Origin of the sequence: Gordonia sputi NBRC 100414 (assembly GCF_000248055.1) — a bacterium.
Lineage (GTDB): Bacteria > Actinomycetota > Actinomycetes > Mycobacteriales > Mycobacteriaceae > Gordonia > Gordonia sputi.
This window is the reverse complement of record NZ_BAFC01000093.1, coordinates 1-57,671: the sequence shown is the minus strand read 5'-3', so window position 1 is coordinate 57,671 and position 57,671 is coordinate 1. Positions and strand designations below refer to the sequence as shown.

The following is a 57,671-nucleotide window of genomic DNA, read 5'->3' as shown; positions in this document are numbered from 1 at the left end:
CTCGGGAACCTGCCGGAACGGCTTCTCAGCGGGCCGTAGGTCGATCTCGCCGCTGTGGGTGAGGTCGAGGTCGGCGTCGGCGGGGAACGAATCGAGCTGCGCGCCCTCGCTCTCGAAGGGATCGTCGGCGTACGCCTCGAATCCGCCCTCGGGAATGAGGATGTCCTGCGTCAGTTCGGAGCGGGTGGGCCGGTAGTAGGGGTCCCACGTGGACGGCGACCATGTTGTCTGGTCGTAACCGTCGGCGTACTCGCGCTCGGCGGAATCGGCGGCCCAGGGATCGTACGAGTCGAGGTCGTCGATCGGGATGATCGCGGTCATCTCCTCGGCCGGGATGTCGTCGTAGGTATTTCCGCGTCGTGATGCCACGGTGCCCACCGTCGACGTCGACCTGCTCGGAGCTCCGCGTTCCGCCAAGTCGCCCACCTCAATTCCTGTTGCTTCGTTCCCGATATCGGTCTTGTTACTGTTCGTGACCGATTCGTGATCCGTTCTGCTCGACTGACGGTAACGAAACGATTGCGGCAAGTCCAACGATCGACGGTAAGAACCCGCTCAAATGTGAGCTGAGTCACCAATACCGGCTGTGCGTACACCCATCGTGAAGGCGGTGTTCTAGATGTCGAATCTCACCCAAAACCGTTGCGCTGCGCCCTTCTTCCCGACTTCGTGCCCGCGTACGGCGGACCGAGGGCAGACTCTATACGAGGAGCGTGGCGCGCTGATCGATGGCCGGTGTCCTGCGATGGGGACCGCCGACCGAACGAGTGATCTGTCGCACAAGCCACGGAGGCCCCCATCAGGGCTGTGTCCGGCAGGTTTAGAGTCCGATATGGCCCGTGTTACACCCAACATCAGCGGGCACAACGACGAAATGGTGAGCTGAATGGATCTCTTCGAATACCAGGCGAAGGAACTGTTCGCCAAGCATGGGGTTCCCACCACACCCGGTCGGGTCACCGACTCCGCCACCGATGCACGAGCGATCGCCGAGGAAATCGGCAAGCCCGTGATGATCAAGGCGCAGGTCAAGACCGGCGGACGTGGCAAGGCAGGCGGCGTGAAGTACGCCGCGACCCCTGACGACGCGCAGACCAACGCAGAAAACATCCTGGGCCTCGACATCAAGGGGCACATCGTCAAGAAACTCCTCGTCGCGGAAGCCAGCGACATCGCCGAGGAGTACTACATCTCCTTCCTTCTCGATCGCGCCAACCGCACTTACCTGGCGATGTGCTCGGTCGAGGGCGGCATGGAGATCGAAGAAGTCGCAGCGACCAAGCCGGAGCGGCTGGCCAAGGTGCCCGTCGACGCCGTCAAGGGTGTCGACATCGCCACCGCGCGATCGATTGCCGAGCAGGGCCACCTGCCCGCCGAGGTGCTCGACGCCGCTGCCGTGACCATCGCCAAGCTGTGGGAGGTCTTCGTCGCAGAAGACGCCACGCTGGTCGAGGTCAATCCGCTGGTCCGCACCCCCGACGATCAGATCCTCGCCCTCGACGGCAAGGTGACACTCGACGAGAACGCCGACTTCCGTCACCCCGACCACGCCGAGTTCGAGGACAAGGACGCCACCGATCCTCTCGAGCAGAAGGCCAAGGAGAACGACCTCAACTACGTCAAGCTCGACGGCCAGGTCGGAATCATCGGCAACGGCGCGGGACTCGTGATGAGCACGCTCGACGTCGTCGCCTACGCGGGTGAGAACCACAACGGCGTCAAGCCTGCCAACTTCCTCGACATCGGCGGCGGCGCGTCGGCCGAGGTCATGGCTGCCGGTCTCGACGTCATCCTCGGAGACGAGCAGGTCAAGAGCGTGTTCGTGAACGTCTTCGGCGGCATCACCGCGTGCGACGCGGTGGCCAACGGCATCGTGGGAGCGCTCAACAAGCTCGGCGACGAGGCCGACAAGCCTCTGGTGGTCCGCCTCGACGGCAACAAGGTCGAAGAAGGCCGCAAGATCCTGGCCGATGCGAATCACCCCCTGGTGACGCTCGCCGAAACGATGGACGCAGGCGCCGACAAGGCTGCCGAACTGGCGAGCAAGTAAGGGGCGACGAATCAATGTCGATCTTTCTGAACAAAGACAACAAGGTCATCGTCCAGGGCATCACCGGCGGTGAGGGCACCAAGCACACCGCGCTGATGCTCAAGGCGGGCACCAACGTCGTCGGCGGTGTCAACGCGCGCAAGGCCGGCACCACCGTCACCCACAAGGACAAGGACGGCAACGACATCGAGTTGCCGGTCTTCGGATCTGTCGCCGAGGCGATCGAGAAGACCGGAGCCGACACGTCGATCGCGTTCGTGCCGCCGAAGTTCTCCAAGGACGCCATCATCGAGGCGATCGACGCGGAGATCCCGCTGCTCGTCGTCATCACCGAGGGCGTTCCCGTGCAGGACACCGCGTACGCGTGGGCCTACAACGTCGACAAGGGCGCCAAGACCCGCATCATCGGACCGAACTGTCCGGGCATCATCACGCCGGAGGAGTCGTTGGTCGGCATCACGCCTGCCAACATCACCGGCAAGGGTCCGATCGGCCTCGTCTCGAAGTCGGGAACCCTGACCTACCAGATGATGTATGAGCTGCGTGACCTCGGCTTCTCGACCGCCATCGGCATCGGCGGCGACCCGGTCATCGGCACGACGCACATCGACGCCATCGAGGCCTTCGAGAAGGACCCCGACACCAAGGTCATCGTGATGATCGGCGAGATCGGCGGCGACGCCGAGGAGCGCGCAGCCGACTACATCAAGGCCAACGTCTCCAAGCCGGTCGTCGGCTACGTCGCGGGCTTCACCGCCCCCGAGGGCAAGACGATGGGTCACGCGGGCGCGATCGTGTCGGGCAGCTCCGGCACCGCTCAGGCGAAGAAGGAAGCCCTCGAGGCGGCAGGCGTGAAGGTCGGCAAGACGCCGAGCGAGACCGCCAAGCTGGCCCGCGAGCTCTACGAGAATCTGTGACCGCGTAGTTCGCGATTATTCACACCCCCGGTGACGCCCTCCGCGTCACCGGGGGTTTCTTGTTGGTGCGGGTTTCGTGTTTCGGAGGAGTCCTTGTTGTCAGGGTGCTCCGGTCGCCCGGGTGGGATAATGCTCGGGTGACCAACGATGCCACGGCGGCTGGCGGGGACCGGACTCCTGTCCTGGGCGTGCTGAAGCTCCCGTTCCGCGCCGCGTCGGCGATGTTCGACGTCGCCGAGCATGTCCCCGTGGCAGGTTCGGTCGTTCGTGATGTACGACGGTCCGCGCACAACGTCGTCGACTCTGCGGGTGTGTTGGCAACGGCCGGTGTGCAGTCGGGCATGGGTGCGCTGATCCGCGAGATCGTCGACGTGTTCACGTCCGAGATCGACCTCACCGCGCTGGTGCTCGACAACGTCGACCTCGACAAGATCATCGCGTCGGTCGACATGAACGCGATCGTCGACCTTCTTGACCTCGACGCCATTGTCGCGCGTGTCGATCTCGACGCCGCCGTCGCGCGAGTGGATCTCGACGCCGCGGTCGCGCGGGTCGATCTTGACGCTGCGGTCGCTCGGGTGGACCTCGACGCTGCAATCGCGCGCGTCGACATCGAGGCGGTGATCGCGACCGTCGACCTGGACGCGATCATCGACACCGTCGACCTCGACCGTGCCGTCTCGCATGTGGACGTCGACGCCGTGATCAACCGCGTCGACCTCATCGGACTCGCCGACGTCATCATCGACGGCGTCGACCTTCCCGGGATCATCCGCGAGGCGAGCACGTCGGTCACCGCCGACGTGATGACCGACGTACGCAGCACCAGCGAACGCGCCGACGACGCCGTCGCCGTCATGGTCGGCCGGCTGCTGCGCCGACGCGTGGCCGCGGAGGTGGAATCCGGTGAGCGTGACTGAGCCCCAACGGGATTCGTCCGAATCCGATTCGCACCATGAGCCCGACGGCGGCGATCCCTCTGACACTGCCGCCGACGAGCACGCCGCTCGCTCAGAGGCCAGAAAGACCAAGGCCCACGCGGTGCACGACACCTCGAAGTCGGCGGGCATCGTGAGTCGCGGAGTGGGTGCGGTGCTCGACCTGATCGTCGTGCTGGTCATCATGAGTGCCATCTACCTGGGCGTCGTGATGGCCCGACTGCTCTACAACGTCCACGACTTTTCGATGCCGAGCACCAACGGGTTCTTCACGGTCGGTGCATTCGTCGTCGTGTCGATCATTTACCTCGCGACGTGTTGGGCGGTGTCCGGGCGCACGCTGGGGAGCGTCGTGATGGGCATCCGGGTGGTGAATCGCAAGGGAGGCCGTGTGCGGCCATCGGTGGCTGTGATTCGGGCCGCGATCTGCGTGTTCTTCGCCATCGGACTGCTGTGGGCCGGCGTCGACACCAAGCGACGCTCGGTTGCCGACCTGATCCTGCGGACGCGAGTCGTGTACTCGCGCTGAGGTTCTTCACCCGCTGAGGTTCTTCACCCGCCGAGGTTCTTCACCCGCTGAGGCCTGGTCGAAGACTAGCGTTGGTGAGGTGGCTGAGTCGGTGGGAGTGACGGTAGTAGAACTGGTGACTTCACTCGTCGACGACGGCACCTGGCAGTCCTGGGACGAAGCGCCCAGCTACGTTGCGCTCGACCGGGACTACGCCGCGGCGTTGGGGCGTGCACGCAAGCGAACCGGTACCGACGAGTCGGTGATCACCGGTGTCGGAGTGATCTCCGGCGCTCCGATTGTGTTGGTTGTCAGCGAATTCGGGTTCCTGGGGGGATCGATCGGGCGCGCCGCCGGTGAGCGTGTGGTCAACGCTGTTCGACGCGCGACACGTGAGCGACTTCCGGTGCTGGCACTGCCCGCTTCCGGTGGCACTCGAATGCAGGAGGGCACGGCCGCTTTCCTGCAGATGGCGTCGATCGCCGAGGTGGTCGGCAGTCACCGACGAGCGGGGTTGCCGTACCTCGTGTATCTGCGCAACCCGACCACCGGCGGGGTGTTCGCCTCGTGGGGTTCTCTGGGGCACATCACCTGGGCCGAACCCGGTGCGCTGATCGGGTTCCTGGGACCACGAGTCTACGAAGGCCTGCACCACAAGCCCTTTCCCGACGGCGTGCAGGTGTCGGAGAACCTGGCCGCCCACGGCATCATCGACGCCATCGTGCCGCTGGGCGAACTCCCCGGCCGCGTAGCCGAGGTCGTCGCATTGCTCGGTGAGCCTGCTGATCTGCCGGTCGAGGCCTCATCTCCGCTGGTCGACGCCCCATCCCTGCCGGTCGACGCCTCATCTTCGTCGGTCGAGCTTGTCGAGACCTCATCCCCGCCGGTCGAGACCTCATCCCCGCCAGTCGAGACCTCATCCCCGCCGGTCGACGCCTCATCCCCGCCGGTCGACGATCCATCCCCGCCGGTCGACGATCCATCCCCGCCGGTCGACGCCCCATCTCCGCTGGTCGAGCTTGTCGAGACCTGGCCCAGCGTGCTGGCGACGCGCGCCGCAGGTCGTCGCGGGCTGCGCGCGCTGCTGCTCGATTCCGGCACCGCCGTGATCCACGACACCGGTCCAATTGTGCTGGCGCTGAGTCGATTCGGGCAAACGACGGCCGTGGTGATCGGGCAGGACAGGGCAGTGCAGGCCGACGGTCGGCTGATCGGCCCCGCTGACCTGCGGGTCGCCCGGCGAGGTCTGGCGTTGGCGACCGAACTGCGCCTGCCCGTCGTCACGGTGATCGACACACCCGGCGCCGACCTGTCCGTCGACGCCGAAGAGGGTGGTCTCGCGCGTGAGATCGCGCTCTGTCTGGCAGATCTCATCGCTGTGCCACGGCCAACGGTGTCGGTGCTGCTCGGGGAGGGGGCGGGTGGTGCGGCGCTCGCGTTGTTCCCGACAGATCGTCGACTCGCCGCGCACGACGCGTGGCTGTCGCCTCTGCCGCCGGAGGGCGCGAGTGTCATCGTGCATCGTGACACGGAGCACGCACCAGAACTCGCTGCGGCACAGGGTATTGCGGCCACCGACCTCGCCGCACACGGTGAGATCGACGAGATCGTGCGCTGGGGAGCCGACGCAGCTGGCGACCTCCGCGCGAGTATCGGCCGGGTGTTGGCGGGGCTCATGCCCGATCATCAACGGCGCGTGCGTCATTCGGCAGACAAGCGCGGGCGTCGGATACTCGCCGTCGGTGCGATCATTCGCGACGACGACGGACGATTTCTTCTCGTGCAGCGACTTCGCGACCCTCAAGCCGGCCGGTGGACGGTGCCCGGCGGCAAGGTCGATCCGGTCGACGCCGTCGGTCCCTACGGACCCCGTGACGACGCGGACACGCTCGTCGCGGCGGTGATCCGCGAGATCGCGGAGGAGACCGGACTCGACGTCGAGGTCGGTGCCAAGGCATGGGTGGTCGACATCCCCGACGGCAGGGGAGGGGTCTTCGAAATCCACGATTACGTCGCGGTCGCGGTCGGTGGCACGGTGCGGGCCGCCGACGATGCGGCTGACGCCGGATGGTTCACGGTCGACGAGATGCGCGCGCTGCCACTCACCGAGGGCCTGCTCGAGCATCTGACAGCGGGCGGGTTCGTCGAGTGAGCCAATTCGGTTCATCGTGAACACAATTCGACGACGCGTCGAATCCGCAGGTCCGCACGGTGGGTGATGATCGTGACATCGGCGTGTGGTCGGAAGCCTGGTGTGCGGGCATTAGCGTTTTGCAGAGTCAGATCAGTGTCGATTGTGATTCGCGGAGGTCGTCGTGCGGTCGAAAGTTCTCGCCGTCTTGTTGTTGCTCGTGTTCGGTGGGGCGGTGCTGACGGCCTGTGGTGGCGACGACGACTCGTCGAAGGTCAAGATCGGTGTCGCCGACGCGTCCGAGGAATACTGGAATGTGTTCAAGCAGAAGGCTTCTGCGCAGGGCATCGATGTCGAGCTGGTGAACTTCACCGACTACAACCAGCCCAATCCTGCTCTCGCAGAGGGTGAACTCAACCTCAACGAGTTCCAGCACCTGCTCTACCTCGCCACGTACAACGCGAAGAACAAGCAGAACCTGGTGCCGATCGGCGCGACGGCCGTCTACCCGTTGCCGCTGTACTCGACCAAGCACAAGTCGGTGTCGGAGATCCCCCAGGGTGGGCAGGTCGCGATCCCCAATGACCCGACCAACCAGGCGCGCGGACTACTGGTTCTCGAGCAGGCGGGCTTGATCACGCTCACCAAGCCGGGCAATGCGTTCTCGACCCTCGCCGACATCGACCAGGGCAAGTCGAAGGTGAAGGTCATCGCCGTCGACGCCGGTCAGACAGCGGCAAATCTGGATTCGGTCGACGCCGCGATCGTCAACAACAACTACGCGACGTCGGCGAAGCTGACCAAGGACCAGATCATCGCGTCCGACGATCCAAACTCGGCCGGGGCCAAGCCGTACATCAACGCGTTCGTCGCCCGCAACGACGACAAGGACAACCCCACCTACGCGAAGCTGGTGAAGATCTACCACGACCCCGAGGTGATCGCCGCCGTCAAGCGTTCACTCGGCGATAGCGGTGTGATCAAGGACAATTCGGCTTCCGATCTCCAACAGACGACGAAGGACCTGCAAGCGTCCGTCAACACCAATGGTTCCTGACGTCGACGCGGCGTCGGACCTCGGTTCACCTGCGGGGTCCGACACCGCGATCGACTTCGTCGGCGTTTCAAAGCGTTTCGACAAGTCGGGGCCGAAAGTCCTCGACGGGATCGATCTGAGTGTCCGCTCGGGGGAGATCGTCGGGATCATCGGTCCGTCCGGTGCGGGAAAGTCGACGCTCGCCAGGCTCATCAACGGTCTCGAACGACCAACCGGCGGGCAGGTATTCGTGCACGGTGCAGAACACAGCCGGGCGTCGGAGCGGGAGCTCAACCGGCTGCGTACCGATATCGGCATGATCTTCCAGCAGTTCAATCTGTTCAACTCGCGGACCGTGGCGGGCAACGTCGACTTCGCTTTGAAGGTCGCTCACTTTCAGAAGGACAAGCGGCGCAGTCGAATCGAGGAGCTACTCGACTTCGTTGGCATTGCCGACAAGGCCGATCAATGGCCCGCAGCGCTCTCGGGCGGACAGAAGCAGCGCGTCGGAATCGCGCGAGCACTCGCCACCTCGCCGTCGATTCTCATCGCCGACGAGGCGACGAGCGCGCTCGATCCGCAGACGACGTCGGACACCCTGAAGTTGTTGCGGCGCATCAACTCCGATCTCGGTACGACGATCGTCGTGATCACCCACGAGATGGATGTCGTGCGTGACGTGTGCGAGTCGGTCGCGGTCCTCGATCGGGGTCGGCTCGTCGACAACGGAGATGTGTACTCCGTCTTCGAGCATCCCACGTCGGACGTCACACGAGGACTGTTGCGACACGCCGTCGCGGGAGTCCCGGACGCCGATGCGTTGGCGACGCTGCGCGCCCGGCACCCCGGACTGCTCGCAACCGTGTCGGTGCGCGACGACGCTGCCGCTAGCGGTCATCAGGACGCCACATTCGACCTACCCGCGGCCGTCGCGGAACACGGCGCTCGGTCGACGGTGATCGCGGGCGGCATCAGCGACATCGCGGGCCGACCGTTCGGAGCATTGACCTACGAGATCACCGGCGACGCAACGTCGGTCGACGCCGCGCGTGCGCAACTGGTGCGCATCGACGGCGTCGTCGTACACGAGGGGACACAGCAGTGACCGCCGCCTAGACGTTCGTGCTCGCCGACGGTGAGAGCTTCACGCGGGTCTTCGGGCCGGAGCTGCGGCCGTTGTTGATCCAATCCATCTGGGAGACATTCGAACTCGTCGGCGTGACGCTGCTGATCGGAGGTCTGCTCGGGCTGGTCATCGGAGTGATCCTGTACGCGACGAGCCCCGGAAATCTCTGGTCCAACGCGTGGATCTTCAACGGGTTCAACGTCGTTGTGAATATCGTCCGTCCGATCCCGTTCATCATTTTCATCACCGCGATCGCCCCACTCACCAAAGCTGTGATGGGCACGCGCATCGGTACCGAGGCGGCGATCTTCCCGATGACGCTGATGGCGATGGTGGTCATCGGGCGCGTCGTCGAACAGAGTCTTGTGTCTGTTGATCCGGGCGTGGTCGAAGCGGCGCGAGCGTCTGGTGCCAGTCGGTTGCGTACGTTGCTGACCGTCGTGGTTCCCGAAGGGTTTGCGCCGCTGGTTCTCGGCTACACCTTCATCTTTGTCGCCATCGTCGACATGTCGGCAATGGCCGGGTACGTCGGCGGTGGGGGTCTTGGCGACTTCGCATTCCAGTACGGCTATCAGCAGTTCGACTGGAAACTGACCGTCGTGGTGATCGCCCTCCTGGTGATCCTGGTGCAAGTGGGCCAGTACTTTGGGAACTGGCTGGCACGCCGCGCACGGCACAGATGACCCGAGGAGCACGATGACCGACCTTCTGCCGCTGAACCCCGATGAGCTGCTGACGACTACCCGTTCGGTTCGCAAGCGCCTCGACCTGGAGCGACCTGTTCCGATCGAGGTCGTCCGTGAAGCACTCGAGGTCGCGATTCAGGCCCCGACGGGGTCGAACGCGCAGGGGTGGCATTGGATCGTCATCACCGACGCCGACCTCAAGCGCCAGGTCGCCGACTATTACGCCCGCTCGTTCGCCGACTACTCGGCACAGCGCACAGTGTCGACCGACACCGCCCGCCGTGTCGCCGCCAGCGCCCAGTACCTCGCCGACGTGATGGGCGAGGTGCCGGTGTTGATAGTGGGAGCGATCAAGACGGGCGCTGACCTGCCGACAGGCAACCAGGCAGGGGTGTGGGGATCGTTGCTTCCGGGGGCCTGGAACCTCATGCTCGCACTGCGTGCACGCGGATTGGGTTCTGCGTGGACCACCCTGCACCTCGTGTACGAACAAGAAGTGGCCGACCTGCTCGGCATTCCCGACGGCGTGCACCAGGGCGTGCTGCTACCGGTCGCCTACACGCAGGGCACCGACTTCGCGCCGGCACAACGCAAGCCGCTCGACGATGTACTGCACATCAACGGTTGGTGAATTAGCGTCGCCGGTATCGCCGTACCGGCGGTAGATTCGATGACACCATGACGCCAGCAGACCCCGTTGAGACCGCGACGCTCGCCGCGTCTGTCACGCCGCCGCTCACCAAGCGTGGCGAGGCGAAAGCCGCTCGGCGTCGAGAAATGCTCGACGCCGCTGCCCGACAAATGGCCGCACGGGGATTCGCCGGAGTACGTCTCGAGGACATCGGCGGCGCCGTCGGCGTGAGTGGTCCCGCGATGTATCGGCACTTCGCGTCGAAGACCGACCTGCTCGATCAGATGCTGCTCGACATCAGCCGCCGACTCCGCGACGGCGGGGCAGAGGTCGTCGACCGCGGCCTCCCACCTGCCGAGACCCTCGAGGCGTTGATCCACTTCCACATCGATGTGCTGGTCACCAAGCCGGACCTGATCGTCGTGCAGGATCGCGACCTGCACAACCTGACACCGGAGGCCAACCACGAGGTTCGCTCGCTGCAGCGCCGCTACGTCGAGCAGTGGGTTGACGTGCTGCTGGCGCTGATGACCGAACGCGGCGCGACACTCGCGCGGCCGGAAGCCCGCGTCCGGGTGCACGCGATGTTCGGCCTGCTCAACTCCTCGCCGCGACTGCCCGCACTCGACAGCGCCCGCCTCCGCACCGTCCTGACCGCCATGGCCACCGCCGCGCTGGAGTGCGCGGCTGGGTGAGCGGGGGCGCGCGGCGTCGGCGGGGAGCAGCTCTCGGGCAGCCGGGCCGTCGGGCCGTGCAGAAAGTAGGGGAAGGGTTCTTTCCGCGGGGTTTGGGCGTTTCCGTTGGTTGTTTCGCGGGGAAAGGTCAGGACTGCGGGGAAGGGTGTGGGGGTGGTCTGTTCGGCGGTTGTCGGGCGGTGCAGAAAGTAGGGGAAGGGTTCTTTCCGCGGGGTTTCGGCGTTTCCGCGGGTTGCTTCGCGGGGAACGGTCAGACCCACGGGGAAGAGTTCGGCCAGCCTGCTGCGGGACGGCCCGAGCGCCACGCAGAAAGTGGGGGAAGAACCCTTCCCCCACTTCCCGCGCACTCAGTCGGGGACAGCCGTCAGATCCCGAGCTCGGCCCGGCGGCGTGCGACCTCGGCGCGATACCGCGCGACGTTGTCCATCTTGATCTGCTCGTAGCCGCGGACCATGTCGGGCAGCGCCGCCAACTCGGCCAGCGCCGACAGCCGACGCGGATCAGGAGTGCCAGGATCGACAGACCCCGAGCCGACGGCGCCGAGGATCGCGTCGACGAGTTCCCGATATTCGACGATGAGCTCGCGCTCGGTGCGTCGAATCTCGGTGTAGCCGAACGGATCGAGGCGCGTACCGCGCAACTTCTTCATCTTCGCGAGACCGGCGAGCATCGGGGCCGTCCGCGCACCGAACGACATCTTCTCCTTGCGGCCAAGTGCCCGCAGCAGCGGGGGATGCAGTCGCACAGCGACTTTCGCGTCGTCGCCGTAATCGCCGCTGATTTGGGCGGCGAAGGTCGGATCGGCGGTGAGGCGCGCCACCTCGTACTCGTCCTTGTACGCCATCAGTTTGTACAGGTTCCGTGCCACCGCGTCGACGAGTTCGGGGCTGTCCGACTCGCGCGACACGCGGTCGACGACGCCGAGATACTCAGCGGCATAACGCTCGTCGGCGTAAGCGACCAATTCGTCGACGCGAATGCCGACGCTGTGGGCGAGGTCGTCGTCGAGGTGTAGTCGCGCAACCTGCTCGCGCGCATACGAACTCGGCTCGACTGCAGTTGATTCGACGCCGGTGACCTCTCGCGACACGGCATCCGGATCCGCGATCACCTGACGACCACGCCGGAACGCCTGCAGGTTTGCCGACACTGCAACGCCGTTGAGTTCGACGGCGCGCTCGATCGACTCGGCCGAGATCGGTAGTGCCCCGGTCTGATACGCCGCGCCGACCATCAGCATGTTGGCGAACTGCTCGTCATCGAACAACTCCGTCGCGAGCGCGCCCGCGTCGAGGTATGCGGCTCGTGCGACACGGGCGTCGATCGAGTCATGGACAGCGGTGTCGGCGGGGAAGCCGACCGAGGTGTCGATGACCATGGCGCCGGTGGGAATTCGGGTCGTCGACACCACCGCGACGGTCCGATCCGGCGCGGTGACCTTGAGGTTCACCGGGTCGGTGCCGACGAGGGAGTCGCACGCGAGGTACAGATCGCACGTGTCGGCCGCGGCCTTGGCTGCCTGCTCGACGGGGCTGGGGAGGTGGTCTCGACAAGCTCGACCAGCGGTGGAAGCTCGACCAGCGGGATCGGCTTGACCCGCGGTGGAATCAGCTCGACCAGCGGTGGGATCGGCTTGACCAGCGGAAGACGACGCTTCACCAGCGGGGTCGGCTTGACCAGCGGCATCAGCGGAATCGGTGTCGACGGAGTGCAGCGCCGAGACCTTGATGTCGCTGACGACGGCGCCGCCCTTTTGGGCGAGGCCGGTCATGTCGACCGTGCGGGCTGCGTGGCCGTCGAGAAATGCTGCGGTGGCGAGGATCTGGGAGACGGTGACGACGCCGGTCCCGCCGATGCCCGTGATGCGCATCGTGAAGTCGGTGTCGGACGTGACGGGTCGGGCAATACGGGGAGTGGGGACGGCAGCGGCGTCGATCTCGGTCGCACGCCGCGATGCCGGGGTGTGGCCGGGTGTGACGGTGACGAACGACGGGCAATCGCCCTTCAGGCACGAGAAGTCGAGGTTGCATGAGCTCTGGTCGATGCGGGTCTTGCGTCCGAACTCGGTCTGTACCGGATGCACCGAGAGGCAATTCGACTTCTCACCGCAGTCGCCGCATCCCTCGCAGATACGCTCGTTGATGACGACCCGCTGCGTCGGGGTGGACATGGTGCCGCGCTTGCGTTTCCGACGTTTCTCCGCCGCGCAGTGCTGATCGTGGATCAACACCGTGACCCCGGGGACCGCCGCCAGTTCGGTCTGCACGTCGGCGAGGTCGCCGCGATCACGCACCACGACGCCGTCGGCGAGGTCGGCAGACCGTGTGCGCGACGGGTCGTCGGAGGTGACGACGATGCGCGACACCCCTTCTGCGGCAAGCAGTCGCGTCAACTGGGCGAGGCTGAACTCGCCGACGGGGTCCTGTCCGCCGGTCATCGCGACGGTGCCGTTGTAGAGCAGCTTGTAGGTGATGTTCTCACCCGAGGCGACAGCAGCGCGCAGGGCGAGTGATCCCGAATGCGTGAACGTGCCGTCGCCGATGTTCTGCACGAAATGGTCGGCGGGTACGAACGGTGCCATGCCGAGCCACTGGGCGCCCTCGCCGCCCATCTGGGTGACGCCGGCGATATCGCCGACCTGTTCCGGATCCATCAGCAACACCATTGCGTGACAGCCGATTCCGCCGCCGACGAGCGTGCCGGGACTGACCTTGGTCGAGCTGTTGTGCGGACATCCCGAACAGAAATACGGCGTGCGGACAGCGAGCGGAAGGTCGATCCGGGTACTCGACCGACGCGCGTTGTGCTCGTCGAGCCACGCCTGCGCGGCGTCGACGTGATGGTGTCTTGCCAGGCGTGTCGCGAGGCCGAGAGTGACTGCGTCGACGTCGAGTTCGCCGAAACGCGAGAACAACGTCGAACCGTCCTCATGAACCTTTCCGACGATGCGCGGGGCCCGCGGATGGCGATACAGCATGTCGCGCATCATGGTTTCGATGAAGTCGCGCTTCTCCTCGACGACGATCACCTCGTCGAGTCGACCGGCGGCGGTATCGGTGATGAAGCGCTCGAGGATCTCGCGGTCGAGCGGGTAGACCATGCCGAGTTTGAGGATGCGGATACCGGCCCGTTGTAGATCGGCGTCGTCGAGTCCCATGAGTCGCAACGCATTCCGAAGATCGAGGTACGTCTTTCCCGCGGCGACCAGTCCGATCCTGTCGTCACCACTGCGTACCGCGATGCGGTTGATGCCGTTGTGTCGTGCATATGCCAGCGCGCGCGGGATGCGCGTCGTCAACTGATTCTGTTCGAGCTCCATGAGATTGGCGCCGAGCAGCTTGCAGCTGGGTACGTGCGGGCTGCGCCCCAGATCGCCGTAGACGGGAACCACTCGATCGGGATGCACCACCGCGGTCGACGACCCATCCGCCACGTGTGCAGAGATCTTGAGCGAGGTCCACAGACCGCTGACCCGGCTCATGACCGCGGCGTGTACGCCGAGGTCGAGGATGTCTTGAGAATCGGCCGGGTAGAGCGTCGGGATGTAGAGGTCGGCGAGCGCCATCTCCGATGTGCACGGGACCGTCGAGCTCTTGGCGGCTGGATCGTCGCCGACGAGAGCGACGGCACCGCCGTCGGGATGCGTACCGATGAGGTTGGCGTGGCGTATGGCGTCTGACGCGCGGTCGAGGCCGGGTGCCTTGCCGTACCAGTAGCCGACGACGCCGTTGCGCTGCTGGCCGTCGTCGTCGGCCGCGAGCGGGCCGAGTGTCGGGGCGAGTTGCGATCCCATCACCGACGTCGCGGCGAGTTCTTCGTTGAGACCCGGGCGGTGCGCCACGTCGAAGGGTGCAAGGAGCGACTGGCGGCGCATGAGTTCGAGGTCGAAGCCCGCGAGCGGCGAGCCTTCGTAGCCGGAGATGAACGACGCCGTGCGCAGATTCTGTCTCCGGTCGACGCGGGCGCGGTCGGCGATCATCCGGACGAGCGCCGTGATCCCGCCGAGGAAGATCGGACCTTCTTCGCGGGTGTAGCGGTCGTCGAGTGTGAAATCGGTGGGGCGTGTCGTCGCACGCACTCCTGCCTGCGTCGATGCTGAATTCTTCGCGGTTGCGTCGCGCCGGAATCGGTCGGCTCGATCATCTGCGAGGGTCACGGGTTCACCTGGCCTTCGTGGTGTGTCGGCGTCGGCGCGGGTGTGGCCGACGACGTGTGGGCTGGGTCCGGGGGTGGTGGACCTCATCACCCACAGTACGAAATTGCGTGATGCCCGTCACGTCTGGGACGACAATGACAAGTAGATGACAGCCGCGCCGCGATCCGCTAGAGTCGCTTTCAGTTAATTGCAGCTAACTGAAAGCGGATGGCTGCACGCATCCCTGCGAAGCGAAAGGTCTGCCTGTGACGAGGGTGGTCTCGACAAGCTCGACCAGCGGTGAGGGCTCGGCCAGCGGTAGCGGCTCGGGCAGCGTGGTCTCGACAAGCTCGACCAGCGAGAAGGGCTCGGCCAGCGTGGTCTCGACAAGCTCGACCAGCGAGAAGGGCTCGACCAGCGGTGAGGGCTCGGGCGGCGGCAATGGCTCGGCCAGCGGTCGGGCGGTGCACGAGGCCAACGTCGCGACGCTGCGCGAGCGTCTTGCGCGCGTCGCGGTCGGCGGCGGCGAGCGCGCCCGTGAGCGGCACATCTCCCGCGGCAAACTGCTCCCGCGCGATCGCGTCGACGGCCTGCTCGACGTCGGGTCGCCGTTCCTCGAGGTCGGGCCGCTCGCGGCGTTCGGCATGTACGACGACAAGGCGCCGTCGGCCGGTGTGATCGCCGGTGTCGGGCGTGTCGCCGGGCGTGAGTGCATGATCGTCGCCAACGACGCCACGGTGTCGGGCGGCACCTACTACCCGATGACGGTCAAGAAGCACCTGCGTGCGCAGGAGATCGCCGCCGCCAACCGGCTGCCCTGCATCTACCTCGTCGATTCCGGTGGCGCGATGCTCCTGGCGCAGGACGAGGTGTTTCCCGACCGGGAACACTTCGGACGGATCTTCTACAACCAGGCGACGATGAGTGCGGCGGGCATCCCGCAGATCGCGGCGGTGCTGGGATCATCGACGGCAGGCGGCGCCTACGTGCCCGCGATGAGCGACGAGACCGTCATCGTCCGCAATCAGGGCACCATCTTTCTCGCGGGACCCCCGTTGGTGAAGGCCGCGACCGGCGAGGACGTCAGCGCGGAGGACCTCGGCGGCGGTGCCATGCACTCGTCGGTCTCCGGGGTCACCGACCACCTCGTCGACAACGACCAGCAGGCGCTGGCCAAGGTCCGCGAGATCATCGCGACCCTCGGGCCGCGCGAGCAACCGCAGTGGGACACGATCGCCCCGCGTGAACCCGCGCGCAGCCAGACCGACATCTACGACGTCGTGCCCACCGACGCGCGTACCCCGTACGACGTTCGACAGGTCATCGAGATCATCAGCGATGCAGGCGAATTCACCGAGTTCAAGGCGAACTACGGCACGACGCTGGTCACGGCGTTCGCGCACGTGCACGGTCATCCCGTCGGCTTCGTCGCCAACAATGGTGTGCTGTTCAGCGAATCGGCGCTCAAGGGAGCGCACTTCATCGAACTGTGCGACCAGCGTCGAATTCCGTTGGTGTTCCTACAGAACATCACCGGATTCATGGTCGGGCGTGCCTATGAGGAAGGCGGTATCGCCAAAAACGGCGCCAAGATGGTCAATGCCGTTGCGTGCGCACGCGTTCCGAAGTTCACCGTGATGATCGGTGGCTCGTTCGGGGCGGGCAACTACTCGATGTGTGGCCGCGCCTACTCGCCGCGGTTCCTGTGGTCGTGGCCCAACGCGCGCATCTCCGTGATGGGCGGACCACAGGCCGCTGACACCCTTGCGACGGTGCGCCGCAACCAGATCGAACGATCCGGGAAGGAGTGGTCGGCCGACGACGAGGAGGCGTTCAAGACGCCGATCCGCGAGCAGTTCGACGAACAGTCCGACGCGTACTACTCGACGGCGCGCCTGTGGGACGACGGCATCGTCGATCCGGCACACACCCGCACGTTGCTCGGGCTCGCGCTCGAAACCGCCCGTTACGCACCGCTGGCCGATCAGCGCTACGGCGTCTTCCGGATGTGACCGACCGATGCGACACGAGATGGATGAGAACGTCATGACGACACCGACAGCCCGCCCGATCCGCAGCGTGCTCGTGGCCAACCGAGGCGAGATCGCGTGCCGCGTCATCGAGACATTGCGCCGCATGGGGATTCGGAGCATCGCCGTCTACTCCGACGCCGATGCCGACGCTCTGCATGTGCGGATGGCCGACGTGGCAGTACGACTCGGGCCTGCGTCCGCCGCACGCAGCTACCTCGACATCGACGCGGTGGTGCGCGCGGCGCAGCAGACCGGCGCCGATGCGGTGCACCCCGGATACGGATTCCTTTCGGAGAACCAGAAGTTCGCGGCAGCGCTCGACGCCGCGGGGATTGCGTTCATCGGGCCCCCGGCGGATGCGATCGCGACGATGGGCGACAAGATCACCGCGCGCGCCGCCGTCGTCGAACGCGACGTTCCGGTGGTGCCCGGTCTGTCACGGCCGGGGCTGACCGACGAGGATCTGATCGCCGCAGCCCCCGAGATCGGATTCCCGGTCCTGATCAAGCCCAGCGCCGGCGGCGGTGGCAAGGGCATGCACCGCGTCGAGAACGCCGACGAACTCCCGGCGGCGCTGCAACGTGCACGACGAGAGGCCGGATCGGCGTTCGGCGACGACTCGTTGTTCCTCGAGCACTTCGTCGACACCCCACGCCACATCGAGGTGCAGGTCCTTGCCGACCAGTACGGCAACGTGATTCATCTCGGCGAGCGCGAGTGCTCGCTGCAGCGTCGACACCAGAAGGTCATCGAGGAGGCACCCTCGGCGCTTCTCGACGAAGCGACGCGCGCACGTATCGGCGAGGCCGCCTGCGACGCGGCGCGCAGTGTCGGCTACACCGGAGCGGGCACCGTCGAATTCATCGTCTCCGCCAAGCGACCCGACCAGTTCTTCTTCATGGAGATGAACACACGGCTGCAGGTCGAGCATCCTGTCACCGAGCTCGTCACCGGAGTCGACCTCGTCGAGCAGCAGATCCGGGTTGCGCGCGGTGAGAAGCTCGCGCTCACCCAGTCCGACATCGTCTTGTCGGGGCACGCGATCGAGGCGCGGGTGTATGCCGAAGATCCGGCGCGGGGATTCCTGCCGACCGGCGGCACGATCGTGGCGCTCGAAGAGCCGGCCGTGCCGGGTGAGACGTCCGAATACAGCGGCATCCGTGTCGATTCCGCGATGTTCGAGGGCATGGTAGTCGGGAGCGATTACGACCCTATGCTGGCCAAGGTCATCGCATACGGCAGCGACCGCGACGAGGCGATCGAGCGTCTCGACCAGGCTCTCGCGCACACCAGAGTGCTCGGTGTGGTCACCAACATCGACTTCTGCCGCTTCGTGTTGGCGCAGGACCGCGTCCGCGACGCCGAGCTCGACACCGAACTGCTCGACAGGCTCGTCGTCGACTACGCTGCGCCGCAACCGGTTCCGGAAGCGCTGGTGCTCCTGGGTGCTGCCCGCACCGGGTTTCGGCAACCCGGCGACGTCTGGAATACCGAAGTCGGCTGGCGCATCGGTGCACCTGCACCGGTGGTGACCCGCATCGTCGACGGCGACAACAAGCACTGGACGGTCTCGTTCCGTGTCGACGCCGCCACCGACGACACTCTGCGCGGACGCGCGTCGGTCTCCGGCGACGACGTCGACTCCTGGGAAGCCGACGTCGAATACCGTCGAATCGACCAGGGCGGCAACGGTGATCACGTCGACCGCTTGATCGTCGACGGTGTCAGTCAGTCGTGGTCGCACGCGGAGATCGACGGCTCGTGGTGGGTGTCGGGACCAACGGGGTCGTGGACTCTCGAACTCGCCCGACCGATTCTCGACGAGGCCGCAGATGAGAAGGCCGGAGAGATCACCTCGCCCATGCCGGGGACCATCGTTGCCGTGTCGGTCGTCGACGGTGACGATGTCGAGGCAGGGGTACCCGTGCTCGTCGTCGAGGCGATGAAGATGGAGCACACGCTGACAGCCCCGATCACGGGCGTGGTCGCGCTCGCGGCGAAGGTCGGCGACAAGGTCGCGGCGGGCCAAACACTTGCACACGTAACGGATGAGAACTCGATGGAGCAGGCCAACTGATGGAACTGACACAGGACTACACCGACCTGATCGACACCGTGCGCGACTTCGCGCAGTCGGTGGTTGCGCCGGTCGCGGCGAAACACGATGCGGAACACAGCTTTCCGTACGAGGTCGTCTCGCAGATGGGGAAGATGGGACTCTTCGGACTCCCGTTCTCCGAAGAGTACGGCGGCATGGGTGGCGACTACTTCGCGCTGTCGCTCGCGCTCGAGGAACTCGGCAAGGTCGACCAGTCGGTGGCGATCACGCTCGAGGCCGGTGTGTCGCTCGGGGCGATGCCGATCTACAAGTTCGGTACCGAGGAGCAGAAGCAGCGCTACCTGCCCGACCTGACTTCCGGTGTCGCGCTGGCCGGATTCGGGCTCACCGAGCCGGGAGCCGGCTCGGATGCAGGAGCCACCGCCACAACGGCGCGCGACGACGGCGACACGTGGATCATCAACGGCGCCAAGCAGTTCATCACCAACTCCGGTACCGACATCACGTCGCTGGTGACGGTGACCGCGGTGACCGGCGTCAAAGACAATGGGCGCAAGGAGATCTCGACCATCATCGTGCCGTCGGACACGGTCGGGTTCACCGCTGAACCCGCGTACAACAAGGTCGGCTGGAACGCGTCGGACACCCACCCGCTGACCTTCACCGACGCGCGGGTACCGACCGAGAATCTCCTGGGCGAGCGTGGCCGCGGATACGCCAACTTCCTGTCCATCCTCGACGAGGGGCGCATCGCCATCGCGGCACTCGCGACGGGTGTGGCGCAGGGATGTGTTGACGAGAGCGTGAAGTACGCCAAGGAGCGGCAGTCCTTCGGGCAGCCGATCGGCAACTACCAATCGGTCTCGTTCGCCATCGCCCGAATGGAGGCGCGAGCACACGTAGCCCGCACTGCGTACTACGACGCCGCAGCGAAGATGTTGGCGGGCAAGCCGTTCAAGAAGGAAGCGTCGATCGCCAAGATGATCGCCAGTGAAGCCGCGATGGACAACGCGCGGATGGCGACACAGATCCACGGCGGTTACGGGTTCATGAATGAGTATCCCGTGGCCCGCCATTACCGGGACTCGAAGATCCTCGAGATCGGGGAGGGCACCACCGAGGTGCAACTCATGCTGATCGCACGCGAACTGGGGTTCTCATGAGTGATGGCACGCAATCGCCCACATCGACGGCTCGCAGGGTGATACAACGCGGGTTGTGGTTCGAGGAGTTCGACGAGGGCACGGTGTACGAGCATCGGCCGGGTCGGACCGTGACCGAGGCCGACAACGTGCTGTTCACCACGTTGACCATGAACACGCAGGCACTGCATCTCGACGCCGCGTGGTCGGCTCAGCAGCCCGGCTTCGGCGGTCAGCGACTCATCAATTCAATGTTCACGCTGTCGACGATCGTCGGATTGTCGGTGTCGCAACTGACACAGGGGACGCTCGTCGCGAACCTCGGTTTCAGCGAGGTCTCCTTTCCCGCACCGTTGTTCGCGGGCGACACGCTGTACGCGGAGACGGAGTGCACTGGCATCCGCGAGTCCCGGTCGCGTCCCGGCGAAGGGGTGGTCAACCTGCTTCACGTCGGTCGCAATCAGGACGGGGTGGTTGTCGCCCGAGCCGCGAGGGCCACACTGGTACGGAAGCGACCCGACGACTGACGCCGCCGGAGACAACTCCGCCGACGTCTGAACGAACAGGAGTGAGAATCGTGACCACCGGCCCGATCGTGCCGCCCAATCAGTTCGGTATTTCCAGCCAGATCGGCAGTGAACCACAGATGTTGGTCAACGCCTGGCTGCCCTCGGGTCCGGCGATGCTGTTCTGTCCGGCCGACCGTCCCGACCGCTACCAGAAGGCACTCGAGCGAGCCGACGTCGTCATCCTCGACCTCGAGGACGCGGTCGCACCGGAGAATCGCGTGGCAGCACGGGAAGCGTTGGTCGCCAACCCGATCGACCCGGACCGAACCGTCGTGCGTATCAACCCGGCGGGTACCGGTGACTATCGGCGCGACCTCGCGGCATTGAGCGACACCAACTATCGGGTGGTCATGCAGGCGAAGGCCGAGACCGCAGCGTCGGTCATCGAGACGGCGTTCCAGACCATCGCACTCATCGAGACACCGCTCGGCGTGGTGAACGTCAACGAGATAGCTCAGGCCGTCAACTGCATCGGATTGATGTGGGGTGCAGAGGATCTCGTGGCCGGTCTGGGCGGCAAGTCGAGCAGATTCGGTCAGGCTGAGCCGGGGGCGGGCACCTATCGCGACGTTGCCCGCTACGCACGTGCGATGGTGCGGATCTCCTCGGCGGCCGCGGGGATCTTCGCCGTCGACTCGGTACACATCGACATCCCCGACACCGACGGCCTCGCAGCAGAGGTCCGCGACGCCGTCGCACTCGGGTATGCCGCGACAGCATGCATTCACCCCTCACAGGTGGAGATCATCCGTGCCGGATACAGCCCGGATGCCGACGAGATCGATTGGGCCAAGCAGGTTCTCGAAAAGTCGGAGGAGTATCACGGTGGCGTCTTCAGCCTCGACGGGCAGATGATCGACGGCCCCGTGCTTCGTCAGGCCGAGGCTGTGCTGGCGCGTGCCGCCGCAGCCGAAAACCTCGACACGTAAATGACCGCATGATCAGGATATGAGTCCACGAGAAGAGAGTGATCCGAATGGCCGAGCAGAAGGTCGAATTGGCCTATGCCCGTGGTGAAGACAACCCGCCGCTGCTGACGGAGACGATCGGGCAGACGCTCGCGCGCACCACCGAGGCGTACGGGGAGAACCTCGCCCTCGTCGACGCTCCCAGCGGACGAACCTGGACGTATCGAGAGTTCCGTGCCGAGGTACTCGCGCTCGCCGCGGGACTGCTCCGGCACGGCGTTCAGGCGGGCGATCGGGTGGGCCTGTGGGCGCCGAACCGACCCGAATGGGTGATGGTGCAGTACGCGACCGCCGAGATCGGTGCCATCCTGGTCAATCTCAACCCCGCCTACCGGCAGAACGAGCTCGACTATGCGCTCACCCAGTCGGGCACCAGCGTCGTGCTCGCCGCCGAGCGGTACAAGGACTCCGACTATCGGGGCATGCTCGACGCCGCCCGGCCCGCGGCGTCGGAACTGCGTGAGGTGATCCTCTTCGAGACGCCCGAGTGGGACGAACTGCTCACCTGGCCGTCGGACGATGAGTTGTCCGCGGTGGCGCAACGCGCGGCGACGCTGCGGTCGGACGATCCGATCAACATCCAATACACTTCGGGTACAACGGGTTTCCCGAAGGGTGCGACACTCACGCACGCCAACATCAGCAACAACGGTTACCTCGTCGGCGAACTACTCGCCTACACCGACGCCGACCGCATCTGCATCCCGGTGCCGTTCTATCACTGCTTCGGCATGGTGATGGGCAACCTTGCCGCGACGAGTCATGGTGCGGCCATGGTCATTCCGTCGCCGACCTTCGATCCGGAAGCCGCATTGCGGGCCGTCGTCGACTATCGCTGCACGAGCCTCTACGGTGTGCCGACGATGTTCATCGCCGAGCTGGCGCTCCTCGATCACGTCGAGCCGGGCCAGTACGATCTGTCGAGTCTGCGGACAGGGATCATGGCGGGTTCGCCGTGCCCCGAACACGTGATGCGGCAGGTGGTCGATCGCATGCACATGGGCGAGGTCTCGATCTGCTACGGGATGACGGAGACGTCGCCGGTGTCGTGTCAGACGAGAGTCGACGATCCGCTGGAACTGCGGGTCGGCACCGTCGGGCGGGTGGGGCCGCATCTGGAGATCAAGGTGATCGACCCCATCACGGGAGAGACACTGCCGCGCGGTGAGACCGGCGAATTCTGTACTCGCGGTTACAGCGTGATGAGCGGGTACTGGAACGAACCCGAGAAGACCGCGGAGGCGCTCGATGCCGACGGTTGGATGCACACCGGCGACCTGGCCGTCATGGACCCGAACTCGTACGCGCGAATCACGGGGCGCATCAAGGACATGGTGATCCGCGGGGGAGAGAACATCTACCCGCGCGAGATCGAAGAGTTCCTCTACACCCACCCCGACATCCTCGACGCGCAGGTGATCGGCGTGCCCGACGAGCGTTACGGCGAAGAACTCATGGCGTGGATTCAGTTGCGCGACGGCGTCGCCGACCTCACCGCCGACGACGTGCGCGAGTTCGCGACCGGAAAGATCGCGCGCCACAAGATCCCGAGATACGTCCACGTGGTCAAGGAATTCCCGATGACCGTGACCGGCAAGGTACGCAAGGTGGCGATGCGCGCGGAGTCCGTCGACCTTCTCGGGTTGGCGTGATGACCGACCCCGGATCTTCGGGCCGAGGCGAAACAACAACGCGCATGGACGATTTCGCGCGAGAGGTCGCCGAGCGCCACGGCGTCGACACGTCGTCGTACGCGACGCTGTGGGCCTGGTCGGTGGACAGTCCTGCGCAGTTCTGGCGCGCGGTGTGGGACTTCTTCGACCTCGACGCCGTTGCCGGTCCGCTCGCCGAAGGCGCCGCCGCCGTCCTCGCGTCGACGGACATGCCAGGCGCGCAATGGTTTCCCGACGTCACCCTGAACTACGTCGATCAGGTCTTCCGGCACGCCGACGATCCCGACGCCGCCGCGCGGACCGCGATCGTCGGAGTCGACGAGAGCGGCACGCGTGTGTCGCTGACGTGGGCACAGTTGCGCGAGCAGTCGCTGGCGTTCGCGCGCACGCTGCGCGGGCTCGGGGTCGGTGTCGGCGATGTGGTCGCCGCCTACCTGCCCGACATTCCCGAGGCGTTGGTGGCGTTCCTCGGCACCGCCGCGGTCGGCGCGATCTGGTCGGGTTGCGGACAGGACTACGCGCCGTCGGGTGCCGCGGGCCGACTCGCCCAACTCGAGCCCAAGGTGCTGGTGACCGCCGACGGCTACCGATACAACGGCAAGGACATCGACAAGACGGCCGACAGCGCCGAACTGGCAGGCCTTCTCGAAGGGCTGGGCTCCCACATCGTCGTCGGAGATCCGTCGCGACAGCCTGCCCGCGGAATCGAAATTCTGAGCTACGAGAGCGCCATTGCGTCGAATTCGCAGGCGCAGTCCGACGTTCCCGACGCCGACATCCCGGTGCGGGTCGGGTTCGATCATCCGCTGTGGGTGCTCTTCAGTTCGGGAACAACGGGGCGTCCCAAGGGAATCGTGCACGGGCACGGCGGCGTCGTCGTCGAACATCTGAAAGCCGCCGGCCTGCATGCCGATCTGTCGCGTGATGACGTCTTCTTCTGGCACACCGCGCTGAGTTGGATGATGTGGAACTTCCGGGCCGCGGGATTGCTGGTGGGCGCTGAGATCGTCTGTTACAGCGGCTCACCGCTCTACCCCGACGCCGATCGGCTCTGGGCACTCGTCGCCGACGAAGGTGTCACCTACTTCGGCACCAGTCCCGGACAGTTGCAGGCGAGCCGCAAGGCAGGCCTGCAACCGGGCCGCGACCACGACCTGGCGGCGCTACGGGGGATCGGGAGCACCGGTTCGGCGTTGTCGGCCGATCTGTTCGACTGGATCGACGAGAACGTACGCCCCGGGATTCCGGTGTCGTCGATCAGTGGCGGCACCGACGTGGTGACCGCGTTCGCAGGCGGTTCGTCGGGTCAGCCGGTCGTGCCCGGTGAGCTCTCGGTGCGTTACCTCGGTGTGGCGCTTGCCAGCTGGGCTCCCGACACCACGCCGCTGATCGGTGAGGTCGGCGAGATGGTCGTCACCGCACCGATGCCCTCGATGCCGGTGGGCTTCTGGAACGACCCGGACGGTGCTCGTTATCGTGCGGCGTACTTTGCGCACGAATGGTCGGGCACCGACTCCGATTCGGAACCGGTATGGCGACACGGCGATTGGGTCACGGTCACCGATCGGGGTTCGCTCATCATCCACGGCCGCAGCGATGCGACGCTCAACAAGCAGGGTGTGCGCATGGGATCGGCCGACATCTACGAGGTCGTCGAAAGCCTCCCGGAGGTCGCGGAGGCGTTCGTACTCGGCGTCGACGGACCCGACGGCAAGTACTGGATGCCCCTGTTTGTGACCCTGATGCCCGGCGCCACGCTCGACGACGATCTGCGCTCGATGATCGCCTCGTCGATCCGCACACGATTGTCGCCACGGCATGTGCCCGACGAGGCGATCGAGGCGCCAGGCATCCCGCACACCCGCACGGGTAAGAAGCTCGAGGTGCCGGTGACCGCGATCCTCGCGGGCCGCACCGGCGTCGACGTCGACCCCCGGTCGATCGACGATCCGGGCCTCATCGACTGGTACGCAGCACGTGGTCGCGAACATCAGTGGTGAGGGATCCGTCTCACACCGATGTACTAGCGTGGTCGGGGAACTGCCGTGCCACGTGTCTGTGCGGGCGCGGCCCGCACGCTTCGACCAGGAGATATGACGTATGAGCTATCAGCCGGGGGGCTCCGGTTTCGGCGCCTCCGACTCGGGCCAGGGTTATGGACAACAGGCCGGACAACAAGCCGGATATCCGCAGGCCGGGAGCGGGCAGCGCGGCTCTGAGCAGCAGGGATCATCCCAGCAAGGGCCGTCCCAACAGGGATCGTCCCCGCAGGGCTACGGACAGCAGGCTGCCGGTCAGTACGGCTACGGACAGACTGGCGGCTACGGCCAGCAGGCTGCCGGGGGATACGGACAGACCCAGGGTTACGGCCAACAGAGCTATGGGCAGCAGGGCTACGGCCAGCAGGAGTACGGACAATCGGGATATCCCCAGTCCGGGTACTCGCAGCCGGGATACGGTCAGGCCGATTACAACCAGTACGGGCAGGGGCAGTACGGCTACGGTGCCACGCCGAAGCCTGTGAGCCAGGGACTTCCGGCGAACACCTCGCTGTTCCTCGCCATCGCGCTGAGCGTGCTCGCTGTGCTGAACCTGTTCGTCGGTTTCTGGAGCTACGGGTCGGGACTGTCGCTCGGGGTCATCGTGATCGCGCTGTCGCTGCTCGCCGCGTTGTTCCCGAGCAAGGTCGCCGTCAACGCGCTCGTTCCGGTCTTGGCCGCATTGACCGGCGCCGACGCGATCACGCGGATCTACTCGCTCATCCACACCTCGTTGACAGACGTATCGAACTACGCGAACTACGGCGTGACGGCTCCCTCATCGTCGTGGGAAGACTACGTGCAGATGGTTATCTCGTTGTTGATCGCGGGCCTCGCCATCTTCTGGCTGCTCATCGTGCTCGGAGCGGTCAAACTCGCACCGGCGCCGGGCGCTGACACAACCACCGGGTCGGTTCCCGCGGGTTCGACCGTGAGCGCCGTCGAACAGACGACCGTCGTGGCCGAGACGACTCCCGCCACACAGGCATACGGGCAGGCGACGGCGACCGGCTATGGCGACGCACGGGCATCGGGCAAGGCGCAGGCACCTGTCGCCTCCACGCCCGCTGCCGCTGGTTCCGCTACACCGAGCCCCTCCGCCGCGGGTTACGGACAGTCGGCCTACACCTACGGCCAGTCGCCGTCTCATCAGGCGGGAGACTCGGCTGCGTACGGTGCGGGCGCCGCGTCGGCTCAGGAATCACCGCAGTCATCGTCTTACTCGCCCTATTCGGCCTCGTCGTACTCGCAGGCTCAGCCGTCGTCGAGTCCCGCCTCGCACTCGAGTGGGTACCCGAGCGGTCCGGCCGCGTCGGAATCGACGGGAGCCGGCTCCACAGGAGCCGGCTCCACGGGGGCAGCGTCGAGGGGCGCGGCGCCGCAGGCGTCGTCACCGTCGGCCGAGAGTGGATACGGGGACCGCACCACGGCGTTCCACCGGCCCGAAGATCAGTCGGGTAAGGGCAGTTCGTCGTCGACCTGATGCCCGGCCGGCATCCCGGCAGTGAATCGCCGGGCAGCTGAGAACCAACGCGAACAACTAACTACATGTAGGGCCCCGCCACGTTGCGGGGCCCTACACGTATGCCGTGAGTGTTATCTCTCGGCGCGTCTCCAACTCAACTGCAGTCACTCGTGTCACGCTCGTAACGATGTCGTCGATCAGGTCTGTGCCCAGAGAGAGTCTTTCCGCGCGTCTGCGTCAGGTGCGGCGGACGACCCGCGCGCAGCGCCTCGGCACCGAGGGCAGCGCGCGGGAGTTGATCCTCGTCGCATTCGGGGTGCCGGTCCTCACGCTGATGGTCCTCGTGGTCTGTGTACTCGCCGTACTCCTCATGTCCGGCGGAGATATCTCGGGCATCGCGAACGTGATCTCGGCGTGCTGGTTGGCCATCCACCAGGTGCCGATGACGATGAACGGCGTCACGCTCAGCGTGCTTCCGATGCTGCCGACGCTGCTCGTCGCGGCGGGGACTGCCGGATTCGCATCGTCGGCGAGCCGCGTCGGGCGGTCGGCGTCTGAGCTCGCGGCGATCGTGGCGGCCGCGATCGGTGGACCGCTGGTGATCACCGCGATGGCGTTGGCCGTGCTCATGGACGGATCGTCGGATACACCTGTTGCCGCCCCGAATGCGTTGTCGGCCTTCGGTTGCACGATCGCTCTGCACGGGCTGGCGACAGCCGCAGGTGTTGCCTGGCGACGTCGTCGCGACCTGGCGGCACTGACCTCGGTGACCGCACCCGACCGTCGAGGATTTCGCTTCGGTCTGCTTGCCGCGGTCGCGCTCCTCGCTGCCGGGTCGGTTCTCGTTCTCGTACGACTGCTGCTGAGCTTTTCCGACGTCGGGCACGTCATCAGCGGCGGCTACCGCTTCGACGGCTACCTGGGACTGACCGTGCTGTCGATCCTCTACCTTCCCAACGTGATCGTGGGCGCGACGGCTGTTCTCGTTGGCGCCAACGTCCACGTCGGGGCGATGTCGGTGGACCTTCTGTCGGTACGTAGCGGGCCGATGCCGCCCGTGCCGCTACTCGCAGCGCTCCCCGATGCCGATTACGGCACGCTCGGCGTCGTCGGATTCGTTGTCCCCGCTGCCGTCGCCGGCTACGTGGGTTGGCGATGCCGATCACTCGACCCGATCGCGCACGTCCGCGCTGTAGGCGTGGCCGGAGCGGTTGCGGCGTCGATCGTCGTGCTCCTCGCATGGCCCGCAGGCGGCCAACTCGGCGAGATCGGCGCGACGGGCATCAACGTCGCAGCGGCGGGAGTGTTCACGCTCGGTTGGATTGTCGTCGTCGGACTCATCGTCGCGCTCATCTACGGGTGCCTGCCATCGACTCGGCGCGCCAGGCTGCAGGCGGAGTCCGGCGCCGAGGATGCCGACGACCTCGACACCTGGCTCGACGACTCCGGATACGACGACGACTACGTCGCCGACTCCCGCGAAGAATACGACTCCTGGGACGAGGACGACTCCTATTACGGCGGCGCCAGTGATGACGTGGAGTTCGACGACGCCGCGGAGTTCGAGGAGGGCAGCGATCTCAGCGACAGCGACGACGACGGCGTCGGCTCCGACAGCGGTGCAGTCGATGATGATGCCCGTTTCGACGGCGATACCGGGTTTGACGATGACGGCACCGACGTCGATCCGATCAGCGCCGGGGACGCAACGACTCGCTCACAGGGCGCGAAAAGCGATCCACTAGGCTCGCAGATGTGAACAGAACCCCCGTAGACGCTGCCGGTAACCCGGTACGCGTCCCGATCGTCGTGATGGCGTCGGGTACGGGAACACTGCTCGAGTCACTCATCGACCGCGCCGACGGCCCCGACTCCGCCTTCGAGGTGACGGCAGTCGTCGTCGACCGTGATTGTCGCGCAGCGTCGATCGCGCAACGCCACGAGATTCCCGTCGTCGTATGTCGTGTCTCCGACCACGCCGACCGTGCCCGCTGGGACGAGGCGCTGGCCGAGCAGGTGGCAGCGGTAGCGCCCGCGTGGGTGGTGACCGCAGGTTTCATGAAGATCCTCGGCCCGGCGTTCCTGTCGCGTTTCGGTGGTCGCATCGTGAACTCTCACCCGGCGTTGTTGCCGTCGTTTCCCGGCGCGCACGGCGTCGCCGACGCTCTCGCGCACGGCGTCAAGGTGACCGGCGCGACGATCCACCTCGTCGACGACGGCGTCGACACCGGTCCGATTCTCGCGCAGGCGCCGGTGATGATCTCACCGAGCGACACCGAGGAGACCCTGCACGAACGCATCAAGTCGGTCGAGCGATTCCTGCTCGCCGACGTTGTGGCGAAACTCGTCACCCGAGGAGTTGTCATCGACGGACGAAAGGCCCGGATTCCGTGAACGCAGCCACCCCCGCAGACACAGGTCGACGCCCCATCAAGCGCGCGTTGGTCAGTGTGTACGACAAGACCGACCTCGCCGATCTCGCGTCGTCGTTGCACGAGGCGGGCGTCGAACTGGTCTCGACCGGGTCGACTGCGAAAACCATTGCGGCAGCTGGAATTCCGGTGACCGAGGTGTCGGAGCTCACCGGATTCCCGGAATGCCTCGACGGTCGGGTCAAGACGCTCCACCCCAAGGTGCATGCGGGCATCCTCGCCGACAGTCGCAAGGAGTCGCACGTCGCTCAGCTCGACGAGTTGGGAGTCGCCCCTTTCGATCTCGTCGTGGTCAACCTGTACCCGTTCACCGAGACCGTCGCGTCTGGTGCGACGCCCGACGAGTGCATCGAGCAGATCGACATCGGCGGACCGTCGATGGTGCGCGGCGCGGCCAAGAACCATCCCAGCGTTGCCGTCGTCGTCGATCCGATGGACTACGAGCAGGTCTCCGCTGCCGTCGCCGAGGGTGGATTCACGCTCACACAGCGACGTGAGTTGGCCGCCAAGGCATTTCGCCACACCGCTGACTATGACGTCGCTGTTGCCTCCTGGATGTCGCAGGAGGTTGCGCCCGCGACTGACGGATCGAAGTTCCCCGAGTGGACCGGATTCACCTGGAAGCGTTCCGACGTGCTGCGCTATGGCGAGAACCCTCACCAGGCCGCGGCGCTCTACCTATCCACCGCTGCTCCCGAGGGCCTCGCGTCGGCAGAACAGTTGCACGGCAAGGAGATGAGCTACAACAACTACACCGACTCCGACGCCGCCTGGCGTAGCGCCCATGACTTCGACGCACCCGCCGTCGCAATCATCAAGCACGCCAACCCCTGTGGCATCGCCATTGGTGAGACGATCGGGGAAGCGCACCGCCTCGCCCATGCGTGCGACCCCGTCAGCGCCTACGGCGGCGTGATCGCGGCCAACCGTGAGATCACGGTCGAGATGGCCGAGCAGGTCGCCGAGATCTTCACCGAGGTGATCATCGCTCCGGGCTTCGCCGACGGCGCGCTCTCGGTGTTGCAGCGCAAGAAGAACATTCGCATCCTTCGCGCCACCCCGCCGGTGCGCGCAGGACTCGAGTTCCGTCCGGTGTCCGGCGGCCTGCTCATGCAGGATCGCGACATCCTCGACGCCGAGGGCGACAACCCGGACAACTGGACACTCGTCGCAGGACCCCCGGCCGATCCCGACACCCTCGCCGATCTCGAATTCGCCTGGCGCGCATGCCGCTCGGTGAAGTCGAACGCCATTCTGCTCGCCAAGGACGGCGCCTCTGTCGGCGTCGGTATGGGGCAGGTCAACCGGGTCGACTCGGCGCACCTCGCCGTCACCCGCGCAGGCGAGCGGGCCAGTGGCAGCGTCGGAGCGTCGGACGCCTTCTTCCCGTTCCCCGACGGTCTGCAGGTGCTGATCAACGGTGGGGTATCGGCGGTTGTGCAGCCCGGCGGGTCGATCCGCGACAAAGAGGTCATCGAGGCCGCCGCAGAGGCCGGCATCACCCTGTACCTCACCGGTGCACGGCATTTCGCGCACTGACCTGATCTCGTCGACTGTGCGCTCCGTCGGGCCGGCTGGGCGTCGCGTACTGCCGACTGGGCGCTCTGTCGTGTCGACTGGGCGCTCTGTCGGGCAGAGTGGGCGTGACCGATGAGCGTGCTCGACCTCGCGCTGCTGTTCGTCGCGGGGTTCGGTGCCGGGCTGATCGGATACGTCACCGGCTTGGCGTCGGTGGTCAGCTATCCCGCGCTCCTGGCAGTGGGACTCAGCCCGATCGCGGCGAACGTCACCAACACGGTGTCGCTCGTCGCGGTGGGGGCGGGGAGTCTCGGCCAGTCCGGCAAGGTACTGCTCGCGGGTGATCGTCGGCCGCTGTACGCCGGTGTGGTCGCGTCGCTGATCGGCGGCACGATCGGCGCGATCATTCTCTTGATCACGCCCCCCGATAGCTTCAAGGTGATCGTGCCGTACCTCGTCGGGTTTGCGGCGATCGCTCTGCTCGTTCAGCCACAGCTTCGACGACTCGCCTCACGCCACGCCGACCGTCCGTGGCTCTTCGTCGTCGGACTCGGCCTGATCTCCATCTACGGCGGCTACTTCGGCGCTGGCGCGGGCATTGTGCTCCTCGCGCTGACTCTCGTCGTGACGAGCGAACCACTCTGGCGCGCAACGCTGTTGAAGTCTCTGTTTCTCGGCGTCGCCAATCTTGTTGCGGCCGTGGGGTTCATCATCTGGGGTCCGGTTCACTGGCCGGCGGCGATTGCCATGGCGATCGGCTGTCTGATCGGCGGCTGGTGCGGTCCACCTGTGGTCAAACGACTGCCCGCCGGGCCCCTCCGCATCGCGGTGGGACTCGGCGGGCTCGGTCTTGCTGTGTGGCTGGCGTTCAGCTGATTGCTGCTGACGTCTACTCGGAGCGGCCGGCCGCAGGTGTAGGTCCGTACCCGCCGTCGAGTCGAAATCCCTTGCGCGGACGTATGCTTGGCGTACATAATCGTCGACGTCCCTAAAGAATCGACGACCCATGGCGCCAATCCGGTGGGCCTTTTTCTCACGCTGAGGAAAAGGATGGTCGCGCGCTGCCCGGACCGGTACACATAGCCGGTGACTTTGTTCGTCGACATCACGCCCGAGGAGCAGCAGGGCGGACAACCAGGGGTCGAGAAGACCTCGACCGGCAGCAGACTTCGTTCTGCTGCACTCCAGTTCGGGCTTCCGGTGCTCTCGGTGGTTCTGTTCCTCGCCGTCTACCAAGCCGTCGCCGTCAGCGGCGTCTGGAGCGAGACGTTCGTACCTCGCCTCGGTACTGTCTGGCACGCCTTCGTCGAAATGTCGACGACGCACAACGGCGTCGTCGGATATGCCGGTTATTACTGGTGGGAACACCTGTACATGACGCTGCGTCGTGTCTTCGTCGGTGTCGTGATCGGCGTCGCCGCGGGTGTGGTCCTGGGGCTGATCATGGGGTCGATCCCGTGGGTCCGACGACTTCTCGAGCCGTGGCTGACATTCCTGCGCGCACTGCCTCCGCTGGCGTACTTCTTCCTCCTGGTCATCTGGCTGGGAATCGACGAGGCGCCGAAGATCACGCTTCTCGCGTTGGCCGCTCTTCCCCCGGCAGCGGTGGCGACCACCACGGCCGTCAGCGCCACTCCGGTCTCGCTGATCGAGGCTGCACGCGCCCTGGGGGCAAGCAGGCGTGAGGTGATCTCCGACGTCGTGATCCCGGCCGCGCTACCCGAAACATTCACGGGCATCAGGCTTTCGGTCGGCATCGCCTATTCGTCGGTGGTCGCGGCCGAGCTCTTCAACGGCATTCCCGGCATCGGTGGCGTCGTCAAAGATGCCAGCAACTACAACAACACTCCCGTCGTGCTGGTCGGCATCGTCCTCATCGGACTGTCGGGTCTCATCATCGACGGAATACTTCGGATAATCGAGCACCGCCTGGTGCCGTGGCGTGGAAAGGCCTGAACAACAATGACATTCCTGACATCGAGCGCGTCTCGTCGATCGCGGTTGCGTTCGCTCGGGGTCACCGTCGGTGCTCTCGTCGCCTCGGCCGCGGTTGTACTCACCGGTTGCTCGGTCGACAAGTCGTCCGGAGACAGCGACAAACCGACGATTCGCCTTGCCTACCAGTCCTTCCCGAGCGGCGACTTGATCGTGAAGAACAACAAGTGGCTCGAGGACGCGCTGCCGAAGTACAACATCAAGTGGACCAAGTTCGATTCGGGTGCCGACATCAACACGGCGTTCGTCGCGAAGCAGATCGACTTCGGCGCAATCGGTTCGAGCCCCGTGGCGCGTGGACTCTCCGCGCCGTTGAACATTGCCTACCAGGTCGCGTTCATCCTCGACGTCGCGGGCGACAATGAAGCTCTGGTGGCGCGCAACGGAACTGGGATCAACTCGATCGCCGACCTCAAGGGCAAGCGGGTGGCCACGGCGTTCGCATCGACCTCGCACTACAGTCTGCTCGCCGCTCTCAACCACGCCGGCGTGAACCCGAAAGACGTCAACCTGATCGACCTGCAGCCGCAGGCATCGCTGGCCGCGTGGCAGCGCGGAGACGTCGATGCCGTCTACACCTGGCTGCCGACGCTCGACGAGTTGCGCAAGTCCGGCAAGACCATCGTGACCAGCCGTGAGGTGGCCACCTGGGGCAAGCCGACGCTCGACCTCGGCGTCGTGTCGTCGGACTTCGCGAAGGATCACCCCGACGTCGTCGACACCTGGCGCAAGGCCGAAGCACGCGCGCTCAAGCAGATCCACGACGATCCGCAGGCTGCGGCCAAGGCTATTGCCGCACAGTTGAACACGACGCCCGAGGACGCGGCCAACCAGCTCAAGCAGGGCATCTACCTGACTGACGCCGAGCTGACCTCGCCGCAGTGGCTCGGCACCGAGGGCAAGCCGGGCAACGTCGCCGACAACCTGCACAGCGCCGCGGAATTCCTTGCGGAACAACAGCAGATCCCGTCGGCGCCTCCGCTGTCGACGTTCCAGAATGCGATCTACACCAAGGGGCTTCCGGGTGTCCTCACCGCACAGTGATACCAAGACCGATAGCGGCAGCAAGGTCGACGCCGAGAAGGCCGATGCTCAGAAGGCCGACGCGACGGTGACCGACAGCCAAGCGGCGTCGAGTCCCGCTGCGGCGCAGGGTGAAGGCAGCATCAGCCTGCGCGGCGTGACGCAGCGGTACGGCAAGGGCACCGACGCCGTGACCGCCGTCGGGCCGGTCGACCTCGAGGTCGACCCCGGTGAAGTACTCGTGCTCGTCGGGCCGTCGGGCTGTGGCAAGTCGACGCTCCTGAGGCTGATCGCCGGATTCGAGGACCCCGCGTCGGGCGTCGTAGAGGTCTCCGGACGAAAGCCGGTGCCCGGCAGCTCGTCTGGCGTGGTGTTTCAGCAGCCGAGGCTGTTTCCGTGGCGCACCGTCGGAGGCAACGTCGACCTCGCGTTGAAGTACGCAGGCGTCCCGCGTTCGGATCGGCCGGCACGTCGGGAGGAACTGCTCGCGCGAGTGGGATTGTCCGACACGGCGAATCGTCGAATCTGGGAGATCTCGGGTGGTCAGCAGCAGCGCGTCGCCATCGCGCGTGCGTTGGCAGGCGACACGTCGTTGCTCCTGCTCGACGAGCCGTTCGCGGCTCTCGACGCACTGACTCGAGAGACGCTTCAGGAGGATGTTCGCACTGTGAGTGCGGAGCTGGGTCGCACGAATGTCTTTGTGACGCACAGTGCGGAGGAGGCCGCGTTCCTCGGATCGCGGATCGTGGTGTTGACCAGCCGTCCCGGTCGGGTGGCGCTCGACATCTCGTCGCCGATTCCGCGTACCGGTGTCAGCGCCGACGACATCAGGGACTCCGCCGAGTACACCGTCCTACGCACCGAGATCGCGAGCGCGGTCAAGAGTGCGGCGCGCGGCGAATCCACGGGGAAGAAGTGAGTGTCGGGGTTTTTATCGCGCTGCGGTAAACCCTGTTCGGTCTGCTCGTCGGTGACTAAACAGGTGATGTGAGCACAACCTCCCACCTCATCGCACCCGCCGGCACGCTTCGCGCTGCCGATCGGTGTCGTGTGTGGGACTCTGTTGTCGACGGTGGGTCGGCGCGGACCACGGCCTTTCAGGAGCAGCAGGGGTACGCGCAGATGATTCACCGGATGACATGGGCAGACGGCAGCCACCACGGCTCGCCGCCGGTCTCTCTCGGACTCGCAACCACTTAACGACTCCCCGAGAAGGACCCACCATGACCATTTCACTTCCTGAATCCTCACGTACCGGCGCGCAAGCCCCGCTTGATTCGACGCCTATTGATCCGACGGCAACGGTCGCGTCGGGTGTCGAGTTCGACATCGACGAATTCGGCCCACGATTCGGCGCCGAAATCCGCGGCGTCGACGTCGCCTCGGCCTCCGACGACGAGATCCGCGCCATCCGGGCCGCGCTGATCGAGTACAAGGTGATCGTGCTGCGCGACCAACAGCTCGACGACGCATCGCACGTCGAATTCGGCCGTCGCATAGGCGATCTCACCGCGGGACACCCCGTGTGGAACAGCGGCGACGTGCCCGCCGAGGTGTACTCGCTCGACAGCACCGACAACGGTTTCGCCGACGTCTGGCACACCGACGTCACGTTCATGCCCCGACCGCCAATGGGCTCGATCCTGCGCCCGGTTGTGTTGCCGCGCAACGGAGGCGACACGAACTGGGCCGACGCGGAGCTCGCATACGAGTCGCTGTCGGCTCCGGTGCAGCGCCTCGTCGAAGATCTTTCTGCCGTGCACGACGGTAACCGGGAGTTCGGCTACTACCTGAAGCAGCGTCGTGGCGGTCGCGGAAACGTCTGGGACGGAAAGGAAGTCACCGAGTTGGTTCCGGTGACCCACCCCGTCGTGCGAGTGCATCCGGAGACCGGGCGCAAATCGCTGTTCGTCAACCCGGGCTTCACGTCGCACATCGAGGGCGTGTCCGACGCCGAGAGCCGCGGCATTCTGGATCTGCTCTACGCGCACCTGACGAAGCCGGAACACATTGTGCGACACCGCTGGCGCCTCGGCGACCTGGTGCTGTGGGACAACCGCAATACCCTGCACTATGCGAACCGCGACTACGGCGACAACCGCCGAGTGATGCACCGCATCACGCTCCGCGGCGACGAGCCGCTTGGCCCGTCGGCCGCTGGTTGAGCCGGCGCGAGCGTAGCGAGGATCCGGGTCAGTTCGACCAGCGGGCTGGGGCCGTGTTCCGCTGGTTGAGCGGGCGTGAGCGTAGCGAGGATCCGGGTCAGTTCGACTAGCGGGGTGGCTGGGCTCGTCTTCCGCTGGTTGAGCGGGCGCGAGCGCAGCGAGCACCCGAGTCGAAACCACTTTGGCGGATTCAGCTCGAGCAGCGGGCCGGGCCCGTCTTCCGCTGGTTGAGCGGGCGCGAGCGCAGCGAGCACCCGAGTCGAAACCACTTTGGCTGGGCAGCTCGGCCAGCGGGGTGGTCTCGACAAGCTCGACCAGCGGGTGGTCTCGACAAGCTCGACCAGCGGGTGGTCTCGACAAGCTCGACCAGCGACGGGTGCGCTCGACCGGCGACGCGTCCAGCTCGACCAGCGGGTGGTCTCGACAAGCTCGACCAGCGGGTGGTCTCGACAAGCTCGACCAGCGATGGGTGCGCTCGATCGGCGGGTGGTCTCGACAAGCTCGACCAGCGATGGTGCGCTCGGCCAGCGGGTTCGGCTCGACCAGCGGGTTCAGCTCGACCAGCGACAAGTGCGCTCGACCAGCGACGGGTGCGTTCGGCCAGCGGGTGGTCTCGACAAGCTCGACCAGCGACAAGTGCGGCGCGCGGAGTATTCAACCAAAGGGTTGACAATCCAATGGCCCCGTCGCACACTCGTATTCAACCAAACGGTTGAGGAGGACGAGTGGCAGACGAGCTGTCCAGAGTATTCGCCGCGCTGGCAGACCCGACCCGGCGTGACATGGTCGCGCGGCTCGCGGTCGGTGACGCGACGGTCGGTCAGCTCGCCGAGCCCTATGACGTCAGCATCCAGGCGGTCTCGAAGCATCTGAAAGTGCTCGAAGACGCAGGCCTGGTGACCCGCACCCGGGAGGCGCAGACCCGTCCTGTCCATCTGGAAGCCGAGGTGTTCGACCTCATGACCAAGTGGATCGAGCGGTATCGCCGCGCGGCAGAGGATCGCTATCAGCGTCTCGACGCCGTACTGGCAGAGATGAACGACGTACAGATGAACGACGCACAGATGAGCGACGCGGTTCGCCGCGGCGACGAGACACCGACGAAGAAGGGCAAGGCATCATGAGCACGCAGACGCGCTATCCGGAAGCCACCATCGAGGCCGACAAGGAGGTGCCGATAATCCGCATCACACGCGACTTCCGTGGCACCCCAGCCCAATTGATGAAGGCACACACCGATCCCGAGCTCTTCGTGCGCTGGGTGGGGCCGGACTCGATCAGTAGCAGGATCGTCGAGTGGGACGTCCGCAACGGTGGGAGTTGGCGCTATGTGTCATCGCGCGACGACGACGAATTCGCCTTCCGCGGTTGCTTCCACACGGTGTCCGACGACACGATCGTGCAGACCTTCACCTGGGAGGGCATGCCCGATCAGGTGGCGCTCGAGACGCTGCACTTCGAGGACCTCGGCGATGGCACCACGCGCCTGCACGCCCAATCCCTTTGCGACAGTTTCGAAGCCCGCGATGGCTGGTTGTCGTCGGGCATGGAGGTCGGGGTCAACGAGGGCTACGCCAAGCTCGACGGCCTGCTCGGAGAACTCTGACATGACGACGTCGCTCACCGAGCTCACCCCGGCCGACCGGCATCGCATCGTCGCGAACGGATTCGCCGAAGAGGTTGCAGCAGTAGAAGACTGGGATGCTCCGACGCCCATCGATGGATGGGTGGCGCGCGACGTCGTCGCTCATCTCGTCGACTGGTTCGCGGGCTTCCTCGCCGCCGGGGGAGTGCAGCTACCCGACGGCCCGACAGTCGCCGACGACCCACTCGCCGCCTGGCAGGCGCGCAGCGCGGCGATCGGGGAATTGCTCGACGGCCCGTCGTCGGACTCGGCTTTCGCGCACCCGATGGTCGGTGAACATCGCCTCGCCGACGCGGTCGATCAGTTCTATACGGCCGACGTCTTCATGCACACGTGGGATCTCGCGGCGGCGGGAGGTCGCGCCCCCGACCTCGACCCCGTGTTCGCGCAACGACTGCTCGACGGCATGACCGGTATCGAGGAGCTGCTGCGATCCTCAGGTCAGTACGGACCGGCGGTGCCCGTCGACGACGACGCCGATCCGGTCACGCGGCTCGTCGGATTCATCGGTCGCGATCCCGCCTGGCGTCCTTGAGTCCAGCGGCGAACGCAGTCGTGAACCCGGCGCCCGCGACGTCGACGGGAGTACCGTGGAGAAGGTGCCAGAGGAGAACTTCACCACATCCAACTCCCAAACCACCGAAAGTCGCCCACCCTCACCAAGAACCGTCGGTGAGCTGCGTGCCAGCGGCCATGTGCAGCGCAGTGTGCGTGACGAGATCCGCCACAATCTGCTCACCGCGCTTCGCGAGGGCGACGACCCGTGGCCGGGAATCGTCGGGTTCGAGGCAACGGTCATCCCGCAGCTCGAGCGTGCGCTGATCGCAGGCCACGACGTGGTCATGCTCGGCGAACGCGGTCAGGGCAAAACGCGCATTCTGCGCACATTGGTCGGCTTGCTCGACGAGTGGACGCCGGTCATCGAGGGCTCTGAACTCGGCGAGCATCCGTACGAGCCGATCACGCCCGCGTCGGTTCGACGTGCGGCCGCACTTCTCGACGAGCTCCCGATCGAGTGGCGTCACCGTAGCCAGCGCTACAGCGAGAAGCTCGCGACACCCGACACCTCCGTTGCAGACCTCGTCGGCGACATCGACCCCATGAAGGTGGCCGAGGGGCGCAGCCTCGGCGATCCGGAGACCATTCACTTCGGACTCATTCCACGTGCGCACCGCGGCATCGTCGCCATCAACGAGCTGCCCGACCTTGCCGAACGCATCCAGGTCTCCATGCTCAACGTGATGGAGGAGCGCGACATTCAGGTGCGCGGCTACACGCTGCGGCTTCCGCTCGACGTGCTGGTCATGGCGAGCGCGAACCCCGAGGACTACACCAACCGCGGCCGCATCATCACACCACTCAAAGACCGCTTCGGCGCCGAGATCCGGACGCATTACCCACTAGAACTCGACGACGAGATCTCCGTCATCGAGCAGGAAGCCGACCTCACGGCGACGGTTCCGACGTTCATCACCGAGATCCTCGCCCGCTTCACCCGCTACGCGCGTGACCATCCGTCGATCGATCAGCGGTCGGGCGTCTCGGCGAGGTTCTCGATCGCGGCCGCAGAGACCGTCGCCGCCGCAGCGTTGCATCGCGCCACCGTGACCGGGGAGGACGTGCCCGTTGCGCGCGTCGTCGACCTCGAATCGGTGATTGAGGTGCTGCGCGGCAAGATCGAGTTCGAGTCGGGTGAGGAGGGGCGCGAGCTCGAGATCCTCGAGCACCTGCTCCGCAAATCCGTCGCTGACACCGTGCGCGCACACCTCGGCGGCATCGACATGGCGCCGCTCGTCGACGCCCTGGAGAACGGAGAGCCCGTCGTCACCGGCGACAGGGTCACGGCGTCGGACTTCTTGGCGTCGATCCCCTCACCCGAGACGACGGCCGGTGTCCTCGACGGCATCGCCGAGCGTCTCGACGCCGAGGCCGACGGTGAGCGTGCGAGCGCACTCGAATTGGCGCTCGAGGGACTATTTCTGGCCCGTCGCATCGGCAAGGAAGCCGACGACGAGGGGCAGACCATCTACGGCTGATCTCGGCCGTACGACATCGGGCTGGACGTATACACATGGCTCAGAAGAACTTTCACCGTTCGCGCTATCAGCGGTACACCGGTGGCCCCGACCCGCTTGCGCCGCCGGTCGATCTCCGCGAAGCGCTCGAGGAGATCGGCGACGACGTGATGGCGGGGGCGTCGCCGCAGCGCGCGTTGCGCGAATTCCTGCGGCGCGGGACTCAGGACATGCGCGGGCTGGACAAGCTGCGCGAAGAGGTCAACCGTCGGCGGCAGGAGCTGTTGAAGCAACGGAACCTCGACGGAACGTTCAATGAGATCCGCGAGCTCCTCGACCGCGCGGTACTCGAGGAGCGCAAGCAACTCGCACGCGACCTCGACGACGACGCGCGTTTCGCCGAGATGCAGATCGGGAGTTTGCCGCCGTCGACCGCCCAGGCCGTCGAGGAACTGTCGGAGTACAACTGGCGGAGTCCTCAGGCGCGCGAGGACTTCGAGAAGATCAAGGATCTGCTCGGGCGAGAACTGCTCGACCAGCGTTTCGCGGGAATGAAAGAAGCGCTCGAGGGTGCCACCGATCAGGACCGTGAGGCCATCTCCGAGATGCTCACCGACCTCAACAAGCTTCTCGACGCACACAATCGCGGCGAGGACACCGCTGAGCAATTCGACGACTTCATGCGCAATCACGGCGAGTACTTCCCCGAAAACCCGCGCAACACAGAAGAACTCATCGACTCGCTCGCGCAACGTGCCGCCGCGGCACAGCAGTTCTACAACTCGCTCACGCCCGAACAGCGAGCAGAGCTCGATCAGCTCGCGCAGCAGGCGTTCGGGTCACCCGACCTGATGAATCAACTCGCGCAAATGGATTCGGCGCTGCGCGAGGCCAGGCCCGGCCTCGATTGGGATGGCGGCGAGTCGTTCTCGGGCGATCAGCAGATGGGACTGGGGCAGGGTGCGGCGGCGCTGCGCGACATCTCCGAACTCGACGCGCTCTCCGAGCAACTCTCGCAGCAGTACGCTGGCGCGCGCATGGACGACATCGACCTCGACGCCCTCGCACGACAACTCGGCGACCAGGCGGCGGTCGACGCCCGAACACTCGCCGAGCTCGAGAAGGCGTTGACCGAGCAGGGATTCTTCGACCGCACGTCTGACGGGACTCTGCGGCTGAGCCCCAAGGCGATGAGGCAGTTGGGGCAGACCATCTTTCGTGACATCGCCGACCAGATGTCGGGGCGTCGGGGTGACCGACAGACCCGCAAATCAGGATTGCTCGGCGAGCCTACCGGGGCGACGCGCGAGTGGGAGTTCGGCGACACCGACCCGTGGGATGTCACGAGAACTGTCTCGAATGCGGTGTTGCGCACCATCTCCGAGAGTTCCGATCCCGTGAACGCGCCGTCGGCGATGGCTCGCGACGGTGTGCACATTTCGGTCCGCGACGTCGAGGTCGCCGACACCGAGGCGCGGACACAGGCCGCGGTGGTGCTGCTGGTCGACACGTCGTTCTCAATGGAGATGGAGGGTCGCTGGACGCCGATGAAGCGGACCGCGATCGCGCTGAATCACTTGATCTCCACCAGGTTTCGGAGCGACGAACTCGAAGTGATCGCGTTTGGACGATATGCCCGCAGCATCGACATCGCCGAACTCACCGGGCTGCAGCCACGGATGGAACAGGGAACCAACCTGCACCACGCACTGTTGCTCGCACAGCGGCACCTGCGGAGATTTCCCAACGCGCAGCCGGTGGTCCTCGTCGTCACCGACGGCGAGCCCACCGCGCACCTCGACCCGAGCGGCGAGCCGTTCTTCTTCTATCCGCCGCACCCGCAGACCATCGCGCTCACCGTGCGCGAACTCGACCACGTCGCACGGATGGGTGCGCAGGTCACGTTCTTCCGGCTGGGCGAGGACCCCGGCCTCGCGCACTTCATGGACCAGATCGCCCGCAGGATCGGCGGTCGCGTGGTGGCCCCAGACGTCGACGGACTCGGCGCCGCGGTGGTTGGAGACTACCTGCGGTCACGGCGTCCGCGCCGCGGCTGATCGGCGCGTGGGGCGGATCTCGGAGAAATCAGGGGACGAGTCAGGGTATTTCAGGGTGTCGGGCGCCGCATGCGATCACTAACGTCGACGGTATGAGCGTTCCCGCCGAACTGCCAGAGCCCGAACTGCCAGAACCCGATTCGACTGGGCATGACCCGGCAGCTCCTGAATCGACCGGGCCGGATCTGACAAAGCCCGAGTCGGGCAAGCCTGAGCCGGCCAACGCTGAGCAGGCAAACGCTGAGCCCGCCAAGCCCGACCTGACCAAGCTCGGTCCCGCCCAGCACGAGGCCGCGGCTCCCGGCGGTACGCCTGCGCCCGATCACCGACTCAGAGCGGCCGACGCCGACCGCGAACTCGTGCACCAGATCCTCTCCGCGGCGATGACCAGCGGCGCGCTGACGCCGAGCGAATACGAGGAGCGGGCGCTGAAGGCCTCTACCGCAAAGACTTTCGGCGATCTCGACGCATTGACCGACGATCTTCCCGTCGGACAACTCGGCGTGCCCCTGCCGCGACCCGGCGATCCGTACCCGACGGGCGTGACGCGTCCCGGCACGGGGTCGGGGCGTAAGCCGGTGCGGCATCGACTTGCGATCATGTCCGGCTCGGAGCTGAAAGGCCATGCGGCGGTTGCTGATCAGCTCGAGGCGACCGCGGTCATGGGCGGCGTCGAGATCGATCTGCGAGAGGTCGAGTTCACCGAACCCGTGCTGACTGTCCAGTGTGTGGCGATCATGGGTGGCGTCGACGTCATCGTTCCGCCGGATGTGGCCCTCGAGGTCGGTGGTCTCGCCATCATGGGCGGATTCGAGAGCAAGGACGAGGGGCCCGGGCGCCCCGGCGCTCCGACGGTCCACGTCACCGGATTCGCGTTGATGGGCGGGGTGGACGTCAAGCGCAAGGAGCGTCGTTGATCGCGGTGCTGTTGATCGTGCCCGCGCGGTGCTGTTGATCGCGCTCGCGCGGTGCTGTTGATCGCGCTCGCGCGGCGTCGTCAGTCGATGCGACCGTAGATCATCCGCAGGATGGCAACGGTGAGTGTGTCGAGCGCGTCCCTCGCGGGGACCGTGCCCGCGGACGATGTCAGTTCGCTCAGGCCTGCGTCGCGCATCACGGCCACCAGGGTTGCCAAATTGGCGGCGGGCGGACCGTCGGGCGCCAGCCCCGCTGATCGATCGCGCTCGATCTTGGCGGCGAGTCGTTCGACGAATCGGGCGCGTGCTCGCGCGAGGAAGTCCTGTAGCGGCGCGTAACCGGAGGTGTATCCGGTCCGGGCTGCGCACGCCATGATCGATCCGTTCGTCTGCCAGATCGCGGCGACGGCGTCGAGTTGCTCGCGCAGGCCGTCGGGGTCGGGTCCGACGGCGTCGAACCAGTCGTGAGTGCTGGCGAAGTCGTCCCAGATCCGTTCCATGAGCGTCGTGAGGACGGCCTGCTTCGACGGAAAGTAGAAGTAGAAGCTCGTTCGTGAAATGCCTGCCGCAGAAGAGATGTCGTCGATGGTGACGTCGTCGATCGGATGGTCGGCGAGAAGTGAACGCATCGCGCTCAGAATCTGATCTTCACGCTCGTCGCCCTTGGTGCGAGCACCTCTACGGCGGGCCGGGTTGGCCTGCGAATCGTCGGGCGCCTTGGTCGTCATACCTCCATAGTAGGAAATCCGGACAATTTCGACTAGTCGTCGACAAAAATCGACGAAGCGTCGATTTTGTTCTAGATTGTCCCGTATGACACAAGCGGCAGCTCCGGAGCAGGCACCCTCGAAGGTGCGCTCGTCGACAGCACTGATCGTCGTTGCCGCGGCGGCGTCGGTGCTGTTGCTCTCGATGATTCAGACCCTCGCGGTGCCCGCGCTGCCGCAGATCGGTGAGCAGCTCGGCGTCTCGCTGACGACTGTCGGATGGGTGACCACGGCGACGATGCTGGCGGCGTCGGCATTCACTCCGCTGTTCGGGCGTCTCGGCGACGTCTACGGGCACAAGCGAGTGATCGTCGCGGTGCTGCTGATCACCTTGGTGGGCAGTCTCATTGCGGCGCTGGCGAATTCGATCGACTTGCTCATCGTCGGTCGCGTGTTGCAGGGTGCGAGCTTCGGACTCTTCCCGCTGGCGATCAGCGTGCTGCGGCAGGAGCTGCCCCGCGAACGTCTCACCGGGGCGATGGCGATCACGGCGTCGTCGTTGGGAGTCGGTAGCGGGCTGGCGCTCGTGGCAACAGGTCTGCTGACACAGGGCGGCGCCGACTACCGGCGCATCTTCTGGCTGTGTGTGGCGATGTCGGCCGTCGTTCTGGTGCTCGTGATCTTCGCGATTCCGTCTCGACCGGGAACGGGCGGTCGCGTCGACTACTTCGGTGCGCTGGTGCTCGCGATCGGTCTGGTGTGCCTCCTGCTGCCGACGTCGCAGGGCCACACGTGGGGCTGGGGGTCGGCACGTGTGATCGGCCTCTACGTCGCCGCCGTCGTCGTGCTCGGCGGCTTCTGGATACTGCAGAGTCGACGCGGCGAGCCGCTGGTGTCCGTCGACCTGCTCAAGCAGCGAGCAGTTCTCGCCACGAACGTCGCGTCGCTGTGCGTCGGGTTCGCGATGTTCAGCGTGTTCCTCGGCGCGACGTACTTCGTGCAGACGCCGGATGCGTTGGCGGGCTACGGCTTCGGCGCCTCTGTCCTACGGACCAGTGTGGCGTTCATGCTTCCCGGCGCGATCGTGTCGATCCTCGTAGGCCCGGTCGCGGGCGGACTGGTCGGCCGTGTGGGTCCCCGCATCGTGCTGCTCGGTGCGAGCGTGATCGGCGTGGTCGGAATGCTGATGCTGACCTTCTTGCACGAGAACACCGGCGAGATGATCGCCGGCCTCATCGTTGCGAATGTGGCTGTGGCCGCGGCATATTCGGCCATGCCTGCGCTCCTGGTCGAAAATGTCGAGCCGCATGAAACCGGCATCGCCAATTCGATCAACTCCATCATGCGCACGGTCGGTGGCGCGATCGGCAGCGCGGTCATCATCACCGTGCTCGCTGCCGAGGTCGCGATTCACGTCGTGGGTGGCACCGCGGTCTCGCTTCCGACGGAGAACGCCTACCGCGCCGCGTTCCTGCTCGGCGCCGGAGCGTTCGCGCTCGCTGCCCTGCTCGCGGCCTTCGGGATTCCACGTCGAAGCCCGCACCACCTGACGGCGCACCAGCGTGAAGAAGAGATCGCGCTCGGTGCCGCGGGCGAGTTCGCGACCGGGTCCGTCGACGTCGACTGACGATCTGGCTCGAGTTGCGTGGGACACAGGGGTACAAAAATGCCCCCGAGCGTCCCACGCAACTGAGGGGATTCCGCCGCAACTCGGTCGCTCAGGCCAGCAACCACGCGATCACCGCGATGACGGGGATCGATACCAGGGTGGTGAGCAGTGCGGTGTCGCGCGCGAGTACCTGCCCCCGCCGGTACCGCGTCGCGTAGACCAGCACGTTCTGGGCGGTCGGCAGCGCCGCGATCACGACCTGTGCGAACAACGTGTGTCCTGACTCGCCGAACCCCCATCGCGCGATCACGTAGACCAACGTGGGCATGAACAGCATCTTGAGTACGGTCGCGAGTGCGACCTCGCGCCGCGGACTCTGCCCCTTCTTGAACAGCGGCACGCCTGTCAGCGACATTCCGAATGCCAGGAGCGCCGCGGGCACCGACGCACTGCCGAGCATTTTCATCGGTTCGAGGATCGCGGTGGGCGGATGCCACCCGATCAGCGAGACGACCACTCCGATCAGCCCGCCGATCACGATCGGGTTGGTCAGGGGGAGTCGCAGGGTGTCGCGCAGCACCGACTTTCCCGCGGTGCGGTCCAACGCGGTGACGTCGAGGACGCCCAACGCCAGCGGCGAGTAGATCAGAATCTGAAACAGCAGCAACGGCGCGATGAACGAGGCGTCGTCGAGAACGAAGATCGCTATCGGTAGACCGAGATTGACGCTGTTGACGTACGACGACGAGAGCGCGCCGATGGTCAGCTCCGGCACCTCGCGACGTCGCAGCACCCCGCGCGCGATCACGATGTAGAGCGTTCCGGTCGCAAACGCCGAGACTCCTGCGATGACGAGCGTCGACGAGAAGATGACCGAGAGGTCGGAGGTCACCAGCGACGAGAACAGCAGCGCCGGCGTGCAGACGAAAAACACCAGTCGCGACAGCACGTCATGGGCGTGTTCACCGAGGATCTGCGTCCGGCCCAGGGCGAATCCGATGGCCACCAGAATGAAGATGACGGTGAAACCTGAGACGACGCCTGACACTCGGATGAGTGTATGCAGCCGGGCTTGTGCGCTTTTCACTAAGCTGGCGGCAGCATTGGAGTGACCACGCCCTGCGGGGCGTGCCCGGTCCCTCTGACAGTACGGTCGGTGCGGCGATAACGCCGACGGCGATCCCAACGAGGGAACCCAAAGGGGCGAACCCAGAGAGGTGAACGCAGATGTCCACTCCGTATGGAGGTTCGAGCGCATCGGATCCAGAGCGCCCAGACCAGAACTCGACCGGCTCCGACGCTTCCGGCTCACCCAGCGCCGACGCACCTGGGTCGACGCCGAGCGACGATGCCACCTCGCTGATCAAGCGGCCAAGCTCCGGCTCAGCTGGTTCGGGGGCCTCTGGTTCAGCGGCCTCGGGTTCGGGGGCCTCGGGTTCAACTCCGCCGGCCGGCAGCGGATCACCTGAGCCTCCGACGACCAAGTTCGACCCCTCCGCCTACGGCCCGCCCTCGCAGGGCGAGTCGACGTACCAGCCGCCGCAGTACGGTTCGACGCCCGACTACGGCTCGGGCTCGCAGGCTCCGCAGTACGGCCAGACACCCGACTACGGCTCCGGCTCGCAGGCTCCGCAATACGGCCAGACACCCGACTACGGTCAGACACCCGGCCAGACACCCGGCTCGACCCCCGACTACGGCTCGACGCCCCAGTACGGCCAGTCCTCGGCGCAGCCCGACTACGGCACGCCGCAGGGTTTCGGTCAGTCGTCCGCCGAGTCCGGGCAGTCACCGTACGGTCAACCGCCCTACGGCCAGTCCTCGTACGGTCAGCCCGGCTATGGCCAGCAGGCGTACGGACAACCCGCGTACGGTCAGCCCGCGTACGGTCAGCCCGGCTATCCAGCGGGGCAGACGACGAACGGTATGGCGATCGCGTCGCTGATCGTGTCGATTGTCGGAACCCTTGCGTGCTGCTTCACCATCGTGGTCCCGGCGGTGGGCATCGTGCTGGGTTTCGTCGCGCGTAAACAGATCAGTGCCTCCAATGGAACCCAGAAGGGCGACGGGATGGCACTCGCGGGCATCATCATCGGCGCGATCGGCGTGGTCATCGGGGTCATCTATTGGATTGCGTTCTTGAGCTCGGGCAACTGGGATCTGAGCGACAGCTCGACGTACTGACAGAGGCTGATCGCGCCCGACGTCGGCGCCATTCACTCCCGTCGTTTTGGAGGTTGACCGCGCGACCGGTAGTCTAGAGAGGTTGCGTGCTGCGCCCGAGGGTTGCGTGGCACGTCCACCACGCCGGTCGACGCCCCACTCTGTGGAGAACGGACGACCTGAGGGCACGGTCCGCGAGGGCCACGGTTGCAGGTCCGCGAGGACCACAGTGACCTGTCCGCGAGGACCACAGTGAGACACAGTCCGTAAGGACACAGTAGAGAAGGGCACAACCATGGCTGTACCGAAGCGCCGGATGTCGCGGGCCAACACCCGCAGCCGTCGTTCGCAGTGGAAAGCGGACAACCCCGCGCTGCAGGAGGTCAAGGTGAACGGTGTCGCTCAGCGCATCCCGCGTCGTCTGGTCAAGGCTGCGCGCGCTGGCATCATCGATCTCGACCGCCGCTGATCGCGACATAACCTCAGCGACTTAATCCAGCACAACTGCCGCAACGTCCCAGACGTTGCGGCAGTTGTGCTGTTCTGTGGAAGTACGCCTGGATGTGCACTCCTCCGGAACTACGCCGTGAAAGTCCTCCAGTGCGGAAGTACACCGTGAAAGCGCGGGTGGTCGCCGTGAAAGCGAGGTGCCGATGCTGCTTGCGATCTTGAACATCGCGGGTATCGGGGTGTTCGCTGCGTCGGGAGCGTTGGTCGGAATCCGAAAGGACTTCGACATCTGGGGGATCGCGACGGTTGCGGTGCTGACCGGAGTCGGCGGCGGCATTCTGCGCGATCTTCTGCTCGGCATCACCCCGCCCTCGGCGCTCGACAATTGGGTCCCCGTCACGACAGCACTGATCGCCGCGCTGGTGACCGTGATCTTTCATCCGTCGTTTGCGCTGCTGCGTCGGACCATCGTTGTCCTCGACGCGATCGGCATGGGATTGTTCGCCGCCACCGGCGCGAGTATCGCGATCGACCATCACGCGCACGCCTTCGCCGCAACCCTCATCGGGATGCTCGCGGCGATCGGCGGTGGCGTCCTGCGCGACGTGCTCGCCAACGAGATTCCGTTGCTCCTGCAACCAGCCGATCTCTACGCGGTGCCCGCAATCGTCGCTGCCGCGGTAGTCGCGATCGGCAGAACGTACTCCGACCTGCCGTCGCAGGTCTGGGTCATCGCAGGACTCATCGTCGGCGCACTGCTACGCCTGGTTGCGCTCGTCCTCGGTTGGCGGCTGCCGATGGCGCCACGCGGCGTCGGCTACAACCGGCGTCGTCGCGGGTGACGGGCGGCGATACACCTCTCACCGCCCGTCTCGGGTGACTACTGAGCGATGACCTTGTTCACCAGTCGGTTGAGCGAGTTGGGGATGAACTTTGCCGCGTTGCCCAGGAAGAGCGTCTGGGTGCCGACGGAGTAACTCGTGCGGTGCAGCCGCAGATCATTCTTGGTGGGATGGACCGACTCCCAGATCTTGTCGGCGACCTGCTCGGGGGTGATCCGCACGCCCAGCGTCTTGGTCGACTTGGCGCCGTTGGCCGCCAGCGCGGTCTTGGCCCACAGCGGCCAGATGCTCACGACGCGGATGCCGTCGGGTTCCCACTCGAGCTCGAGTGCCTCGGTGAGTCCCGCGACGTAGAACTTGCTGGCGCTGTAGGTGGCGATGCCCGGCTGCCCATAGATCGCCGACGCCGAGGCGATGTTCACCAGGTGCGAGCCCGGCGTCTTCTTGAGGTACTTGTGTGCGGCCTGAGCTCCCAGCGTCACGCCGAGGGCGTCGATGTCGATCTGGCGACGCACGGCGTCGGGGGAGATGTCGGCGAGCTTGCCCTCGGTGAGCACGCCGGCGTTGTTGTCGAGGACGTCGAGGGTTCCGCCGGTGTGTGCTGTGAAGTCGGCGAGGGCGTCGTCCCACTCCTTGGGGTCGCGGACGTCGATCTTGCCGGTGATGAAATCGGGGTGGTTCGCCTTCACCTTGTCGAGCGCGTCGTTGTCGACGTCGTACACGCCGACGGTCCACCCCTCGCGTGCGAAACGCTCCGCCGTGGCCAGGCCGATACCCGCGGCCCCACCGGTGATGAAGATCGATGACATGAGGTTCCTGCCCTTCTGAACTGCGACGACGTTCCGCTTCCGTAACTTACTCGCCAGTATAGATGTCCGAGTTGTTTACTACCTCACACCTGGGTGCTATCTTGACAACAAACGTTGATATGACATTAGTCGTTGATACAAAACTGAGGGTCAACACCTCACCGCTGTGCCACTGAAATTCAGGTCGCCGAGTTCCGCCGCAGGCGGAGATGGGAAGTCGAGCACCATGACTGCTGCAATGGACCGCACCGAACCCACCGACGACGTCGTCGGCAACGTCGTGAGTCTTCGTGACGAGGGTGCCGACGTCGTGTCCGAGCGTCTCCTTGCGTCGGCGGCGCGGCTCTCGCGCAACGCCATGACGGAGATCGACTGGAGTCTTCCGATGGACCCGACCAAGTACGGGTGCAGCCCGGAGTGGTCGTCGCTCTACGGCACGGACTACTGGGACGAGATGACCGAGGAACAGCGGATCTCGGTGACGCGTCACGAGTTCGCGTCGATCATGAATATCGGAATCTGGTTCGAGATGATCCTGCAGGAGATGGTCATCCGCGACCAGTACCTCGGCGCCTATCACAGCAATGAGTTCCAGTTCGCGCTCACGGAGATCGCCGACGAGTGCCGTCACTCGATCATGTTCGCCAAGGCGTCGGAGAAGATGGTCGGCACGTCGTACAAGCCCACCAAGTGGGTCGGTCGCGCGGGCAAGCTGTTCAAGCGCACCGCCAAGGACGAGGTCGCGTTCGCGGGCATCCTGGTCGCCGAAGAGGTCCTCGACGTCTTCCAGCGCGGCTGCATGCGCGACGAGCGCGTGCTTCCGTTCATCCGTACCGTCAACGAGATTCACGTCCTCGAAGAGTCGCGCCACATGAAGTTCGCGCGTGAAGAGGTCCGCGATTCGATGAAGGGTGTCGGCTGGTTCCGCCGTCAGTTCAGCGCGCTCTACGTCGCGCTCGGTGGCTACTTCATCGTGTCGAGCCTCGTGCAGCGTCAGGCCTTCGTCGACGCCGGGCTCGACGCCGATCGTGCTGTCGCAGAGATGAATACCAACTCGCACTTCCACTCGATGATCCGCGGTAGCTGTGCGCACCTCATGGAGTTCCTCGACGAGGTCGGCCTCCTGACCAAGCCCGCCGCGTACTACTACCGGAAAGTGCACATGCTCTGATGTTCGTCATCACTCAGTCCTGCTGCAGCGACGCAGCATGTGTATCCGTGTGTCCGGTCAACTGCATTCATCCGACGCCGGAGGAGCGCGGTTTCGGCACCTCCGACATCCTGCACATTGATCCGCAGGCCTGCATCGACTGCGGTGCATGTGCAGACGCGTGCCCTGTCGACGCGATCTTCCCGGCCGAGAACCTCGGCACCAGGGACAAGGTCTTCATCGAGATCAACGCCGACTACTACAAGAACAACCCGGACGTGAAGTCGGGCTGGTCTGACGTTGTCTACCCCGAGATTCCGAAATTGCCTGCGGGACTTCGTGTTGCGCTGGTTGGCACCGGACCGTCGGGCGGCTACGCGCTGCGTACGCTGCTCGACCGCACCGAGGCTTCGGTCACCGTTATCGACAAATTGCCCACGCCCGGCGGCCTGGTTCGCGCGGGCGTCGCCCCCGACCATCCCGGCACCAAGGGCGTCCTGCGCGGATTCGATCTGCTCTACCGCGACCCGCGCGTCACGATGGCGACCAATGTCGAGGTCGGCGAGTCGGAGGGTCAGATCACGCCCGCCGAACTCGCCGAGCACTTCGACGCCGTGTTCTACGCGGTCGGCGCGAGTGAGTCACGACGCCTTGGCATTTCGGGTGAGGACCTGCCTGGCTCGACGTCGGCGACCGAACTCGTCGCCTGGTACAACGCGGTGCCCGGCGCCGACGCTGCTCCGCCGATCCGTCGCTCGACCGACGCCGATCCGGCGAGCGGACGCGCCGTGATCGTCGGAACCGGAAACGTGGCCCTCGACGTCGCGCGAATCCTCGTGTCGCCACCGGAACTGTTGGCCACCACCGACATTGCCGACCGCGCACTGGGCATCCTGGAGCAGCAGAACGTCCACGAGGTTGTCCTGCTCGGTCGTCGAGATCAGGCGCACGCGGCCTACACGTCGGCCGAATACCGTGCGCTGTCGACGATTCCGGGTGTCGAGGTGCTCGTCGTCGACGACGCCGACGGCGCCGGAGTTCCCGACCTGACCGGGCCTGCGGACCCCGACCACCGACGAATCGTGTTCCTGTTCCACAGCACTCCCGACGAGATACTCGGTGACGAGCGCGTCGAAGGCGTCACCGTCACTACCGGCGGGCAGACGCATCGGATCGACGCCGACCTCGCCGTGCGCAGCATCGGATACCGCTCGGTTCCCATTGCGGGACTTCCTTTCGACGACGCTCGTGGACTGTTCCCGAACGTCGACGGACGGATGCTCGACGACTCGGGCGAGATCATTCCCGGTTCGTACGTGCTCGGCTGGGCCAAGCGCGGTCCGAGTGGCGGCATCGGGGCGAACAAGAAGTGCGCCCAGTTGACGGTCGAGGACTTCATCCGCGACGCGGTCGACGGCAAGCTGAGTCGTACCACGCGTCAGCCCGGCGAGTTCAGCTCGTTGCTACGCAAGCGAACTCGCCACGTCATCGGCTATCGCGGTATGCGCGCAATCGACCGGATCGAACGTCGACGCGGCTCCGAACAAGGCCGTCCGCGAGTGAAGTTCACCCGCGTGGGCGACATGGTCGGCGCTGCGGGCTGGCGTAAGCGGTAGCAGCCGAGCACATTCGACGTTTCCTGCGCTGAAACCGTGCAGCCCTGCAACTCTCAGTTCTGCGCGGTTCAGTCCTGCTTGGTTTCGGCGCGGTTCAGTCCTGCTTGGTTTCGGCTTCGACGGTGTGCAGGCCGAGCCCTTCCTCCTCGGGGAGCAATTGCTTCTCGCCGGTGATCGGGTTGGTTTCCTCGAGCGGGGGGACAGGTTGGCCGGCGAGCACGAGTGCCATTCTCTCCTTGTCGAGTTCGCCCTCCCATGCGGCGACGACGAAGGTGGCGACGCAGTTGCCGATCAGGTTCACCGACACCCGCATCGAGTCCATGATGCGGTCGGCGCCGAGCAGAAGGGCAACGGCCGCAACGGGAATCGATCCGTGACCGATGGCCGAGATCGTGGCTGACAATGCCAGGAACGACGAACCGGGTACTCCCGCCATGCCTTTCGACGTCAGCATCAGCACCAGCATCGCGGTCAACTGCTCGCCGAGGCTGAGGTGCACGCCCATCGCCTGTGAGAGGAACAGCACACAGATCGAGAGGTACAGGGTCGCGCCGTCGAGGTTGAACGAATAGCCGGTCGGGACAACGAGTCCCGTGACGGACCGCGAACACCCCGCGTAGGTCAGCTTGGTCATGATGCGCGGCAGCACCACTTCCGTCGACGCGGTGCCGAGTGCGACGAACAGCTCGTCTTTGATATAGACGATGAACTTCCACAGGTTGACGCCCGCGAAGACCCGGACGATCACCCCGAGAACCAGGATGAACAGCACCGCTGCGAGGTAGCAGCACGCGATGAGTTTGCCGTAGCTGCCCAGTGACGAGATGCCGTACTGGCCGATGATGTACGCCATCGCGCCGAATGCTCCGAGCGGAGCCAGCTTCATGATCCAGCCGATCATGGTGAAGAAGACGTGGCTGGACTGATCGACAAACCCCAGCACGATGGGCGCCTTCTCGCCGATCTTGGCAAGCGCGAGTCCGAAGAGGACCGCGAAGAACAGCACCTGCAGCAACTCGTTCTCGGCGAAGGCGGAGATCGCCGACGTCGGGATGATGTTCATCAAGAACTCGACAGTGTGGGGGAGTTCGCCGTTGCTGGTCTTCTTCGCGACGGCTTCGGCTCCGGTCGCCAGGGTTTCGGGGTTCACGTTGAAACCGGCACCGGGTTTGACGATGTTGCCGATCACGAGCCCGAAGATCAGGGCAAACGTGGTGACGACCTCGAAGTAGATGAGTGCTTTGACCCCGATCCGCCCGACGGCCTTCATGTCGCCGACGTGGGCGATGCCGAGCACCACCGTGCAGAAGATGATCGGTGCGATCAACATCTTGATCAGCTTGATGAAACCGTCTGCCAGCGGTTTGAGGGCCGAGCCGAAGTCCGGCCACACCGCCCCGACGACGATGCCCGCGACGATCGCCACCAGCAACCAGATGAACATCGATCGGTACCACGGTGTTTTCGACGACTCGACCGGGCCCTCCGCGAGTGCGATGTCTGTTGTCATCGCGCAAGTGTCCGACCGTTCGGGTGCGGCTCCGTGAGCGAGCGGTTGCGGACAGGTAAAAACGTTTGCGAAGCATGCTCAACCCGCCGAAGGCCGCGAAGTGTCACGAAGTTGTCGGTAATCGGCGCGTTGCTCAGCGGGTTCTCAGTCGAAGTCGATAAGACTGTCTACATGCGCATTCTTGTTGTCGACGACGACCGGGCGGTCCGCGAGTCGCTGCGCCGCTCGCTGACGTTCAACGGATACACCGTCGACACCGCGGGTGACGGCATCGAAGCGCTGGAGAAGATCGTGGCCGAGCGGCCCGACGTGGCGATTCTCGATGTGATGATGCCCCGGCTCGACGGTCTCGAGGTGTGTCGCCGACTCCGATCGACCGGCGACGACCTGCCGATCCTGGTGCTCACCGCACGCGACACCGTCTCCGAGCGGGTCTCCGGCCTCGACGCCGGCGCCGATGATTACCTGCCCAAGCCATTCGCTCTCGAAGAACTGCTCGCGCGACTGCGCGCACTGCTGCGCCGCGCGGCACCCGAGGAAGACGCCGATTCGGAGGCGCTCACCTTCGCCGACCTCTCGCTCGACCCGGTGACCCGCGACGTCTCGCGCGGCGAACGCCAGATCAGCCTCACCCGCACCGAGTTCGCGCTGCTGGAGATGCTGATGGCCAATCCCCGTCGGGTGCTCTCCCGCAGCCGCATCCTCGAAGAGGTGTGGGGCTACGACTTCCCGACATCGGGCAACGCGCTCGAGGTCTACGTCGGATACCTGCGTCGCAAGACCGAAGCCGACGGCGAGTCGAGGCTGATTCACACCGTGCGCGGCGTCGGCTACGTGCTACGTGAGACGCCGCCGTAGTGCCGTCTGTGCTTCGACTCCGCCTCGCACGGATGTGGTTGCGGGTGCGTCCGGAGGGCAAGTCGGGCGAAATGCGCGACCCGATGCCCTTGACCAGGTTGGTCTCGCTGCGCCTGCGCGTCACGTTGTTGTCGGCGACGGTCGTTTTGGTCTCGGTGGGCCTGATGGCCGCTGCCGCGTACTTCGTGGTGTACCGAGCGATGTACAACGAGGTCGACAACCAGCTCGAGTCCCGCGCCGACGGCATGACCGCGCTCGCGAAGATGGGGACACTCAACGACAGGCCCGAGTCGCTGGTGGCGGGAACGGTGTTCTCCACCAACATTTCTCTCGCTCTGGTGAAACCGAGCGGGCAAACCTACCTCGTCGGCTCGGTGCCGTTCGAGGATGTGGAGCGCAAAGTCGCGCGCTCGCCGTCGAATCCGGGGAACAACCTGCAGAGTCTGCGGACCGTCAACAACCAACGGGTACTCGCACGCAAACTCGACGACGGCAACACCCTCATCCTCGCGCAGAGTCTGCTGCACACCGATCGTGTCCTCAAACGACTCGCGTGGGTCCTCTTCGTCGTGGGGTGTGGCGGCGTCGCGCTCGCGGCGATTGCGGGTATGACGGTCGCGCGTGCGGGTCTTCGACCGGTCGCCCGACTCACTCGCGCGACCGAACGGGTCGCGCGCACGCAGGACCTCACCCCGATCCCGGTGGCGGGAAACGACGAATTGGCGCGTCTCACCGAGAGTTTCAACACCATGCTGCGCGCGTTGGCTCAGTCGCGTGACCAGCAGGCGCGACTCGTTGCCGACGCGGGCCACGAATTGCGTACTCCGCTCACGTCTTTGCGCACGAATCTCGAATTGCTCATGGCCGCAAGCGAACCCGGCGCGCCCGCGGTGCCCGCGGCCGACATGATCGAACTCCGCTCCGACATCGTGGCGCAGATCGAGGAATTGTCCACTCTGGTGGGCGATCTCGTCGACCTCGCGCGCGAGGACACCCCCGAGGTGGTCTTCGAGGAGGTCGACCTCGACGAACTCGTCGAGACAGCGCTCGAGCGAGTACGTCGACGCCGCGTTGACGTCGAATTCGAGGTGCATCTCGAGCCGTGGTTCGTATTCGGTGAGCAGCACGGGCTCTCGCGTGCGGTGGTCAACGTCCTCGACAATGCAGCCAAGTGGAGTCCGCGTGGGCGTTCGGTACTCGTGACGCTGCGACAGCTCGATACCGGCACAGCCGAGTTCTCCGTCTCCGACGCGGGTCCTGGTATCCCGCCGGAGGATCGGGAGTTGGTGTTCGAACGCTTCTATCGGTCGACGCAGTCGCGGTCGATGCCAGGTTCGGGACTCGGCCTCGCGATTGTGCGGCAGGTCGTCGACCGGATGGGTGGGACCGTCCGCGCTGATCAGTCGAGTCTCGGTGGCGCGATGATCACGATGACTCTGCCCGGTCGCCCGACTCCGGTGGAACCTTCACCGAAGGTGATTCGTCAATAGTTTCGGGAGACGACACTTCCGGCCTATCGCTTACCTACGCGAGCAGACGGTCCAATAGTGTTGAGCAACAAGTGAGCGCCGGACGGGAAGTGCGGTCCGGCGTCGAAGATCGGTCGATGGGTCCGCGGTCTGCCAAGGCGCGGTCCGAACAAGGCGAGGAAAGAAGCACGACGATGACAGGTGGAGGCCCGCACGGGGGAAATCCGTACGGAAACGACCCGCATACCGGTGGATTTCCCGCGTACGGCTCGGGTCACGGCGATTCTCAGCAGAGTCCGGGCGGGCAGCAGGGCTTCGGTGCACCACCGACGCAGCAGTATTACGGACCACCTGCGGGCCAGCAGCCCAACCAGGCGTGGAGCGCAACGGGTTCGACGACGCCGCCCGGGCCTCCGGGGCCTCCGACAGGATTCGACGCACCTGACGCGGGTGAGCCGACGCCGCCCAAGAAGTCGCGCGGCGGGCTCATCGCTGCGCTTGTCGGTGGCGCACTGGTGATCGGTTTGGTCGCAGGCGGAATCGGCGGCGTCGTCGGAGCAAAGGTCTCCGACGATGATTCGACGTCGAGCAGTTCGGCGCCGCTTGGCGGCGATCCGAACACCAACAGCGAAAGCGTTGCTGCCGCGCCAGCGGGGTCAGTGCAGGAGGTCGCCGCCAAGACGCTCCCTTCCGTGGTGTCGATCGATGTGGTCAGCGGCTCGGAGGCGGGCGAGGGATCGGGCGTCATCCTCTCCGAAGACGGATACATCATGACCAACAACCACGTGGTCGCCGGTTCATCCGGCAGCGGCAAGCCGTCGGCGATCCAGGTGAACTTCCAAGACGGCACGCGCGCAGCGGCGAAACTGATCGGCGCCGACTCGATCTCCGACATCGCGGTGATCAAGGTGGAGAAGAACGACCTGCTACCCATCAATGTCGGAACGTCGAAGAACCTTGCAGTCGGGCAGTCGGTCATCGCGATCGGCGCACCCCTCGGGCTTCAGGGAACCGTCACCACGGGCATCATCAGCGCGTTGAACCGTCCCGTATCAACCTCGCGCGACGGCGGCACGACGTCGGTGATCGACGCCATTCAGACCGACGCCGCGATCAATCCGGGTAACTCGGGTGGCGCTCTGGTCAACGCCAGGGGCGCCCTGATCGGCATCAACACCGCGATCGCATCGCTCGGTGCATCCGAACAGCAGCAGAGCGGCAGTATCGGCCTCGGCTTCGCGATCCCGATCGACCAGGCCATCCGCGTCGCCAACGAACTCCGTAACAACGGCGGCAAGGCGACACATGCCAGCCTCGGGGTGTCGGTGCGGCCGAACAGTCCCGCGAGCACGCCCGGTGCTGTGATCTCCGACGTCACGGCCGGTGGGCCTGCCGCGCAGGCGGGTATCCCCAAGAACGCGATCGTCACCAAACTCGACGACAGGAACATCGCGTCGGGCGATGCGTTGGTCGCCGCGGTGCGCTCGCACGCACCCGGCGAGAAGGTGACGGTCACCTACGTGGCGGATGGGCAGACCCGCACAGCGTCGGTGACACTGGGGACGCTCACCACCAATTGACCGGTGCCGTCGCTCGATCACTCGAGCATCTGCCGGCCACCAAGTGATGTGTCACCGACTCGTATGCCACAGAGTGATATGCCACCGACTGATCATCGAGGCCCCCGATCTGAGACCATGAGCAAGGGGCGAGAACAGGCGAGAACGAGAAAGAGGCGAGCATGATCGAATCAAGCCGCAGTCCGCAAGGCTCAACCCTCACCGACGACGATGCGTCGAGCGTGATCGATCCGATCGCGTTGGAGGCTTCCGAGGTCGATCCCGCCGACGTGGTTGCCGCAGACGCTGCGGCCCGCGAGTTTGTTGCCCGCCTCACCAGCGAGGCGGCCGGGACCGCGGG

At 65.6% G+C, this 57,671-nt stretch carries 47 protein-coding genes (1 of these 47 running past the window's edge); 41 read left to right on the top strand and 6 right to left on the bottom strand.

The window, feature by feature from the left end; translation table 11 throughout:
• On the bottom strand, nt 1-426 hold the 5' end (the start) of the coding sequence (locus GOSPT_RS15355; protein WP_039856221.1) for a M23 family metallopeptidase. Its footprint begins 744 nt before the window's first position; 426 of the gene's 1,170 nt are visible here — the first part of the coding sequence; its start codon is at nt 424-426; its stop codon lies off the left edge, out of view.
• A 460-nt stretch (nt 427-886) separates the two neighbouring features.
• On the opposite strand from GOSPT_RS15355, the gene sucC reads away from it, so the two are divergent.
• The 10 genes from sucC to GOSPT_RS15305 all read left to right on the top strand — a co-directional run bounded on the left by sucC (nt 887) and on the right by GOSPT_RS15305 (nt 10,718).
• Nucleotides 887-2,050, top strand: a complete 1,164-nt coding sequence (sucC, locus tag GOSPT_RS15350) for an ADP-forming succinate--CoA ligase subunit beta (protein WP_005207311.1) — start codon at nt 887-889, stop codon at nt 2,048-2,050.
• A gap of 14 nt (nt 2,051-2,064) precedes the next feature.
• A complete protein-coding gene (gene sucD / locus GOSPT_RS15345; protein ID WP_005207310.1) occupies nt 2,065-2,967 on the top strand; it encodes a succinate--CoA ligase subunit alpha in 903 nt (300 codons plus the stop codon).
• Nucleotides 2,968-3,104: 137 nt separating this feature from the next.
• The gene (locus tag GOSPT_RS15340; protein ID WP_039856201.1) at nt 3,105-3,887 is read left to right on the top strand and encodes a hypothetical protein; all 783 of its coding nucleotides are present in this window, start codon (nt 3,105-3,107) and stop codon (nt 3,885-3,887) included.
• Complete coding sequence (locus GOSPT_RS15335; RefSeq protein ID WP_005207308.1) at nt 3,874-4,434, top strand: RDD family protein; 561 nt, start codon at nt 3,874-3,876, stop codon at nt 4,432-4,434. Before GOSPT_RS15340 ends, GOSPT_RS15335 begins: the two co-directional genes overlap by 14 nt.
• A 79-nt stretch (nt 4,435-4,513) precedes the next feature.
• The gene (locus tag GOSPT_RS15330) at nt 4,514-6,565 is read left to right on the top strand and encodes a carboxyl transferase domain-containing protein (RefSeq protein WP_005207307.1); all 2,052 of its coding nucleotides are present in this window, start codon (nt 4,514-4,516) and stop codon (nt 6,563-6,565) included.
• Nucleotides 6,566-6,728: 163 nt separating this feature from the next.
• Nucleotides 6,729-7,601, top strand: a complete 873-nt coding sequence (locus GOSPT_RS15325; protein WP_005207306.1) for a MetQ/NlpA family ABC transporter substrate-binding protein — start codon at nt 6,729-6,731, stop codon at nt 7,599-7,601.
• Entirely contained in the window at nt 7,591-8,685 is a 1,095-nt protein-coding gene (locus GOSPT_RS15320) for a methionine ABC transporter ATP-binding protein (protein WP_005207305.1), read from the top strand. The genes GOSPT_RS15325 and GOSPT_RS15320 overlap by 11 nt, the downstream gene beginning before the upstream one ends.
• A 17-nt stretch (nt 8,686-8,702) precedes the next feature.
• Nucleotides 8,703-9,389: a methionine ABC transporter permease gene (locus GOSPT_RS15315; RefSeq protein WP_005207304.1), complete on the top strand. Its 687-nt coding sequence runs from the start codon at nt 8,703-8,705 to the stop codon at nt 9,387-9,389.
• A 13-nt stretch (nt 9,390-9,402) separates the two neighbouring features.
• Entirely contained in the window at nt 9,403-10,023 is a 621-nt protein-coding gene (locus GOSPT_RS15310; protein WP_005207303.1) for a nitroreductase family protein, read from the top strand.
• A gap of 47 nt (nt 10,024-10,070) precedes the next feature.
• Nucleotides 10,071-10,718, top strand: a complete 648-nt coding sequence (locus GOSPT_RS15305; RefSeq protein WP_005207302.1) for a TetR/AcrR family transcriptional regulator — start codon at nt 10,071-10,073, stop codon at nt 10,716-10,718.
• 364 nt (nt 10,719-11,082) lie between these two features.
• On the opposite strand, the gene GOSPT_RS15300 is transcribed toward GOSPT_RS15305, so the two are convergent.
• Nucleotides 11,083-14,874 carry an indolepyruvate ferredoxin oxidoreductase family protein gene (locus GOSPT_RS15300; protein ID WP_141630900.1) on the bottom strand — a complete coding sequence of 1,264 codons (3,792 nt, stop codon included), beginning with the start codon at nt 14,872-14,874 and terminating at the stop codon, nt 11,083-11,085.
• A gap of 443 nt (nt 14,875-15,317) precedes the next feature.
• On the opposite strand from GOSPT_RS15300, the gene GOSPT_RS15295 reads away from it, so the two are divergent.
• The 22 genes from GOSPT_RS15295 to GOSPT_RS15180 all read left to right on the top strand — a co-directional run bounded on the left by GOSPT_RS15295 (nt 15,318) and on the right by GOSPT_RS15180 (nt 42,568).
• On the top strand, nt 15,318-16,865 hold the full coding sequence (locus GOSPT_RS15295) for a carboxyl transferase domain-containing protein (protein ID WP_039856216.1): 1,548 nt from the start codon (nt 15,318-15,320) through the stop codon (nt 16,863-16,865).
• A gap of 34 nt (nt 16,866-16,899) precedes the next feature.
• Nucleotides 16,900-18,963, top strand: coding sequence for an acetyl/propionyl/methylcrotonyl-CoA carboxylase subunit alpha (locus GOSPT_RS15290; RefSeq protein WP_039856214.1), 2,064 nt, complete (start codon nt 16,900-16,902; stop codon nt 18,961-18,963).
• On the top strand, nt 18,963-20,108 hold the full coding sequence (locus GOSPT_RS15285; protein WP_005207298.1) for an acyl-CoA dehydrogenase family protein: 1,146 nt from the start codon (nt 18,963-18,965) through the stop codon (nt 20,106-20,108). Before GOSPT_RS15290 ends, GOSPT_RS15285 begins: the two co-directional genes overlap by 1 nt.
• Complete coding sequence (locus GOSPT_RS15280) at nt 20,105-20,614, top strand: MaoC family dehydratase (protein WP_039856200.1); 510 nt, start codon at nt 20,105-20,107, stop codon at nt 20,612-20,614. The genes GOSPT_RS15285 and GOSPT_RS15280 overlap by 4 nt, the downstream gene beginning before the upstream one ends.
• A 50-nt stretch (nt 20,615-20,664) precedes the next feature.
• Entirely contained in the window at nt 20,665-21,585 is a 921-nt protein-coding gene (locus GOSPT_RS15275; RefSeq protein WP_005207296.1) for an HpcH/HpaI aldolase/citrate lyase family protein, read from the top strand.
• A gap of 47 nt (nt 21,586-21,632) precedes the next feature.
• Nucleotides 21,633-23,276 carry an AMP-binding protein gene (locus GOSPT_RS15270; protein ID WP_005207295.1) on the top strand — a complete coding sequence of 548 codons (1,644 nt, stop codon included), beginning with the start codon at nt 21,633-21,635 and terminating at the stop codon, nt 23,274-23,276.
• Entirely contained in the window at nt 23,276-25,297 is a 2,022-nt protein-coding gene (locus GOSPT_RS15265; protein ID WP_039856199.1) for an acetoacetate--CoA ligase, read from the top strand. The genes GOSPT_RS15270 and GOSPT_RS15265 overlap by 1 nt, the downstream gene beginning before the upstream one ends.
• 100 nt (nt 25,298-25,397) lie before the next feature.
• The gene (locus tag GOSPT_RS15260) at nt 25,398-26,819 is read left to right on the top strand and encodes a hypothetical protein (protein ID WP_005207293.1); all 1,422 of its coding nucleotides are present in this window, start codon (nt 25,398-25,400) and stop codon (nt 26,817-26,819) included.
• Nucleotides 26,820-26,988: 169 nt separating this feature from the next.
• Nucleotides 26,989-28,560 (top strand): cell division protein PerM, encoded by a 1,572-nt coding sequence (locus tag GOSPT_RS15255; RefSeq protein WP_210734388.1) that lies wholly within the window; start codon nt 26,989-26,991, stop codon nt 28,558-28,560.
• Between the two features lie 53 nt (nt 28,561-28,613).
• Complete coding sequence (gene purN / locus GOSPT_RS15250; protein ID WP_051993948.1) at nt 28,614-29,195, top strand: phosphoribosylglycinamide formyltransferase; 582 nt, start codon at nt 28,614-28,616, stop codon at nt 29,193-29,195.
• On the top strand, nt 29,192-30,772 hold the full coding sequence (gene purH, locus GOSPT_RS15245; RefSeq protein ID WP_005207290.1) for a bifunctional phosphoribosylaminoimidazolecarboxamide formyltransferase/IMP cyclohydrolase: 1,581 nt from the start codon (nt 29,192-29,194) through the stop codon (nt 30,770-30,772). The genes purN and purH overlap by 4 nt, the downstream gene beginning before the upstream one ends.
• A 111-nt stretch (nt 30,773-30,883) precedes the next feature.
• Nucleotides 30,884-31,627 (top strand): sulfite exporter TauE/SafE family protein, encoded by a 744-nt coding sequence (locus GOSPT_RS15240; protein ID WP_005207289.1) that lies wholly within the window; start codon nt 30,884-30,886, stop codon nt 31,625-31,627.
• Nucleotides 31,628-31,837: 210 nt separating this feature from the next.
• Nucleotides 31,838-32,707: an ABC transporter permease gene (locus tag GOSPT_RS15235; protein WP_005207288.1), complete on the top strand. Its 870-nt coding sequence runs from the start codon at nt 31,838-31,840 to the stop codon at nt 32,705-32,707.
• Between the two features lie 6 nt (nt 32,708-32,713).
• Complete coding sequence (locus GOSPT_RS15230; protein WP_005207287.1) at nt 32,714-33,790, top strand: taurine ABC transporter substrate-binding protein; 1,077 nt, start codon at nt 32,714-32,716, stop codon at nt 33,788-33,790.
• 67 nt (nt 33,791-33,857) lie between these two features.
• Nucleotides 33,858-34,688, top strand: coding sequence for an ABC transporter ATP-binding protein (locus GOSPT_RS15225; protein ID WP_039856210.1), 831 nt, complete (start codon nt 33,858-33,860; stop codon nt 34,686-34,688).
• Between the two features lie 304 nt (nt 34,689-34,992).
• Nucleotides 34,993-35,934 (top strand): TauD/TfdA dioxygenase family protein, encoded by a 942-nt coding sequence (locus tag GOSPT_RS15215; RefSeq protein WP_005207284.1) that lies wholly within the window; start codon nt 34,993-34,995, stop codon nt 35,932-35,934.
• A 725-nt stretch (nt 35,935-36,659) separates the two neighbouring features.
• Entirely contained in the window at nt 36,660-37,058 is a 399-nt protein-coding gene (locus GOSPT_RS15205) for an ArsR/SmtB family transcription factor (protein WP_005207283.1), read from the top strand.
• Entirely contained in the window at nt 37,052-37,540 is a 489-nt protein-coding gene (locus tag GOSPT_RS15200) for an SRPBCC family protein (protein WP_039856209.1), read from the top strand. Before GOSPT_RS15205 ends, GOSPT_RS15200 begins: the two co-directional genes overlap by 7 nt.
• A 1-nt stretch (nt 37,541) precedes the next feature.
• Nucleotides 37,542-38,114: a maleylpyruvate isomerase family mycothiol-dependent enzyme gene (locus GOSPT_RS15195; RefSeq protein ID WP_005207281.1), complete on the top strand. Its 573-nt coding sequence runs from the start codon at nt 37,542-37,544 to the stop codon at nt 38,112-38,114.
• Between the two features lie 55 nt (nt 38,115-38,169).
• The gene (locus GOSPT_RS15190) at nt 38,170-39,615 is read left to right on the top strand and encodes a sigma 54-interacting transcriptional regulator (RefSeq protein ID WP_005207280.1); all 1,446 of its coding nucleotides are present in this window, start codon (nt 38,170-38,172) and stop codon (nt 39,613-39,615) included.
• 35 nt (nt 39,616-39,650) lie between these two features.
• A complete protein-coding gene (locus GOSPT_RS15185) occupies nt 39,651-41,651 on the top strand; it encodes a vWA domain-containing protein (protein ID WP_005207279.1) in 2,001 nt (666 codons plus the stop codon).
• A gap of 260 nt (nt 41,652-41,911) precedes the next feature.
• Nucleotides 41,912-42,568 carry a DUF1707 SHOCT-like domain-containing protein gene (locus GOSPT_RS15180; protein WP_083837487.1) on the top strand — a complete coding sequence of 219 codons (657 nt, stop codon included), beginning with the start codon at nt 41,912-41,914 and terminating at the stop codon, nt 42,566-42,568.
• Nucleotides 42,569-42,648: 80 nt separating this feature from the next.
• On the opposite strand, the gene GOSPT_RS15175 is transcribed toward GOSPT_RS15180, so the two are convergent.
• A complete protein-coding gene (locus GOSPT_RS15175; RefSeq protein WP_005207277.1) occupies nt 42,649-43,296 on the bottom strand; it encodes a TetR/AcrR family transcriptional regulator in 648 nt (215 codons plus the stop codon).
• Between the two features lie 85 nt (nt 43,297-43,381).
• Between GOSPT_RS15175 and GOSPT_RS15170 the strand changes: the two genes are divergently transcribed.
• Complete coding sequence (locus GOSPT_RS15170) at nt 43,382-44,902, top strand: MFS transporter (protein WP_051993946.1); 1,521 nt, start codon at nt 43,382-43,384, stop codon at nt 44,900-44,902.
• A gap of 91 nt (nt 44,903-44,993) precedes the next feature.
• On the opposite strand, the gene GOSPT_RS15165 is transcribed toward GOSPT_RS15170, so the two are convergent.
• Nucleotides 44,994-45,932: an AEC family transporter gene (locus GOSPT_RS15165; RefSeq protein ID WP_005207275.1), complete on the bottom strand. Its 939-nt coding sequence runs from the start codon at nt 45,930-45,932 to the stop codon at nt 44,994-44,996.
• Between the two features lie 179 nt (nt 45,933-46,111).
• On the opposite strand from GOSPT_RS15165, the gene GOSPT_RS15160 reads away from it, so the two are divergent.
• The 3 genes from GOSPT_RS15160 (at nt 46,112) to GOSPT_RS15150 (ending at nt 48,339) form a co-directional block, all read left to right on the top strand.
• The gene (locus tag GOSPT_RS15160) at nt 46,112-47,068 is read left to right on the top strand and encodes a DUF4190 domain-containing protein (RefSeq protein WP_005207274.1); all 957 of its coding nucleotides are present in this window, start codon (nt 46,112-46,114) and stop codon (nt 47,066-47,068) included.
• 274 nt (nt 47,069-47,342) lie between these two features.
• On the top strand, nt 47,343-47,516 hold the full coding sequence (gene rpmF / locus GOSPT_RS15155) for a 50S ribosomal protein L32 (protein ID WP_005174583.1): 174 nt from the start codon (nt 47,343-47,345) through the stop codon (nt 47,514-47,516).
• Between the two features lie 184 nt (nt 47,517-47,700).
• Nucleotides 47,701-48,339, top strand: coding sequence for a trimeric intracellular cation channel family protein (locus GOSPT_RS15150; RefSeq protein WP_005207273.1), 639 nt, complete (start codon nt 47,701-47,703; stop codon nt 48,337-48,339).
• 38 nt (nt 48,340-48,377) lie between these two features.
• On the opposite strand, the gene GOSPT_RS15145 is transcribed toward GOSPT_RS15150, so the two are convergent.
• On the bottom strand, nt 48,378-49,148 hold the full coding sequence (locus GOSPT_RS15145; protein WP_005207272.1) for an SDR family oxidoreductase: 771 nt from the start codon (nt 49,146-49,148) through the stop codon (nt 48,378-48,380).
• A 226-nt stretch (nt 49,149-49,374) separates the two neighbouring features.
• Here GOSPT_RS15145 and GOSPT_RS15140 point away from each other — a divergent pair, with 226 nt between their 5' ends.
• Nucleotides 49,375-50,319, top strand: coding sequence for an AurF N-oxygenase family protein (locus tag GOSPT_RS15140; RefSeq protein ID WP_005207271.1), 945 nt, complete (start codon nt 49,375-49,377; stop codon nt 50,317-50,319).
• Nucleotides 50,319-51,914: a 4Fe-4S binding protein gene (locus tag GOSPT_RS15135; RefSeq protein WP_005207270.1), complete on the top strand. Its 1,596-nt coding sequence runs from the start codon at nt 50,319-50,321 to the stop codon at nt 51,912-51,914. The genes GOSPT_RS15140 and GOSPT_RS15135 overlap by 1 nt, the downstream gene beginning before the upstream one ends.
• 94 nt (nt 51,915-52,008) lie before the next feature.
• Here the strand turns inward: GOSPT_RS15135 and dctA are convergent, their stop codons facing one another.
• Nucleotides 52,009-53,424: a C4-dicarboxylate transporter DctA gene (gene dctA / locus GOSPT_RS15130; RefSeq protein WP_005207268.1), complete on the bottom strand. Its 1,416-nt coding sequence runs from the start codon at nt 53,422-53,424 to the stop codon at nt 52,009-52,011.
• Nucleotides 53,425-53,595: 171 nt separating this feature from the next.
• On the opposite strand from dctA, the gene GOSPT_RS15125 reads away from it, so the two are divergent.
• From GOSPT_RS15125 to GOSPT_RS15115, 3 genes are all read left to right on the top strand, one after another.
• Nucleotides 53,596-54,282 carry a response regulator transcription factor gene (locus tag GOSPT_RS15125; RefSeq protein WP_005207267.1) on the top strand — a complete coding sequence of 229 codons (687 nt, stop codon included), beginning with the start codon at nt 53,596-53,598 and terminating at the stop codon, nt 54,280-54,282.
• 32 nt (nt 54,283-54,314) lie between these two features.
• Complete coding sequence (locus GOSPT_RS15120) at nt 54,315-55,772, top strand: sensor histidine kinase (protein ID WP_051993944.1); 1,458 nt, start codon at nt 54,315-54,317, stop codon at nt 55,770-55,772.
• A 173-nt stretch (nt 55,773-55,945) separates the two neighbouring features.
• Nucleotides 55,946-57,331 carry a S1C family serine protease gene (locus GOSPT_RS15115; RefSeq protein WP_005207264.1) on the top strand — a complete coding sequence of 462 codons (1,386 nt, stop codon included), beginning with the start codon at nt 55,946-55,948 and terminating at the stop codon, nt 57,329-57,331.
• Nucleotides 57,332-57,671: the final 340 nt, after the last annotated feature.

Excerpts from the sequence above, each read along its gene's own strand:
- sucC (WP_005207311.1), top strand. The coding sequence starts at position 887 with ATGGATCTCTTCGAATACCAGGCGAAGGAACTGTTCGCCAAGCATGGG.
- sucD (WP_005207310.1), top strand. The coding sequence starts at position 2,065 with ATGTCGATCTTTCTGAACAAAGACAACAAGGTCATCGTCCAGGGCATC.
- GOSPT_RS15320 (WP_005207305.1), top strand. The coding sequence starts at position 7,591 with ATGGTTCCTGACGTCGACGCGGCGTCGGACCTCGGTTCACCTGCGGGG.
- GOSPT_RS15310 (WP_005207303.1), top strand. The coding sequence starts at position 9,403 with ATGACCGACCTTCTGCCGCTGAACCCCGATGAGCTGCTGACGACTACC.
- GOSPT_RS15305 (WP_005207302.1), top strand. The coding sequence starts at position 10,071 with ATGACGCCAGCAGACCCCGTTGAGACCGCGACGCTCGCCGCGTCTGTC.
- GOSPT_RS15290 (WP_039856214.1), top strand. The coding sequence starts at position 16,900 with ATGACGACACCGACAGCCCGCCCGATCCGCAGCGTGCTCGTGGCCAAC.
- GOSPT_RS15285 (WP_005207298.1), top strand. The coding sequence starts at position 18,963 with ATGGAACTGACACAGGACTACACCGACCTGATCGACACCGTGCGCGAC.
- GOSPT_RS15280 (WP_039856200.1), top strand. The coding sequence starts at position 20,105 with ATGAGTGATGGCACGCAATCGCCCACATCGACGGCTCGCAGGGTGATA.
- GOSPT_RS15270 (WP_005207295.1), top strand. The coding sequence starts at position 21,633 with ATGGCCGAGCAGAAGGTCGAATTGGCCTATGCCCGTGGTGAAGACAAC.
- GOSPT_RS15265 (WP_039856199.1), top strand. The coding sequence starts at position 23,276 with ATGACCGACCCCGGATCTTCGGGCCGAGGCGAAACAACAACGCGCATG.
- GOSPT_RS15260 (WP_005207293.1), top strand. The coding sequence starts at position 25,398 with ATGAGCTATCAGCCGGGGGGCTCCGGTTTCGGCGCCTCCGACTCGGGC.
- GOSPT_RS15255 (WP_210734388.1), top strand. The coding sequence starts at position 26,989 with ATGTCGTCGATCAGGTCTGTGCCCAGAGAGAGTCTTTCCGCGCGTCTG.
- purN (WP_051993948.1), top strand. The coding sequence starts at position 28,614 with ATGGCGTCGGGTACGGGAACACTGCTCGAGTCACTCATCGACCGCGCC.
- GOSPT_RS15240 (WP_005207289.1), top strand. The coding sequence starts at position 30,884 with ATGAGCGTGCTCGACCTCGCGCTGCTGTTCGTCGCGGGGTTCGGTGCC.
- GOSPT_RS15230 (WP_005207287.1), top strand. The coding sequence starts at position 32,714 with ATGACATTCCTGACATCGAGCGCGTCTCGTCGATCGCGGTTGCGTTCG.
- GOSPT_RS15215 (WP_005207284.1), top strand. The coding sequence starts at position 34,993 with ATGACCATTTCACTTCCTGAATCCTCACGTACCGGCGCGCAAGCCCCG.
- GOSPT_RS15195 (WP_005207281.1), top strand. The coding sequence starts at position 37,542 with ATGACGACGTCGCTCACCGAGCTCACCCCGGCCGACCGGCATCGCATC.
- GOSPT_RS15185 (WP_005207279.1), top strand. The coding sequence starts at position 39,651 with ATGGCTCAGAAGAACTTTCACCGTTCGCGCTATCAGCGGTACACCGGT.
- GOSPT_RS15175 (WP_005207277.1), bottom strand. The coding sequence starts at position 43,296 with ATGACGACCAAGGCGCCCGACGATTCGCAGGCCAACCCGGCCCGCCGT.
- GOSPT_RS15170 (WP_051993946.1), top strand. The coding sequence starts at position 43,382 with ATGACACAAGCGGCAGCTCCGGAGCAGGCACCCTCGAAGGTGCGCTCG.
- GOSPT_RS15160 (WP_005207274.1), top strand. The coding sequence starts at position 46,112 with ATGTCCACTCCGTATGGAGGTTCGAGCGCATCGGATCCAGAGCGCCCA.
- rpmF (WP_005174583.1), top strand. The coding sequence starts at position 47,343 with ATGGCTGTACCGAAGCGCCGGATGTCGCGGGCCAACACCCGCAGCCGT.
- GOSPT_RS15150 (WP_005207273.1), top strand. The coding sequence starts at position 47,701 with ATGCTGCTTGCGATCTTGAACATCGCGGGTATCGGGGTGTTCGCTGCG.
- GOSPT_RS15145 (WP_005207272.1), bottom strand. The coding sequence starts at position 49,148 with ATGTCATCGATCTTCATCACCGGTGGGGCCGCGGGTATCGGCCTGGCC.
- GOSPT_RS15140 (WP_005207271.1), top strand. The coding sequence starts at position 49,375 with ATGACTGCTGCAATGGACCGCACCGAACCCACCGACGACGTCGTCGGC.
- GOSPT_RS15135 (WP_005207270.1), top strand. The coding sequence starts at position 50,319 with ATGTTCGTCATCACTCAGTCCTGCTGCAGCGACGCAGCATGTGTATCC.
- dctA (WP_005207268.1), bottom strand. The coding sequence starts at position 53,424 with ATGACAACAGACATCGCACTCGCGGAGGGCCCGGTCGAGTCGTCGAAA.
- GOSPT_RS15125 (WP_005207267.1), top strand. The coding sequence starts at position 53,596 with ATGCGCATTCTTGTTGTCGACGACGACCGGGCGGTCCGCGAGTCGCTG.
- GOSPT_RS15120 (WP_051993944.1), top strand. The coding sequence starts at position 54,315 with ATGTGGTTGCGGGTGCGTCCGGAGGGCAAGTCGGGCGAAATGCGCGAC.
- GOSPT_RS15115 (WP_005207264.1), top strand. The coding sequence starts at position 55,946 with ATGACAGGTGGAGGCCCGCACGGGGGAAATCCGTACGGAAACGACCCG.